Raw genomic sequence first — 57671 nt, 5'->3', positions numbered from 1 at the left:
GCTGAACAGCATGGTCTGGCGCGTTTCCGGCAGCTTCGAGCAAATGAACTCGATATCGGGGATGAACCCCATGTCGAGCATGCGGTCCGCTTCGTCGATCACGAGGAGTTCGCAACCGTTGAGCAGGATCTTGCCGCGCTCGAACAAGTCCATAAGGCGGCCCGGTGTGGCGATCAGGACGTCGACCCCCTCGTCGAGCGCCTTGAGCTGGTCGCCCATCTGCACTCCGCCAATGAGCAATGCCATCTTGAGGTCGTGATTGACGCCGTACTTCTCGAAGTTCTCCGCGACTTGCGCGGCCAGTTCGCGGGTCGGTTCGAGGATGAGCGATCGCGGCATCAGCGCGCGTCGCCGCCCAGCAGCCATGATATCGATCATGGGCAGGACGAAGCTCGCCGTCTTGCCCGTACCGGTCTGCGCGATGCCGATGATGTCCTTCATCATCAGGACGGGTGGAATCGCTTCCGCCTGAATGGCGGTCGGCTGGGTGTAGCCTGCGGCTTCGACCGCTTTCAGCAAGTCATCGGAAAGGCCGAGATCGGCAAAACTCATAAGTATCAAGATGTCCGGATGGCAGGGCCATATGGCCCAGTCTTACAGGCTGGCATGGAAGAGCCTTGCCAGGTTGCCGCGCCCTTCGCTGAAAAGGGCGCGAAAGTCAAGAATTCGGGACCGATCGGTTACTCGGAAACCGCGACCAGCTGTCGCATGCGCGCCAATTCGCAATTGGCGCCGGAGCGGGATTGCAGTTTGTCCCGGTCGACGCAGAGCATTCCGTCCTTGTTCTGCTCGACATAAAAACCCGAATAGAAATCGCGCGCGCGGCACGACTTTTCGAGGTTGGCGCTGACTACGCGGCGGTCGCGGAGATAGAGCAGCAGGCGGTTGCCGCTACCGGTCTGAACGCCTGCAACGTTGGCGACAGGGACACATTTTTCCATCTTGCGCTCCTCGAACCGCGTCGTCGGCGCACTCGCTGGAAGTTCCGCCATCAGGCTTTGCCGGGCGGCAGATTGCCGCGGCGAAATTCGCACAATGACCCTTTGCTCGATCCGCACCTGGCTCTGAACCGGTACCGAATAAGGTGCATCGAAACCCAGAGGGAACGAGGCCGCGGAATAATCGTCCGCTACCAGCTTTTCCTGGGGATCGAGAGCGGCCTCCCCTGCCTCGTCGCGCTCAGGCACAGGTTCGCCAGGCGCCGCGAGCGGCAGCAAGAGCGCAACAGGTGCAAGAAAGGCGAAGATATTGGGCATGAGCCTCGCTGGTTGTCCGTCCCCGTTTCCCCGAATTTGCCCAATTCCTCGGGCGGCTTCATGCCCAATAGCACGCAGGGTTGAATGCTGGCTTAATTGCTTGATCGTGTTTCGCAAGTGCTGGCGAGGCCGTGCGCGCTGTGTCATAGCGCCGCTCGATGTCAGATGCCGCAAACTTCATTGCCGCAGCAAGCGCCCTCTTGGGGGCGCGTGGCTTTACCACGGATCCCGAAATGATGGAGCCGTGGCTGACCGATTGGCGTGGACGATTCAGTGGCTCGGCCATTGGTATAGCTTCGCCCGCTTCGACGGCGGAAGTGGCTGAATTTGCCAAACTTTGCGCACATTACACCGTACCGATCGTACCCCAGGGAGGGAACAGCGGCATGTCTGGCGGAGCAACGCCGGACCAAAGCGGCGCAAGCGTACTCCTCTCGCTCCGCCGAATGGACGCGATCAGGTCGCTTGATCCCTCCGCCAAGGAAGTCGTGTGCGAGGCTGGCGTAATCCTGCAGAACCTGCACGAGGCCGCCGAGCAGCATGACCTGCGCTTTCCCCTGACACTGGGCGGAAAAGGCTCCGCTACGATCGGCGGACTGATTTCGACCAATGCGGGCGGCACACAGGTCCTGCGTCACGGGACCATGCGCGCGCAGGTGCTGGGGATCGAGGCCGTCATGCCCGACGGCGGAATCTACAATGGATTGACCGCGCTCAAGAAGGACAACCGCGGTTTCGACCTCAAGCAGCTGCTTATCGGATCGGAGGGCACAATTGGTATCGTCACCGCGGCGAACCTGCGCCTGGTCGGTGCGATCGGCGAGCGTGTGGTAGCTTGGGTCGGGCTCGACTCAATTTCGGCGGCGCGCCAACTCCTGCTGCGTTTTGAGAAGGGAATGTCCGATGCGCTCGAGGGCTTTGAGGTCGTTCCGGAACATTGTCTCGACAGCGTTCTCGCACACTTGCCCGATGCCCGGGCACCTCTCGCCCAGAAATACAGCTGGAATGCGCTGATCGAGTGCGTGACCGGCGAATCCGACGCGACCGAATTACGCGAAGCGGTCGAGGCCGAACTCGTTGCTGCGATGGAAGCCGGTCTGATACGGGACGCGGTGATCGCAACTAACGAGAGCCAGGCGGAACAGTTCTGGCTGCTGCGCGACTCAATCGCGCCAGCCGAACGCGCGATCGGCCCCGCCATGCAGCACGACGTTTCGGTCCCCGTGGATCGGATGCCCAGATTCGTCGATTATGCCATTCCGGCGGTCGAGGAAGCCTATCCCGGCGTTACCGGTGTCGCCTTCGGTCATCTTGGCGATGGGAATGTGCATTTCCATGTTCTGGCTCCAACGGGCGCCACGCCGGGTCAATGGGAGCTGGAAGAAGGCAAGAAAATCAGCGCCTTCGTCCATGACCTTGTCACGGAATTTGGCGGGTCGATCAGCGCTGAACATGGCATCGGTCAGCTCAAGCGCGACGAATTGGGCCGATTGGGCGATCCAGTCGCCTTGTCGATCATGCGCCGTGTGAAGGCTGCCCTCGACCCTCATGATCTCCTCAACCCGGGAAAACTGGTGCCGCTTGCGCCCGATGGCACAAAGTCTTAAAGCACCCGGCGTCCGGCCTCCTGGGTGACCAGGCAGGCCGTTTTTAAAGCCCATTCCTGACGAATCTTCGGAGAGACTTCATGGCGAGCGCGCCGCAGCCCCAATTGCCCCTTTTCTACAAGGACCTGATGCCCCTCAACAGCCGCGACCACGCCGGCTGGAAGAGCAAGGCTTTCGACGACATCGAGTTTTTTGCATCGACCCATGCGATCCCCCTGACCGTCGACGAGTTTGTCGATGCCCAGCGGAACTATCCGATCGTCTTCACGGCAAACGACAATCCGCTGCCGATCGCACTGTTTGGCCTCAATGAAGGCGTCAACACCTTCATCAAGGAAGACGGAAAGTTGGAAGACAACGTCTACCTGCCGGCTTACGTCCGCCGCTATCCCTTCATCCTCGCCCGCCTCAACCAAGAATCCGAAGACCTTTCGCTGTGCTTCGATCCTAGCGCAGGTGTAGTCGGCGAGTTCGACCAGGGGAACGACCTGTTCACTGGCGAAGGTCAGGCCAGCGAGTTCACCAACAGTATCCTCGAGTTCTGCCGCCGCTTCGAGGAATCGGGTCACCGGACCCGCAACCTCATTGAGCAGTTGGTCAAGCACGACCTGCTGATGGACGGCGAGATCGCTATCACCCGTAACGACAATCCCGACCGTCCCTTCGTCTATCGCGGGTTCAAGATGGTCGACGAGCAGAAGTTGCGCGACCTCCCAACCGAGGTTCTTGAAGAGATGAGCAAGAACGGCATGTTGATGATCATCCATGCACACCTGTTCTCGCTTAACCTGATGCGGATTATTTTTGCCCGCCAATCGGCGCAGGGCAAGGTTCCGGAGCCGGTCATGGCAGAACCGACGACCTGATCGATTTACGACGAAACGTTGCATTGCTGAGAGGGCCGGGGTCTTGAATGGACCCTGGCCCTTTCCTATTTCTAGGACGTCCGGATCGCGCCTCCCTCATGTCGCATCCGGGCTGCACCGAAAGGTGCAATCCTCCCTGAACCTTGGCCACCTCGTGCACTTGCACGAGGTGGTTTTTTTATGATGACGGCGTCGCTACTCGGCCGCCTGGGCAATCAGTCCCGCTTCGCCGAGACGCGCTGTTGCATCGCCAAGATGGCGCACCAGTCGAACCAGTAACTCCACCAGCGATTCAAACGAGTCGCCCGGCTCGGCAAGCTGCGCATCGAGATAGGCTGACCGGCAGACTTCGAGCTGAACAGCGTGGAGGCCGCGCGACGGCAGCGCATGCCGATCGAGCACGAAACCTCCGGAATAGGGGCGATTGTGCGATACCCCCTGCCCCTCGGCCTGGAGAAACGCCACCGCACGCTCGGCGATCGACCCATGGCAAGAGGCGCCAAACCGGTCGCCGATCACGAATTGCACCGGCACCCCGTGCTCGTTGCGCCGCTTGAGCGGAGGCATCGAATGGAGGTCGAGCAGGAGGGCCGCACCCCAGATATCGCGAACTCCTTCCAACACCCGCCCCAGCGCAGCGTGGTAGGGACGGTGGATCTGCTCGACCCGCTTATCGAGTTCCTGCCGGGTCATGTGCGCTTTCCAAATCTCGCCGTAACCCGGCAGTCGCCGCGGCACGAGGCCGAGGCCGCTGCGCGCCCGGCGATTGGCGTGCGAGTGGCGCGGCATGAGCGGCGTGCCACCTCGGATCATGTCCCAATCGACATCATCCTGCGCTCGGTTCAGGTCGAGCATGGCGCGCGGAGCGTGGGCAATGAGCAGACCTGCTCCGGTCTGCCGCGCGATCCCCGCGGCTAGCGAGTCGACATGGCGGTCTTCGAGCCGGATCGTCGCGTATTCCGGCTTTCTCATCGCGGCAAGCAGCGACTCAGGGTAATCCCGGCCGCCGTGCGGAGCGGAAATCAGCACCGGCAGACGCTGATGAGAAGGCAGTTCGAGCGTGAATGCGGGTAGTTCGCTGCCCGCGATATTACCGCCGTGTTCGATCCGCGAATCGGCGCCCATGCCCTTCGTTGAAGCCATGACGCCATTGCTGCCCGGTTGGTCCCTCTGTGTCAAAGCTGGGCAGCCCCAAATCAGAATGCTTTTTTAAGGCATTGGGCGTTATGCAACTCGTATGAAGGCCCCCGATTCCATCCGAATCCTCCTGGCGGAGGACGATGAAGCCATGCGCACCTATCTCGCCCGCGCTCTTGAGAGCGCCGGATACGAGGTCATCAGCGTAGGGAGTGGCACCGAGGCGGTACCCTATCTCGAGAACGAGCATTTCGACCTCCTGCTATCGGATATCGTGATGCCGGAAATGGACGGGATCGAGCTTGCCCAGCGTTGCGGGGAAGTAAGCCCGCGGACCAAGGTCATGTTCATCACCGGCTTTGCCGCCGTGTCGCTGCGAGCCAGCCGCGAACAGCCGCAGGCCAAGGTCCTGTCGAAGCCGTTTCACCTCCGCGATCTCGTGCTGGAGGTGGAGCGGATCTTTGCCGATCGCGCCGAAGCGAGCCTATAGAATAAATCGCACCGAATCGCTTGCACCACGTGCCAGGCTTGGTTATGGGGCGCCTCCGCCGCCAACAGCGGCTGTCCGATGGTCCGGGCGTATAGCTCAGTGGTAGAGCACTATGTTGACATCGTAGGGGTCGGAAGTTCAATCCTTCCTACGCCCACCATTGGAACCGAGAACGCAAAAGGCATCGCGCAAGCGGTGCCTTTTTCATTTCTCCCGCAATCATGAACTGATCTTTGAGCGCACGCGACGGGCCGACCCAGTCGATCAGCACAACCTTCCGCTAACTTGCACCTTGCCCCGCCTCTGCTAAAGCGCGCGCAACCCATCCAAGACAGATCCAACAGCAAGGTCCGCTATGCAGAAAATTCAGGTGAAGAACCCGGTCGTCGAACTCGATGGCGACGAGATGACCCGCATCATCTGGCAATGGATCCGCGAACGGTTGATCCTGCCTTATCTCGATGTCGACCTGAAATATTACGACCTGTCGGTCGAGAAGCGCGACGAGACCGATGACAAGATCACCGTCGACGCGGCCAATGCCATCAAGCAATATGGCGTTGGCGTGAAATGCGCGACGATCACTCCTGACGAGGCTCGCGTCGAGGAATTCAACCTCAAGAAGATGTGGAAGTCGCCCAACGGCACGATCCGCAACATCCTCGGCGGCGTGGTCTTCCGCGAACCGATCGTGATCGACAACGTGCCGCGTCTGGTACCCGGCTGGACCGATCCGATCGTGGTCGGTCGTCACGCTTTCGGCGACCAATACCGCGCCACCGATACTTTGATCCCTGGACCGGGCAAGCTGCGCCTCGTCTATGAAGGCGACGACGGCGAGAACCTCGACCTCGAGGTCTTCGATTTCCCGAGCGCGGGCGTCGCCATGGCGATGTACAATCTCGACGATTCGATCCGCGACTTCGCGCGCGCCAGCTTCAATTACGGACTGAACCTCGGCTGGCCTGTTTACCTGTCGACCAAGAACACGATCATGAAAGCCTATGACGGCCGCTTCAAAGACCTGTTCCAGGAAGTGTTCGACACCGAAGGCTTCGCCGAGAAGTTCAAGGAAGCGGACATCGTCTACGAACACCGCCTGATCGACGACATGGTCGCCTCGGCACTGAAGTGGAACGGCAAGTTCGTCTGGGCTTGCAAGAATTACGACGGCGACGTCCAGTCGGATACGGTCGCCCAGGGCTTCGGTTCGCTTGGGCTCATGACCTCAGTCCTGATGTCGCCCGATGGCAAGACCATCGAGGCTGAAGCTGCCCATGGCACCGTCACCCGCCACTTTCGCCAACACCAGCAAGGCAAGGCGACTTCGACCAATCCGATCGCCAGCATTTTTGCCTGGACGCGCGGCCTCATGTACCGCGGAAAGTTCGATGGAACGCCCGACGTCGTGCGCTTTGCCGAGACGCTGGAAAAGGTCTGCATCCAGACTGTCGAGTCTGGCCAGATGACCAAGGATCTTGCGCTGCTGATTGGCCCCGAACAAAGCTGGATGACCACCGAGCAGTTCTTCGAGGCGATCGTTACCAACCTCGAGAAGGAAATGGCTGGCTGGGCGTGAAACATTTGCCCCGCTCCGGCATTGCTCTTGATGTAGGTTCGGAGCGGGGCACAACTGGTGGCTAGGCAAGTAGGCAAGAAGCGACCTTCGGCGCGTTCGGGGGGCGAGAAGCTGGGCAAGGCGCGTCTCGTCGTGCGCAAGGCCATGATCAAGGACATTCGCGGCATCGCTGCGCTGGTGCGCCGCGCCTATACCGAGCTACCGCCATACAAGCAGAGCGAAATCCGCGGGCAAATCAATAACTTTCCCGAAGGTTGTTTCGTCGCGCTGCTCGATGAAGAGATCGTCGGCTATTGCGCCTCGATGCAATTGCCCGAACCGGTCGTGTTTGCGCCGCATGACTGGGACGAGATCTCTGGCAATGGCTATGGCAGCCGCCACGATCCGACCGGCGACTGGCTCTATGGCTACGAGATGTGCGTCGACCCGCAGGTGCGCGGCGTGCGGATCGGACGGCGCCTTTACGAGGAACGCCGCGCACTGGCCGAAGATCGCGATCTCGCCGGGATCGTGTTCGGTGGCCGGATGCCCGGATATGACCGTGCCCGGCGGCGCAAGAACAACAGCGTCGAAAGCCCGCAGGACTACCTCGATCAAGTGCTCGAAGGTAAGATCCAAGATCCGGTCCTGCGCTTCCAGCTAGCAAATGGGTTTGAGCCCGTTGGCATTCTCGAAAAGTACCTGCCCGAAGACAAGCAATCGCGCGGCCACGCGGTGAAGATGGTCTGGCGCAACCCCTATGTCGAACACGACCAGCCGGTGAAGAAGCGCCTCCCGCGCGGCGTCGAGGCCGTGCGCGTCGCGACTTGCCAATTGCAGGCCCGACAGGTGAAGGACTACGAGGAGTTCCTGCGCGCGATCGAGTATTTCGTCGATGTCGCATCGGATTACGAGAGCGACTTCATCGTTTTTCCCGAGCTCTTCACGCTGATGTTGCTCAGCTTCGAAGAGAAGGAACTGTCGCCGATGGAGGCGATCGAACGCCTCTCTGAATACACCCCGCGGCTGAAAGCCGACATCTCCGACATGGCGATGCGCTACAACATCAACATCATCGCCGGTTCTCACCCGACGCGAATGGACGACGGCGATATTCACAATGTCGCCTATGTCTGCCTGCGCGATGGCTCTGTTCACGAGCAGGAAAAGATCCACCCCACCCCCAACGAGCGCTACTGGTGGAACATCAAGGGCGGCGACAAGATCGACGTGATCCAGACCGATTGCGGCCCGATCGGAGTACAGATCTGTTACGACAGCGAATTCCCCGAATTGAGCCGCAAGCTGGCCGATGAGGGCGCGCGGATCATCTTTGTGCCGTTCTGCACCGACAGCCGCCAGGGTTACTTGCGCGTCCGGTATTGCGGGCAGGCACGGGCGATCGAGAACCAGTGCTTCGTGGTTCTGTCGGGCAATGTCGGCAACCTGCCCAATGTCGCCAACATGGATATCCAGTACGCCCAGAGTTGCATCCTCACGCCATGCGATTTCCCCTTCGCGCGCGACGGCGTCGCTGCCGAGGCCAGCGAGAATGTCGAAACGCTGACCATCAGCGATATCAATCTCGCCGACCTCAGCTGGGCCCGCGCCGAGGGCACCGTTCGCAATCTGGCGGACCGCCGGTTCGACCTATACCGAATCGAATGGGACGAAGAGGGCGACCACCCGGGCAAGACCCGACCGCGAGCCGAACCCCTCGGCCCCTCGACTGTTGGCGGAGGCTAAATGCGCGGGTGACAGCGCTCCTGCCGCTGTCTAGGTACCCGTTGTGGCTGGCGAAATAGCACCCTCCCCCATGCTTTCCGACGCGCTGGTGATTCTCGGCGCTGCCGGCATCGTCATACCTGTCTTTACCCGGTTCCGGATCACGCCCGTCATCGGCTTCATCCTGATCGGGATCGCTGTCGGACCGTATGGGTTGGGCAAGCTGGTCTTTGAATATCCCTGGCTGGCGCACATAACGATATCCGATCCGGACGGCCTGGAGCCATTCGCCGAGTTCGGGATAATCCTGCTGCTGTTCACCATCGGACTGGAGCTGAGCTTCAATCGATTATGGCAGATGCGACGACTGGTTTTCGGTCTCGGGGCACTGGAACTGATCATCATCGGCATCGCCCTTGCCGCTGTACTTTCGATGATGGGTCAATACTGGACCGGCGCGCTCGCGCTGGGGTTCGCCCTCGCGTTCTCGTCGACAGCTATCGTGCTGCCGATCTCGGGAACGCAATCGCCCGTCGGACGTGCGGCCCTGTCGATGCTGCTGTTCGAAGACATCATGATCGTCCCGATCGTGTTCGTCCTCGGTGCAATGGCGCCCTATGCGCAATCCGAGGGGTGGGAAGGCCTGGTCGACACGCTGTGGCAAGGCGGGCTGGTAGTCGTCGCCCTGTTGGTCCTGGGCCGCATCGCCCTGCCCCGGCTGTTCGCTCAGGCCGCACGCACGAAGAGCCCTGAATTGTTCCTCGCCGCGTCGCTGTTGGTCGTGATCGGGGCGAGTCTTGCGACCGCTGCCACCGGACTGTCGCCCATCGTCGGTGCGTTGATCGCCGGCCTGCTGATCGCCGAGACCGAATACCACGGCGAAGTCGAAGGCATCATGGAACCGTTCAAAGGATTGGCGTTGGGGATCTTCCTGATCACGGTCGGCATGAGCATCGACCTGATGACCGTCTGGGCCAATCTGGGGATGATCCTTGGCGCCGTTGTGCTGGTGCTGGTATTCAAGGCCAGCGTAACCGGACTGCTGCTGCGACTGATGGGCGCACGGCGCTCGACGGCCGCGGAGACCGGTGTGCTCATGGCCAGCCCGAGCGAGACTACCTTGATCGTTCTCGCGGCCGCGAGTTCGGCAATGCTTATCCAGCCTGGAACAGCGCAGTTCTGGCAGATCGTCACCGCTATCGGGCTAACGATCACTCCCCTCCTCGCTCGTCTCGGCCGCGTCATTGCTCGCCGCGTCGAACCTGTGCCCGAGCTACCGGAGGACGACGGTACCGAGCCCCGCACCATCATTATCGGTGCAGGCCGTGTCGGTCGACTGGTTGCGGACATGCACAAGGCCCACAATCGACCCTATGTCGCGATCGATTTCGATGCCGACATGATCGCGAAGGCCAAGCGGCTCGGGTATCGAGCGACCTTTGGGGATGCGGCCCGGGGCGACGCGCTCACCCGCCTGGGAATCGAAAGCGCCCCGGCAGTCGTCCTGACGATGGATGAGCCGGTGCTCGCACAACGACTCGTATCCAAATTACGCAAGGAACATCCGGAACTGCTGATCGTGGCCCGCGCCCGCGACACCAATCACGCGGCCGAGCTATATCGTGCAGGCGCCAGCCATGCAGTGCCCGAAACGCTCGAAAGCTCGCTCCAGCTTTCGGAAGCCGTGCTGGTCGATATCGGCGTTGCGATGGGACCGGTGATCGCTTCTATCCACGAGAAGCGCGACGAATTCCGAGAGCAGCTCGAGCGCGAGGGGCACCTCGACTATCGACCGAAGCTCCGCACCAGCAACGTCGAGGCGTAAGTCGGAACTAACGCGCGCGCGTAACGGTGACCTCGGCGTCACCTGGCCCCGATATTGTCACCTTGCGACCTCTCGGGATCTCGACCACCCGGTTAAACCCGAAAGTATCGTTGCCCTGACCCTCGCACGCATCGAGCGCCCTGGTCCAACTGAATGAGATGTTGAACTTGTCGGGTTCCTGCGACCAGTTGGCCCGCGAGATATTCAAGTTGAGCGAAGTGCTTGAATTGGTCGCATCCGCTGTCGATCCAGGCTTGCTAGCGCAGGGTTCGGTGAACTCATTTTTCGACTGCGAGTAATAGGCATTGCCGTATTGCGGGCCCAACGTCAGTGTGCCTGACCAGAGGATATCAGCCGATGCGCGAATTTCGACGCTGACGGTTTCCACTTCGCCGCCGGTCTGGCTTGGAGCCAGGACCGCCCGAGTCTCGATGACATCCTGATCCTGTGCCAGAGCGGGCCCTGCTACGAGCGCGAGCGCAGCCAGAATTGCGCATGACCTCATGACTCGTCTCCACCTGTCTATGACAGGGGGATTGTCGGGTCAGGAGCTTAATACCGCCTTTACCGCCGCGATCGCCTCGGCCGCCTTGCTCCCGTCAGGGCCGCCGCCCTGCGCCATATCGGGGCGACCGCCGCCGCCCTTGCCGCCAAGCGCCTCCACACCGGCACGAACCAGGTCGACCGCGCTGAAACGATCGGTCAGATCATCAGTCACTGCCGCCGCAAAGGCTGCCTTGCCCTCGTTGACAGCGCAGATTGCCGCGACCCCCGAACCCAGGCGGTTCTTCGCATCGTCCAGCAGCGGGCGCAGTTCCTTGGGATTGAGTCCCTCGATCACCTGCCCGCTGAACTTGACCCCGCCGATCTCCTCATCGGCAGCAGCCTGAGCATCGCTCGACCCACCCCCGCCAAGCGCGAGCGCCTTCTTGGCGTCAGCGAGTTCCTTTTCCAGACGCTTGCGCTCGTCGAGCAGGGCCGCAATCCGGCCGGGGACTTCCTCTGGCGTGGCGCGGATCGCACCGGCTGCCTCCTTGAGCGCCTCCTCGCGTTCGACGAGCCAACGGCGCGCTGCTTCTCCGGTCAGCGCCTCAATGCGGCGCACGCCCGAACTCACGGCGCCCTCGGACACAATCCGGAACACCCCGATATCGCCGGTCGCCTTGACATGCGTGCCGCCGCAGAGTTCGACCGAATAATTGCGGCCTTCACCGCCCTTGCGCCCCATCGAGAGCACACGGACTTCGTCGCCGTATTTCTCGCCGAACAGCGCCAGCGCACCCGCCTCGACCGCCTCGTCGGGACTCATCAATGTGGTGCCGACAGGCTCGTTGGCGCGGATCTCGGCATTCACTTCGGCCTCGATCGCGGCGATATCCTCGGCCGAGAGCGGCTTGGGATGCGAGAAGTCGAAGCGGAAGCGATCGTCTGCCACCAGCGAACCCTTCTGCGTCACGTGCCCGCCCAGCTGGTTGCGCAGCGCCGCATGGACGAGATGGGTGGCGGAGTGGTTGGCACGAATGCGGTCGCGGCGGGCGACGTCGACCTCGAGATGGATCGTGTTGCCCACGGCAATCTCGCCCGCCTCGACCGTCACATGGTGGGCATGCAAGCGGCCGAGCGGCTTGCCGGTATCCGTTACGCGAGCGCGCAGCCCCGCATTGTTCGAGATCGTTCCGGCGTCGCCAGTCTGGCCGCCGCTTTCCCCGTAGAAGGGGGTCTGGTTGGTGAGGACGACGACTTCGTCGCCGGCCTGCGCCGACTGGACCTCCGCACCGTCCTTGACGATGGCGACGACATTGCCTTCGCCGCTGGTCGACGTGTAGCCGGTGAATTCGCTCGCGCCTTCGCGTTCGGCGATGTCGAACCACACTTCACTGTCGGCAGCCTGTCCCGACCCCTTCCACGCAGCGCGCGCGGCGGCCTTCTGGCGCTCCATTGCGGCATCGAAACCGGCCCGGTCGACGCCGATCCCGCGCGAGCGCAGGGCATCCTCGGTCAGGTCATAGGGGAAACCGTAGGTATCGTAGAGCTTGAACGCGGTCTCGCCATCGAGTTCGCCGCCGTCACCCATGCTGCCGGTCGCTTCGTCGAGCAGGCGAAGACCCTTTTCGAGCGTCTTGCGAAACTGCGTTTCCTCGCGCTCGAGAACTTCCTCGATCAGCGCCTGTCCGCGCTGTAGTTCGGGATAGGCCTGGCCCATCTCGGTGACCAGCGCCGGTACGAGCCGGTGCATCAGCGGCTCCTTTGCGCCGAGCAGATGGGCATGGCGCATGGCCCGGCGCATAATACGGCGCAGGACATATCCGCGCCCTTCATTCGAGGGCAGCACGCCATCTGCCATCAGGAAACTGGTCGAGCGCAGGTGATCGGCGATGACGCGATGGCTGGCCTGTTGCTCGCCCTCGGCCTTAACGCCGGTCAGCCCTTCGCTCGCCGATATCAGCGCCTTGAAGGTATCCGTGTCGTAATTGTCGTGCACGCCCTGCATGACCGCGGCGATGCGCTCGAGGCCCATGCCGGTATCGATCGACGGCTTGGGCAGTTCGCCGGTGATCTCGTCTGCGGTCTGCTCGAACTGCATGAAGACGAGGTTCCAGATCTCGACGAAGCGATCGCCATCCTCGTCCGGACTACCTGGAGGGCCGCCGAAAATATGATCGCCGTGGTCGAAGAAGATTTCCGAGCACGGACCACAGGGGCCATCCGAACCCATCGCCCAGAAATTGTCCTTGGTCGGGATGCGAATGATGCGTTCTTCGGGCAGGCCCGAAATCTTGCGCCAGAGGTCGAAGGCCTCGTCATCCGTGTGGTAGACTGTCGCGGTCAACCGCTCGGGCGAGATGCCCCATTCCTTCGTCAGCAAGGTCCAGGCATGGATGATCGCCTGCTCCTTGAAATAATCGCCGAAGGAGAAGTTGCCGAGCATCTCGAAGAAGGTGTGATGCCGGGCGGTATAGCCGACATTGTCGAGGTCGTTGTGCTTGCCTCCGGCGCGTACGCACTTCTGCGAACTGGCGGCGCGCGGCGCAGGCGGGGTTTCCAGCCCGGTGAAGGCATTCTTGAACGGGACCATGCCCGCATTGACGAACATCAGCGTCGGGTCGTTGTACGGCACGAGCGGCGCGCTCGGCACTTCGGCATGGTCGTTGCCGCCAAAGTAATCGAGGAAGGACCGGCGGATATCGTTGGTAGACGTCATGTCAGCGCAGTTAGGCGTTCGCAGCGGCAGCGACAAGCCGCGTTTTGGCCTCAATTTGTAGAGGCTGTGACGATCCAGACCGAGGCCATCATGGCTACCTTGCCGTCGCGAAGATTGCTCGCCGCGAGTTCGGCGATCTTCGCGCGAATGGGCGGGCGCTCTTCCTCGGGCATTCCCGCCAGCGCGCGCGCGGCAGGACCGATGCGGTTGAAATAGGCGCAAGCGTCCCCGACCGGGTCTACCCCCGCTCCCGCTATCATCTCAAAGTCGATCCGCTCGAACTCGATGTCCCGCCAGCCCGCGTCCGTCAGAATGCTCGCGACGCGATCTCTGTCGGCAAAGGCGAACGGTCCCGGGGCCGTGGGGTCGGCCAGGTCCTCGCCCTTGGGCAACAACGCACCGATCTGCGTGAAGAACGGGTTGTCGGACAGCGAGCGGAAACATGAGAAGGTGAGCGCCGCCCCTAAGGGTGATGCGGCCGCGCGCAAATTCTCGAATGCCGCTACGGGGTCATCGAAGAACATCACACCGTGGCGCGAAAACAGTGATTGCGGTCGCGCTTCCTCGGGAGGAGTCCATCTGCCAGCGTCATGGATCTCGAACGCGAGGTTGGACGAACCGCCGGCTCGTTCGCGTGCGGTGGCGATCAGCGATTCATTGACATCGACGCCCAGTACCTGCGCCTCTGGCCGGGCGCCTGCGACCCGTATCGACAACTCGCCTGCGCCGCACCCGATATCGAGCGCATGCGTGAATTCGCGCCGCAGCACCCGGTCAACCAATTGCGGCGTAAGATTGCTGAAGCTACGATCCGTCCGGAGCCATTCGCTCGCCCAGGTCTCCCCGACCTGTCCTTGCCAATCCTCGATACCCGGCATTTCAGCTCCTCTTGAGATGTCGTGTCCAAGCTGGCGTGGCGCAATCACCGCCAAACTGCAATTGGCAATCCCGCACGGCCGCGCAGAGCCAACGAAAAACCGGCGCGGCTACCGCAATGGCAGCGCGCGCCGGCTTTCCGTGTTCCCGGGAGCCGCTACGGCACCCGCTTGAGGATCAGTCTTCGGGGCTCGCGTCCGGACCCGTCATCATCTCCTCGGCGACCTTGTCGGTGCGGCCGCGGATGGCGGCTTCCAACTTGTCGCAAACTTCAGGGTTCTCCTTGAGATAGGTCTTCGCATTCTCACGGCCCTGACCGATGCGAATGCTGTCATAGGAGAACCAGCTACCGGACTTCTCGACCAGCCCCGCCTTGACGCCGAGGTCGAGGATCTCGCCGATCTTCGAAATACCCTCGCCGTACATGATGTCGAACTCGACCTGCTTGAACGGAGGGGCAACCTTGTTCTTGACCACCTTCACCCGGGTCGCATTGCCGACGATCTCGTCGCGATCCTTGATCTGGCCGGTGCGGCGGATGTCGAGGCGAACCGAGGCATAGAACTTGAGCGCGTTGCCGCCGGTCGTAGTCTCGGGATTGCCGTACATAACGCCGATCTTCATGCGCAGCTGGTTGATGAAAATCACCATGCACTTCGAACGGTTGATCGACCCGGTAAGTTTGCGCAGCGACTGGGACATAAGGCGCGCCTGGAGGCCGACATGGGAATCACCCATCTCGCCTTCAATTTCGGCGCGGGGGACAAGCGCCGCCACCGAGTCGACCACCAACACGTCGACCGCATTGGAGCGGACCAGCGTGTCGGTAATTTCAAGAGCCTGCTCGCCCGTGTCGGGCTGCGAGACGATCAGTTCGTCGATATCGACGCCGAGCGCTTTGGCGTAGACGGGGTCGAGCGCGTGTTCGGCATCGACGAAGGCAGCGGTGCCGCCATTCTTCTGCGCTTCCGCAATGACGTGCAGCGCCAGTGTCGTCTTGCCCGAGCTTTCAGGTCCATAAACTTCGATAACGCGGCCCTTGGGCAGGCCGCCGATACCCAGTGCAATGTCCAGCCCGAGCGATCCGGTCGAAATCGATTCGACATTCATCGCTTCCTTCGAGCCCAGCTTCATGGCCGAACCCTTGCCGAACGCACGGTCGATCTGTGCAAGCGCAGCCTCGAGCGCCTTCTGACGATCCACGGAGTTTTCCTTTTCTACCAGCTTGAGATTCGCGGACATCGCATGGCCTCCTTCACTTGCCTAGGGGCCGCCATCGGTTATCGACCACCCCATCTGTAGGAATGCGATGTATCTGCTTTGTTCCAAAAGAACAAGAGCGGAACAAATTTTTTTCACGCAGCATGCAGCGGTGCGGAGATCCGCCTATTTCTTCCCCGACCTGCGCATGACCATGGCGACCTTGTCGCTGATCTCCTGAACGCTGAACGGCTTGGGCATGAAATGCATGTTGGGGATATCAATATCCTTGCGCAGCTGCTCCTCGGCATAGCCTGACATGAACAGCACCGGCAGCTGCGGCTTGAGCTTGCGAATACCGCGCGCCATCGCGGGGCCATCCATACCCGGCATCACCACGTCGCTGACCACGAGGTCGAAGCTTTCGCCCTTCTCGACCTGCGCCAGACCCTCTTCGCCATCGGCGCAAGCGACCACCTCGTATCCTGCGCGAGTCAGGGCGCGTTCGGCCACGGCGCGGACCATATCCTCATCTTCGACCAAGAGCAGCCTGCCACCGCCCGACCACTCGCTCGATTGCTCGGGCTCTGGCGCAGGTTGCTGGCGCAAGGGTATCTCGCCCTTGTGGACGGGGAGATAGATCGTGAAGCGCGCGCCGACGGGGTCGCCGCTGCTGTTCTTCACATTATCGGCGAAGATGAAGCCGCCCGACTGCTTGACGATCCCGTAGACTGTCGAAAGGCCGAGGCCGGTGCCCTTGCCTTGCTCTTTGGTAGTGAAGAACGGCTCGAACAGCTTCGGCAATGCCTCAGGCGGGATGCCGCCACCGTTATCCTGCACAATCAGGACGGTGTAATCGTCAGCAGGAAGGATCTCGGAACCCATTTGCTGGACCTGGCTCGAGTTGATTCGCCGTGTCAGCAGTGAAATCCGCCCCGCACCGTTCCCGCGCGACTGGATTGCATCGCGGGCGTTGACGGCGAGGTTCATGATGACCTGCTCGAGTTGTTGCGGGTCCGCCCTGACCGGCCCAAGATCGCGATCGTGCTGGACGTAATAGTCGATCTTGTTGCCGATCAGCCGCGTGATCAGCGGGCTTACCTCGCTTACCACATCGGGCAATTGGAGGATCTCCGGTCGCAGGGTCTGCTGGCGCGAGAAGGCCAGCAACTGTCGCGTCAGCGACGCGGCCCGGTTTGAGTTGGCGCGGATCTGCTGGATATCGTCATAGTCGCTGTCGCCCGGCGTATGGCGCAGCAGCATGAGATCGCAGGTCCCGATGATCGCGGTCAGGACATTGTTGAAGTCATGCGCGACGCCGCCAGCGAGTTGGCCGACAGCCTGCATCTTGGTCGCCTGCGCGACCTGCCGCTTGAGCTGGGTTTCCTCGCTGGAGTCGGCAAGGCTCAAGAGCACTGCCGCTTCACCTAACCCACGAACCCCTGCCAGGCCGAGCGACACCGGTTCCTCAGGGCTCGACACGAGGCGAATGGCCATGTCCCCACTTGTCGCAGGTCCGCGACCGTGGCGCCTGACCGCATCGGACAACGGCCCCTTGTCCTCCCGCACGACGAGGTCGGTCGGAAATGCCGGGAGGCCACGCTCTTCACGATCGATGGAACGCAGGAAAGCGTCATTGCCGAACAGGAACCGCCCATCGCGATCGGTCATCGCAAGGCCGAGGGGCAGACGAGAAAGAAGCGCCTCCAGCTGGGCAACACCGGCCTGTGACGACCCGTCCCAGCTGCTGCCGATACCCACCCCGCTATCGACCAGAAGCATAAGCGACTGGCCCTGGTCAGGGCCCTTGGCATTACGATGCTCGGGCGCGTCGAGAGGGACGTGGATCAGCGTCTGCGGTGTTCCGCCCCGCCCCTCGCGAGCGAAAAAAATCCGATCGCGCTCATCGCTGCGCAGGAAGCCGACAAAGTCCTGCCCGGCCAGTGTAGCCTCGGCATCACCCGCTGCACGCTCGGCAAATCCCGTGCTCACGCTCTTGATGACGCCGTCGGGCGAAGTAACCACAGCCTCGATCCCGGAGCGTGACAGCATGCGGCCGAGCGGACCGGTTACGTCGATTTCCGCCCGGACCTCGCCAACTTCACGCTCCATCGGCCGGATTCGCCACACGAGATGATCTTCGCCCCGCCCTGCTCGCTCGGCACTGATCGACCAGCGCGGCTCGAAACTCTCGGTTTCGCCGAGCCCGTGCGCCACTGCCGATCCTTCGCGCCAGGCTTCGCGAGCAAGTCGTACAAGCGCTTCGAGTTCAGCCTGTTCCAGCGGCAGGTTCGGGGGCGCGCTTTGCGCCCCGAACCATTCGACGAACGTGCCGTTGGCGCAGGCCAGCCGATTGGCCCGGTCAGTAATCGCGATCGCTTCGCCGGGCTGCTCGATCGCTGCCACGGTCACTGACCAGTCGGGTGCCGCGACGACGTCGACCTCGACCGACTGGCGCAACATCTCCACCATCGCGAACCCGCCCACCAACAGAACGAGGCCGAAAAGATAGGCGAGAGCCACCAACCACGACCCTGAGATACCGAGCAGCGCAACTGCCGTCACAAGCATGGCGACGGCGAGTCCGCCCAACAGCACCGCAGGGCGATCGCCCTGCATCTTCGCCAAGGCCCTCATCCTTCCTTGGCCCCGAGCCTGCTGTCCAGCCGAGCTTCCATCTGCCGCAGGCGGCGTGCGCGCTTGCGTGCGACGATGAAGCGCCAGCTGAAGCTCGCGACCAGGTAGCCGACCGCCGCGCCGACGACGGCAAGAACGATAAAGCCGAATACGGTGACCAAGACGGTCACTCCCGCGCTCTCGAACAATTCGATCAGCCAGGACCAGCGTCCGCTTGCAATTTCGGTCTGTGCGGCGCCACCAGTTGCAGCGCTATCGATCTTCAGGATGAAGGAGCCAAGGCGATTGGCGACCACCGCCCAGAAGGGGAAGGTGAAGGGGTTGGTGATGAAGGTGACGAGCGCAGCCAGCGGCACATTGGCCCGTGCCGGTAAGGCCATGAAGGCGGCCAGGAAAATCTGGCCAACCGGGATTATGAAGCCGGCGAAAACGCCCAATGCCACCCCTCGCGGAACGCTGCGCCGCGTGAAGCGCCAGAGCTCAGGAGTGAGGAACCGATGCGCGATGGGCGCAAGGTACTTGTTTCGCGCCATTTCTTCGCGCGAAGGCATATATTTTCGGAGGCTGTCCGCCAGCCAGGTTTTCGATCGCAAAGAGCTCATGTCCTTGGCCCCGCCTTGCTCCGCTCGAGGTCATTTCGCAAGTGCGAAGGGGGGAATTTCGGCAAAGCGGGCATCCTTATCGACATGGGCATTGCGTACCCGATGCGAAAGGGGGGGCTTCAGCCCTTCTCGCGCATCAGTCGCGCCTTGTCGCGCTTCCAGTCGCGATCCTTGATCGACTGACGCTTGTCATGGGCCTGCTTGCCCTTGGCCAAGGCCAGTTCGACCTTCGCCCGCCCGGTCTTGTTGAAGTAGATCGAGAGCGGGATCAGCGTCATGCCCTTGCGCTCCACTGCACCGAACAGCTTGTCGATCTCGCGCGCATTGAGCAGCAATTTGCGCGGGCGACGGGGCTCGTGGTTCAGGCGGTTGCCGTGGCTGTATTCGGGGATGTTGGCGTTGATCAGCCAGATTTGCCCATCGCGTATCTCGGCATAGCTTTCGGCAATGGAAGCCTCGCCCGCGCGCAGGGCCTTCACTTCCGTTCCTTGTAGGGCAAGGCCCGCCTCGAACTTCTCGTCGATCGCGTAATCGAACCGCGCGCGCCGGTTCTCGGCGACGGTCTTCTGCTTGTCGAAGGTTTCGGGTTTGGGACGGGCCATGGTGCGGCGCCATGTAGGGAAGGAAGCGGTCGAGGAAAACCCCCAGCGGGAACACGCCCAATGGAATCCGCTTGTCGAAGCCGCCCTGCCGCGTAACACTGCGTCGAGGGGAGAACGCAATGATAGCTGGCAAAATCGACCGACGAGCAGTCCTCGCTGGCATGGCGGCCGCACCGCTCATCGCTGCGAGCGACGTGGTCGCGCCTTTTGGGCGCGGACCGGTCACGGTGTTCGAAGCTCGCAAGATCGTCACCATGTCGCGTTCATATCCAAATGCCAGGTTCATGGCGGTCGCGGATGGCATGGTGCTCGGCCTCGCCGACAGCATCGATGCACTGGGGCCATCATGGACGGCGGGGCGCGAACACAGGCTTGACCGACGGTTCGCGGACAAGGTGATCTTCCCCGGCCTGATCGACCCGCACATCCATCCGATGCAGACCGCGGTCATGTTGCCGGTGCCGTTCCTGGCGCCCGACGATTGGGTGCTGCCTTCGGGAAGATGGCCGGGCGTCAGCGGCGAGGACGCCTATCGCGAGCGGCTGAGCCAGATCGTGCGCGACACACCCGGCGATCCGCTCATCGTTTGGGGCCATCACGAGCTGTTCCACGGCCCCTTGGGGCGGCCCGAGCTTGATGCCATCTCGCCGGAACGACCCCTGCTCGTGTGGCAGCGCAGTTTTCACGACATCTACGCCAACACGGCTGCTCTCCAGTGGATGGGCCTGGCGGAAGAGGGAGCGTTCAACGCCGCCTTGGCTGCGGCGCAGGCACAGGCCGATCACGGCGACCATGCCCGTGGCATGTTTTCTGAGACCGCACTCGGGGTCGCGATCGCCAAGCTGCAGCCGGTGCTACTCGCTCCGGACAAGCTGCAGCAAGGTTTCGCCGGTCTTCTCCAGATGATGCATGCGCGCGGCGTCACGACGACCAGCGACCTTGCGACGGGCATCTTCGCCCGTTTCGATACCGAAGCGGGGCTCATCGCGCGCGCTTTCGGGACTGAGGCTCCGACCGCTCGCGTCAACCTGATGCCGATCGGTGCGGAAATCGATGCGGTGGACGATCTCGACGCGTGGCTAAGCACTGCCCGCGAAAAATTCACCCGCGACAACGTGCTGCTCAAGCGCCGCGTCAAACTCTTCGCAGACGGGGCTTTCTTTGCGCAGAATATGCGGATGGGGGCGCCGGGGTACACGGACGGTCACCTGGGCAAGTGGCTCACCGAACCGCAAAGACTTACCGAACAGATGCACCGCTACTGGACCGCCGGGTTCGACCTGCACATCCATGTCAATGGTGACGAGGGAGCCGAGGCGGTGCTGGAGGGCCTAGGCAAGCTGGCGCCGCGCCGCGGGCAGGACATAGTGCTCGAACACCTCGGATATTGCACGGAGGCGCAGATCCGGCGGATCGCACGGATGGGGCTGATGGTCTCGGCCCAGCCGAACTATATCCGCGTGCTGGGCGAGGCCTATTCGAAACGCGGCTTCGGACCCGATCGCGCAGCGCTGATGAACCGGCTCGGCTCGCTCGAACGCGAGGGGGTGCCGCTCGGCCTGCACAGCGATTTCAATATGGCGCCGATCGACCCATTCTACCTCGCCTGGATCGCGCAGACTCGCGAGGGACTCGATGGGGTCGTGCGCGGTCCTGAGGAACGCGTCTCGCGTGACAAGGCGCTGCGGGCAATCACCATTGAGGCGGCGCAGGTGATCGGCATGGATGGCGCGGTCGGCTCACTCGCTGCGGGCAAGAAAGCCGATTTCGTCGTGCTTGATGATGATCCCTACGAGGTCGAGATCGGCACCATGAAGGAGATGCCGATCACTGCGACCGTGTTCGAAGGGCGCATCTAGCGTCCTAGACCAGCCCCGCGTGCTCCAGCGCCTCGTCGACCGCCTTGCGGCTCGCCTCGCTCGCGTTGACCAGCGGCAGGCGGACGTCGCATTCTAGCCAGTCGTGCACCCGGGTCAGCGCATACTTCACCGGCGCCGGACTGGCGTCCGAGAACATCGCGTAGTGCAGCGGGAACAGGCGGTCGTTGATCTCGCGCGCCTTGACCAGATCGTTGGCCGCAATTGCTTCGTGGAACTCAGCGCATAGTGCCGGCGCGACATTCGCCGTCACCGAAATGCATCCCGATCCGCCAGCGGCCGAATGCGGCAACCACAGCTCGTCATTTCCAGACAGCTGGCAGAAATCGTGATCGAGCCCCATGCGGTGATCGGCCACGCGTGAAAGGTCGCCGCTGGCATCCTTGATGGCGACAATGCGCTTCGGGTACTTCTTGACCAGTTCGACGACCGTTTCGTCCTCGATGTCGGTGACCGTGCGCGCGGGCACATTGTAGAGTACGATCGGCAGATCGCTGTTTTCGGCGAGGAAGCTGAAATGCGCGATCAGCCCGGCCTGGCTTGGGCGGTTATAATACGGTGCTACGCAGAGCCCGGCCTTTGCTCCGGCCTTCTTGGAGAAATTCATATGCAGCAGCGCATTGCGCGTGTCGTTGCTGCCGCAGCCTGCAATCACGGGGACGCGACCCGCCGCCTGTTCGATACATACCTCAATCACCCGGTGGTGTTCGGCATTGGACAGCGTCGATGCTTCACCAGTGGTTCCACAAGGCACGAGCGCGCTGCTACCGTTCTCGATCTGCCAGTCGACCAGCTTGCGGAATGCCGATTCGTCGAACGCTCCGTCGCGAAAAGGAGTCACTAGGGCCGGAATCGATCCGCTGAACATTGCCGTTGTCCTTCGTATTACCCCAAAAACGCACGAAAAATTATGGAACGCCGCAATGGGATCGAACGTTTATTCAGCGCCTGATAAGGAGGGGCCACCCAGAATGTCCAGCATGGTTCGTAAATCTCTCATCTGTCTCGCCCTCGCCGGTACCAGCGCGCTCGCGCTTACAGCGCCCGTGGCGGCGCAAGACCGCGTGCAAATGACCGTCCAGCCGACCAACACGATGTCGCTGGCGGTGAGCCAGTGGGAATATCTGACCAAGAGCGACAGTCTGGGTTTTGCCGACTATTCCAGCTTCGTTCTCAGGCATCCAGGCTTTCCCAAGGAAGCCTTGCTGCGTACCCGCGCCGAAAACGCGCTCGACCGTGAATCGCCTTCCTCGCAGCAGTTGGTCGCTTTCTTCGACAGGAACCCGCCACTCACCAACACAGGCCGGGCGCGCTATGCATTGGCGCTTCAGGCATTGGGTCGGCCCGAAGCCAGGGAGATGGCTCGCGAGGCATGGCGCAGCGGTGTGATGGGCGAAACGGCCGAAGCCTATCTGGTCGGCATGTTCTCATCTTCCTTCACGCAGGAAGACCATGACGCGCGCATGGAGGCGTTGCTGTGGCAGGGTGCGGCCGACGCCGCCAAGCGCCACCAGTCACGCATCTCTTCGGCCAAGCGCGGACTTGCATCGACCCGGCTGACCTTGCTGGAAGACGAGTTTGCGACCGGGGAAGTGGAATTCTCACGCGAAGCGCTGCAGGATCCCGGTGCTGTCTACAACCTGGTTCGCCACTATCGGAAAAAGGGCAAGATCGACCGGGCCATCTCGATCCTTTCGTCGCGCCCGACCTTTGCCATACCCGCTCACGATGGCGAGGACTTCATCGCTGAGGCGCTGACCGTCGCCAAGAGCGCCAGCACCTCGCAGGCCGTGGCGATCGCGAGCAAGGTCGACGATGTCTTCGCTCCGGGGACCGACATCAGCGAGGGTTCTTTCCGCCTTCGCGACAAATACACCGACCTCATGTGGCTGGGCGGGACCAAGGCGTTGTGGAGCATGGGCAATGGCCGCTCGGCCGCGCCGCTGTTCTATCGCTATGGGATGGCGGCCAAGACGCCGCTGACCCGCTCGAAGGGTCTCTATTGGGCCGGTCGGGCCGCTCGGCAGGGTGGCGACGAAGCCAAGGCGCGTGAGTATTTCGCCGCAGCCGGCAAATATGCCGACCAGTATTACGGCCAGCTTTCGCTGGATGCGATCGGTCAGAAGATGCCGCAATTCGTTGAAGCGACCCAGGTGCCGCCGACTGAAGCGGAGAAATCCGCGTTCAAGTCCGATCCGCTGGTTCAGGCGCTGCGTGCCATCGCGAAGGGCCGGCGCGACTGGCGCACCGAACGCGCCTATTTCGAAACCCTGGCCGAGAAGGCCGACACTGCGGGCAAGATGGCGCTGGTCGCCGATCTCGCGCGCGAATTGAATCTCAATGAGTTCGCGGTCGTCGCGGGCGCAACCGCCCCTGAGAACGGACTGTTCGGGTTCGAGCGGCTGGGCCACCCCACCGTCTCCGTTCCCTACGGCACCGACTGGACCATGGCGCATGCGATCATGCGGCAGGAAAGCGAGTTCGACCGCAATCGTGTCAGCCATGCAGGCGCGCGCGGGATGATGCAGTTGATGCCGGGTACGGCGCGCGAACAGGCGGGCAAGATGGGCATGAATTACATGTCGGCCAGCCTGACCGAGGACCCGCAGTACAACATCCGGCTGGGCGACGCCTATTTCCGCCGCCTGATGGACTATTATGGCGGCGCATATCCGCTCGCCATCGGTGCCTATAATGCGGGGCCGGGCCGCGTGAACCAATGGCTGCGTGCCAATGGCGATCCGCGTACCGGCGCGATCGACTATGTCACCTGGATCGAGAAGATTCCGGCGAATTTCGAGACCCGCTATTACATCATGCGCGTGCTTGGTAATGCAGTCACTTATGACAACATGCACCCCAATCGGGCACCGGGCGGCAAGCCGCGCACGATCGCCGATTTCCTGCGCTAGTTCGTTCAGTCGATGAAGGTCGCGGGTGACCCGATCACGCCGCAAGGCATGTCTGCGCTCAAGGCGCGTTACGATCACCTGCTAGGCAAGGAACGCCCAGAGATCGTCGAGATCGTCAGCTGGGCAGCCGGTAACGGCGACCGCAGCGAAAACGGCGATTATCTCTACGGGCGCAAGCGCATGCGCGAAATCGATCGTGAACTGGCGCATCTTGCACGCCGGATGAAGGTATTGCGGGTGGTCGACCCTGCTGAGCAGGTCGACCGGGCGAAAGTGTTCTTCGGGGCCACGGTGACGCTTGCTGACGAGGACGACAATCAAAAGGTTGTCACGATCGTCGGCGACGACGAACAAGATGCTGGTAAGGGGCGTATCGGATGGAACTCGCCCATGGCACGGGCGCTGCGCGGCGCATCGCTGGGGGATTTGCGGACCGTGAGGCTTCCCTCTGGTGCCAAGGAATGGGAAGTCATCGCGATAAGCTATGACTAGGCGCGCTTCCCCTATCCTCCTTGCCGGACTGCTGGCGGTCGTCTCCGTGCAGGTTGCGGCCAAGGACAGTCTGGGCGTGTTTTCGGGCTGGGCGGCCTTTCGCGATGCCTCAGTGCCGCGCTGCTACGCAATCGCCAAACCGGAAGTCCCGACCCGGCAGCGCGATCTCGACCGCCGCGAGTACGTTCCCTATGCGACCGTCGGATCCTGGCCGAAGCGGCAGTTGCGCAACCAGCTCCACTTCCGGCTATCTCGCGAAATGGCAAAGAACGCGCGAGCCACGCTGACACTTGGCGGCAGGAGCTTCGCGCTTACGGGGGGCGGTGGCGACGCCTGGGCAAAGGACAAGGCCATGGATGCCGCGATCATAGCGGCGATGCGCTCGGCCAGCAGGATGAGCATCAGCGCCGTCGACAAGCGCGGAAACCGCTTCGCCGACCGCTACGACCTGAAAGGTGCAGCTACCGCGATCGACGCGGCAACTCTGGGCTGCTCGCGCCGCTGACAAGCAAAGGGCCGGAGATGCAATGCACCCCCGGCCCCGTGTGCTTCTGCGTGTTTCCTATCAGAAGCGGAAACCGACGCCCGCCATCACCTGGTGGCGATCGAGATCGACGTCGAAACGTTCGCTGTCGGGCAGGTCACCGTCAAAATCGACCTCACCTTCCTGGTAGTTCGAATAGCGATACTCGAGTTTGATGAAGGTGTTCGGGTTCATGGCGTATTCCACGCCAGCACCGGCGCGCCAGCCATCGAGGTCGAAGTCCTGGCTCAGCTCGGTGACGCCGTCATTCGAGAGGACGTTGAGCTTGGCATTGGTGTAGCCGCCCTTGGCATAGAGCAGCAGGTCGGGCTGAACCTTCGCGCCGATGCGCGCGCCAAGATACAGGTCGCGACCGGCATCGACCCGGCCAAAGCCGAAACCTTCGAAGTCACCGTTGTCGAATTCGGTCTTGGCCGAGGAATCGACCCATTCGCCTTCCAGACCGACGACGGCGCTACCGAGATCGAAGTCGTAGCCGATACCGACACCATAGCTGACGCCATCGATGTCCTGGTCGTTGTTGTCGTTGCCGTCATCGTCGACGCTGCTGCCGGCCTGCATTACATCGTAACCGACCAGAGCTTCGACGCGCGGACCAGTGAAGCTGCCATCGGTGTCTTGAGCCATCGCCGGGGCGGCAATGGTCAGGGCAGAACCAGCGGCCAGAAGGGTTGCGAACTTCTTCATTTCATTACTCCATTTGTTTTATCGCGACGCATGACTCTTTGCGTCGTGGACCCCCTCAACGACGCCAGACGCAAATTGGTTTCATGAACGTGAGACAACAGGAAACTGTTGTATTTTAGACACTTATGGGTCGATATTCCGAGAGATTTTGGCGACAAACCGTTGGGAACCGGAACCGAGGACCCGCGTTTTGCGCGCCCGCTTACGAGACTTGGCGGCACGACCAATCGGCACTATATGCGCCCCTCCCATGGCCGATACCGACCTCATGCCGATCGCCGGACAGGTGGATCCCGTTCCCGTCGCGCGTGACATCACGCCGCGTGCCGATGGTCGTATCGATCTGATCGGCCTGCCAAAGGCGCGTATCCGCGAACTGTTCGAAGAGGCCGGGCTCGACGCAAAGCAGGCCAAGCTGCGCGCCAAGCAGGTGTTCCACTGGCTCTATCATCGCGGTGTGACCGATTTCGAGGCGATGACCGATATCGCCAAGACTATGCGCCCTTGGCTTGCCGAACGCTTCGTGATCGGCCGCCCCGAGGTTATCGAGGCGCAGCATTCGACCGATGGCACGCGCAAGTGGCTGCTCCGCACCGCCGACGGCCACGATTTCGAGATGGTCTTCATCCCCGATGCGGATCGCGGGACGCTATGTGTTTCTTCACAGGTCGGCTGCACGCTCAATTGCCGCTTCTGCCACACCGGCACGATGAAGCTGGTGCGCAACCTCACCCCCGGCGAAATCGTGGGACAGGTCATGCTCGCGCGCGATGCGCTGGGCGAATGGCCCAAGGGATCAATGGCGGGGCTCGACGATGCTGAGGACGCCGGGCACTACTCGGCTGATGGGCGCCTGCTCACGAATATCGTAATGATGGGCATGGGCGAGCCGCTCTATAATTTCGACAACGTCAAGGGCGCCCTCCAGCTAGTGATGGACGGCGACGGCCTTGCCCTGTCCAAGCGCCGCATTACCTTGTCTACGAGCGGCGTGGTGCCAATGATGGACAAGTGCGGCGAGGAAATCGGCGTCAATCTCGCGGTTTCGCTCCATGCGGTAACCAAGGATGTCCGCGACGAAATCGTGCCGATCAACAAGAAGTACGGCATCGAGGAATTGCTGCAGGCCTGTGCCGACTATCCCGGCGCCAGCAATGCGCGCCGCATCACCTTCGAATATGTGATGCTGAAGGACAAGAATGACAGCGACGAGGACGCGCGCGAACTCGTCCGCCTGCTGCGCCAGTACAAGCTGCCCGCAAAGGTCAACCTGATTCCGTTCAATCCCTGGCCCGGCGCTGCCTATGAGTGTTCCACACCCGATCGGATCAAGCGCTTCAGCGACATTGTGTTCGAAGGCGGAATCAGCGCACCGGTCCGCACCCCCCGCGGGCGCGACATCGACGCGGCTTGCGGCCAGCTCAAGACTTCCGCGGAAAAGAAGAGCCGCGCCCAGCGGGACCGAGAAGCGGCGGAAGCGGCAGCAACCGCCGAATGAAGATCGCCGTCGACGCCATCTGCGCAGGATCGGCGGCCACTCTCCCATCCGGCAGCACGAGCGCAATAAGCAAGCAGCCGCTCAAAGGCGTGGTCACGATTGGTGAGCGCGGGATCGAGATCGATACCCAGGTTGACCGCAAGCATCACGGCTATCCCGCAATGGCGCTGCATCACTATCCGCACGACAACTACGCCTGGCTACGGCACCACTTCGGCGCCCTGCCCCGGCTCGATGGCCCCGGTTCGATGGGCGAGAACATCTCGACCATCGGGCTCACCGAACATGATGTCCTGATCGGCGATCGTTTCCGGCTCGGCAGTGCGCTGATCGAGGTCACCCAGCCGCGCCAGCCCTGCTCCACCATCGAACAGCATCTTGAGGCCAAGGGGATCGTCAAGGCGATCGTCGCCAGTGGCCGCAGCGGGTGGTTCTATCGTGTGCTGGAGCCCGGCACCGCACAGGCCGGCGATGCGCTCGAGCTGGTCGAGCGCGGGCACGCCGGCTGGAGCGTCGCCCGTGCTGGATTGGCTGTGTACGGACCGAATCGTGCTCCCGATTCGGAGCTGCGCGAACTGGCTTCGCTGGAACGTGTTTCGGACCGGCACATCGGCGATATCAACAAGCGCCTCGGCGTCTGACGGCGCCACAATTCATCGCCCATCGGCGCACCGTTCATCGCAAAAAACCGGTTTACCCTCAGCGTTCATCTGGCGTTGTGGAACGATGAACGAGAAGAGCGTTCAATCCGTATCAGAGAAACGGAAGGGACAAGAATAATGAAAAAGATCGCACTTACCTTTGCCGCTGCCACTATGGCGCTAACCGGTCTGGGGACCGCCGCGCCGGCTGCAGCCGATCCGCCGCCCTGGGCACCCGCCCACGGCAAGCGCGCGAAAGATCGCGCGATGTACGACAGCTATGGCCGTTACTACGAGCCGCGTCGCATCACCCGCGACAGCTACATGTGGCGTGGGCGCGATGGCCGTTATTACTGCAAGCGCGACAATGGCACGACCGGACTGGTGATCGGTGCCGGCGTCGGAGCGCTCGCCGGGCATGAACTTGCCGGTCGCGGCGACAAGACCCTCGGTGTGATCCTGGGTGGTGCCGTCGGTGCCGTGCTGGGCCGTGAGATCGACCGCGGTAGTCTGAAGTGCCGCTAAGCTAGACGCAGCGGTCTGGAAAAAGGGGCGCGTCCACTTGCGGTGGGCGCGCCTTTTTCTTTGTCTCAGGCAAATTCGGGGAGCAGTCCCTGTGAGCTCACGGTTGTGCTGGTGCCCCCGATCCAGGCGCTGCCTGCGCCATCATCCTCACAGATGATGAGACCGTCCGCGCCGATCTTGCGCCCTTGGGCTGCACGATAGGCACTCAGCGCCAAGCCGCTGCGAAACAGGTGCAGTGCGACCCCGGCGTTGAAGCTTCCCGTTACCGGGTCCTCGCGGAATCGCCCGACCGTATCGGAGAAGAACGCGCGGATTTCCCAATCGACCGGCGAACCTTCGCCGCCAGGACCAGCCAGCCCAATATCCGTACCTAGCGGCGCCTTGGGCGCGGGATCCGCAGCAAGAACATCGGCATCGGACCGCAAGCGCAGGAGTTGCCATTCCGGGCCGTTAGACACGTGAACCGCCTCCACCACCGCATCAGGGTCGACCCCCGTCAGCCGGATCGCTTCGGCCCGCTCATCCTCTGTCATCGGGCCGTACCTGGTGAATTCGGGCGCGCGGAACGCGAGCCGATCGCCATCGCGCTTCACTTCGACCAGGCCGACGCCGCATTCCTGCACGATCACATCGCCGCGCTTCGGAGTGCTACCCATCTCCAACCAGGCGTGACAACTGCCGAGTGTCGGGTGTCCGGCAAACGGCAACTCACCGCCCGGATAGAAGATGCGTACGCGGTAATCGGCGGCGGGATCGGTCGGCGGGAGCAGGAACGTAGTTTCGGAGAAGCCCAACCACTGGGTCAGCCTCAGCATCTGTTCCGCGGTCATATCGTCTGCGCCATGAACCACGCCCAAGGGGTTCCCGCTGAGCGGTCCTGAGCCGAAGACATCCACCAGATCGAGTTTCATCGCGCGTTCCTTTTGCCGGGTTGATCAACGCAACCTAGGCAATCCCGGCCAAAACTGCTCAATAGAAAAAATGGCTAGACCAGCGGTTTTGGTAACAGGGGGAGCAGCTCGGATCGGAGCCGCGATCGCGCGAGCCTTTGCCGACGATGGCTGGCACGTCGTGATCCATTACCTTGGCTCAGACGACGAAGCTGAGGCGCTGGCGCGGACCCTGCCCTCGGCCGAAACGGTGCAATGCGATCTGGCCGATGCCGATGCTGCCATTCGAATGCTCGAAGACCTGTCGCATCGACTCGAAGACTGGCGCGTGTTGGTCAACTCGGCTTCGGTGTTCGAGCCCGACGATGTAACCTTGCTTGATGTCACGACGAACCGCCAGGCAATGCAGGTCAACGCCGTCACCCCCGCCCTCATGGCGCAGGTCTTCCTGTCGCGTTCGCGCAGCGCGGCAGGCTGCACGGTCATCCAGGTGACCGACCAGAAGCTGGAGAACCCGAATCCCGATTTCTTCAGCTACACCATGAGCAAGCACGCGCTGGATGCCACTATTCCCATGCTGGCGATGGGCGCGGCTGGTGAGCGGGACCGGGTCTATGGCCTCGCGCCGGGGGCGATCCTGCCGAGCCATGACCAGACGCCGGAAGAGGCGGAAAGATCGCATCGGCTCAATCCCCTGCAGCGGCGCACCGGTGCGGAGGAGGTAGCGCAGGCCGCGCTTTTCCTGGCGCAAGGCGCCCTTCGCAACGGCGAAACCCTGTTCGTCGACAGCGGCCAGCACCTGCTCCACCAGCCGCGCGACGTCATCTATCTCGCGCGCGAACAAAGCTAGGGACTGGGCCGATGAAGAAGCACGCACTCTCGACCCGGCTGTGGCACTGGCTCAACCTGATCTGCCTGGTCGTGCTGTTCATGAGCGGGCTGAACATCTCCAATGCGCACCGCTTCCTTTATTGGGGGGACTATGGCTTCGACCCGGCCGATGCATGGCTGGTAGTGCCGCGATTCCCCGGCTGGGCGACGATCCCCGATTACTACAGCCTGGCCAAGGCGCGAGACTGGCACATCCTGATGGCCTGGCCCTTCGCGCTAGGGCTGCTCTTCATGTGGATCGCCATGCTGGCAAATCGGCACTTCAAGCGCGACATCATGACGTCGCGTCGCGAGTGGAAGCCAGTCGCAGTCTGGCACGATGTCGTCCAGCACCTGAAGCTCAACTTCGAGCATGAGGGGACGAAGTACAATTTCCTGCAGAAGCTTGCCTATGGCGTCGTGCTCGGCGTGTTCCTGCCGATGATGATTCTTACTGGACTCGCCATCAGCCCCGGCTTCGAACCGGCTGCTCCCTGGTTGGTGGACCTGCTCGGCGGACGGCAAAGCGCGAGGTCGCTGCATTTCATCTTTGCCTGGGCGATATTCGCATTCTTCGTCGTGCACATCGCACTGGTGCTGCTCACCGGGCCGTTCCGGCAGATACGCGACATGATTACGGGAGGCACGACATGAGACGGCGGAATCTCCTGGCCGGCATGGCGGGACTGCTGGCGGCGGGCTGTTCGAAGGTGGCGGACAGCGAGACGGGCAAGGCGCTTTTCTCATCCGCCGAGGACTGGCATCGCAAGGCGCATCGCGCGCTGGCCGGCAAGCAGGCGCTAGCCCGGGAGTATTCGCGCGCGGACCTGTCGCCAACCTTCCGTGGAAACGGTTCGCAAACGGTCGACAGCGATGCTTACCGAGCGCAACTCGCAGATGGTTTTCCCGACTGGCGGCTGGAGGTGCGCGGGCTGGTGGATACGCCGCTGAGCCTGAGTCTCGACAATATTCGGCGCCTGCCCCAGCGCACACAGATTACCCGCCACGACTGCGTCGAAGGATGGAGCGCGATCGGCGAATGGACCGGCCCGCAACTCTCGCTACTGCTCGACGCAGCCGGAGTGCAGGAAGGTGCCAATTTCATCGTCTTCCGTTGTGCCGACAATCTCAATGGCGACGACTATTACGAAAGCGTCGACATGGTCGATGCCTATCACCCGCAAACCATCGTTGCGCATATGCTCAATGGCGAACCGCTTCCCGAGAAGAATGGCGCGCCGCTGCGGATGCGGATCGAGCGGCAGCTAGGCTACAAGCACCCGAAATACCTCACCGTGATCGAAGCGGTTGCCAGCCTCGACGAAATAGGCCGCGGCAAGGGCGGCTATTGGGAAGATCGCGCCGGCTACCAATGGTACGCGGGCATCTAGATCCTAGTCCGGATATTTTCGCTGCATCGCGTCCCAGTCGGATGCGATCATCTCTTCCAGCACCTTCATGTCCACATCGGCCAATTTGTTGATGTAGAGACAGCTTTTCCCGGTCGAATGCTTTCCCAGTTTCTTGAGCAGCGCGTCGCGCCGCTTGCCGGCGGCCTCGTCGCAATAACCGCCCATGAGGTAGAGCGAGAGCTTGGCCTTGCGCGGCGAGAAGCCGGTGCGCATCCAGTGCACGTCGCGTCCGCTGTCGTAGGTCGTCCGGTATTCGCCGTATCCAATTATCGATGGCCCCCACATCTTGGGCTTCATTCCGGTGATCTTGCGGAACAGCGCGTCCACCACCCTGGCCTCCTCGCGCCGGCGTTCGGGCTCCACGCTCGCGATGAACTCGCTCGGGTCGACGTCGGTGATCTGGGTTTTGGCCTCAGCCATTGTTCTCTCCTCTCTCGCATTGACAGCCCAGCACGCCCGTCGCAGTTTGTTGTAGGAGAGTTTTGGGGGACAAAACAACAATGTGGTTGCTCGACAAGTTTCTGACCAAGGCGATCAAGCATGGACAGCTGATCGTCACCGATCATGACGGCAAGACTTATACGTATGGCATGGACGCAGGGAACTATCCGCCCGAAGTCGGTGGTCGGCCCGGCCCCATCCACATCCGCCTGACCCACAAGAAAGCCGCTGCGCATATCGCGCGCTACCCGCAGCTCGGCGCGGGCGAGGCCTATATGTGGGGCTGGCTGGTGGTCGAGGAACCGCACGACATCCGCGACATGACCCTGCTGGTGACGATGAATGCCAAGCGGCTGGGCGAGGCCTCGCTCAAGCCCAAGGGGCCGCTGCGCAAGGTCGCGCAGAAAACCATCGCTGCGCTCGACGGGATCAACATGCGGGCTTCGGCACGCAAGAACGCCGAGCACACCTACAATCTGACGCGGCAGCTCTATGAGCGTTTCCTCGACGAGGATCGCCAGTACACCATGGCCTATTATCGCGAGGATCCGTTCAACACCTCGCTCGAAAAGGCGCAGATGGACAAGAAGGCGCATCTCGCCGCCAAGATGTACCTCAAGCCCGGCATGCGGGTGCTCGACATCGGGTGCGGCTGGGGCGGCTTCGCGCTCTACCTCAACAAGATGTACGATGTGGAGGTGCTGGGCGTTGCGCTTGCGCCCGACCAGATAGCGTTCAGCAATGAACGCGCCGAGGCCGCCGGTGTCGCCGACAAGGTCAAGTTCGAGCTGATGGATTATCGCGACGTAGAGGGGACGTTCGACCGCATTTCCTCGGTCGGCCTGCTCGAGCATGTCGGCACGATCCACTACCCGCAATTCTTCGAGCACACCAACCGCATCCTCGCCAAGGACGGGGTGATGATCAGCCATTGCTGCGGCCGGTCGGGCAAGCCGGGCTTCACCGATGCCTGGACCCGCAAGTACATCTTCCCGGGCGGATACATCCCCGCGCTTTCGGAGCTCGTCACCCAGAGCGAGCAATACGGCTGGCAGGTCACCGACGTCGAGGCGATGCGGTTCCACTACTCGCACACGCTAGAGGAATGGTACAATCGCACCGTCATGCACCGCGAGGAAATCGAGGCGATGTATGACGAGCAGTTCTATCGCATGTGGCTGTTCTATCTCGCCGGGGCCGAACAGAGCTTCCGCAACGGCACGATGATCAACTGGCAGCTGCAGTACGTGAAGGACCGCAGCGCCATCCCGATGACGCGCGAATATATTCACGAGGAAAGCGCGCGGTTGCGCGAATTGGCCGAGGTGCCACAGTGGCGCTTCGACCCTGCGCTAAAGGAGGCGGCCGAATGAGCAAGGCACTGGTCGAGAAGTTTCTCCAGCCCGCGATCAAACGAGGTCGCATCAAGCTGATCACGGCATCGGGAGAGAGTTACGACGTCGGCCAGCCTGCCCAGGGTTATCCCGAGATCACGCTCCGGCTCACCGACAACAAGGTCGCCGCGGATATCCTGCGCGATGCCCGGCTGGGTGCGGGCGAAGCCTATATGGATGGGCGCATCGTCATCGAGGAAGGCGACATCATGGAGCTGGCCAAGCTCCTGCGCATGAACGCCAGTTGGGAAGAAGGGTCGGACATCATGCCGCCCTCCTTCCTCAATCGCTTGACGGAATCGGCTCGCTTCATCCTCACCTCGTTCAACAAGGCAGCGAGCTCGCGCAAGAACGCCTCGCATCATTACGATATCGGCAACGATCTCTACAAGCTGATGCTCGATCCCGATCACATGCAGTACAGCTGCGCCTACTGGCCCGAAGGGGTCGACAATCTGCAGGATGCGCAGACCGCGAAGCTGGCGCATATCGCCTCCAAACTGGCGCTCGAGCCGGGCCACAAGGTACTCGACATCGGCTGCGGCTGGGGCGGTCTCGCAATCTATCTTGCCAGGCATTACGACGTCACCGTCCACGCCATCACCCTCGCCGACGAGCAGCTTGCGCTGGCGGTGGAGCGGGCCGAGGAAGCGGGTGTTGCCGACCGCGTCACCTTCGAGCTCAAGGACTATCGCGATCTGGCCGCCGAAGGGCACAAATACGATCGCATCGCCTCGATCGGCATGTTCGAGCATGTAGGACGGCCACAGTTCGAGACCTTCTTCGACTGCACGCGCAAGCTGATGACCGACGACGGTGTGATGCTGCTTCACACCATGGGGCGCTATGGCCAGCCGGGGCATACCGACGCCTTTACGCTCAAATACATCTTCCCCGGCGGGTACATTCCAGCGCTGTCGGAGACGCTCGCGGCGAGCGAGAAATCGCGACTGATGCACACCGATATCGAGACCCTGAGACTGCATTATCCGCCGACGATCCGCGCCTGGTACGACAACTGCATCAAGCACAAGGATGCCATCATCGAGATGATGGACGAGCGCTTCTACCGCATGTGGATGTTCTATCTCGCCGGCGGCGCCACGGTGATGGAGACAGGCAGCATGTGCGTCTACCAGATCCAGTACGCGATGAACCGCCGAACGTTGCCGATCACACGCGGTTACATGGCGGAGGAAGAGGCACGACTGCAGCAGCCCGCACAGGCCCCTGCGTCGGCCTTTTTTGAGCAAGAGAGTGAGTTCTCTCCGGCAGCAGGTAACTGACGATGGCAGTCTACCGCACCCCGGACGAGCGCTTTGCGAACCTGCCCGATTTCCCTTTCGCGCCGCATTACTGCGAACTCTCCGGTGGCTTGCGGGTCCATTACCTCGATGAAGGACCGACCGACGCGCCCACCGTGCTGATGATGCATGGCGAGCCGAGTTGGTGTTTTCTCTATCGGAAGATGATCCCGCTGGTGGTCGCGGCGGGCTATCGCGCCGTCGCCCCGGACCTGATCGGATTCGGAAAGTCCGACAAGCTGACCTCGAAGAGCGATTACAGCTATGCCGGCCACTTCGCCTGGATGCGCGAATGGTTCGAAGCGGTTGGCCTCAACAACGTAATCCTTGCCTGCCAGGACTGGGGTTCGCTCATCGGCTTGAGGCTCGTCGCCGCCATGCCCGATCGCTTTGCCGGGGTGGTGCTGTCCAACGGCGGCCTGCCTGCCGGTCAGGAGGCGCCCAAGGCCTTTGCCGCCTGGCGCCGGTTTGCGCGTTACAGCCCCATCTTCCCGATCGGCGGAATACTCCAGCGTGCCACCAAGACCGAGCTCAGCGATGCCGAAGTCGCGGCCTATGATGCCCCCTTCCCCACTCGCGCCAGCAAGGCGGGCGCGCGCATCTTCCCGCAACTGGTGCCACTGGGCGAAAATGTCGCGGTGCCCGACCAGCTTGCTGCGTGGGAGGTCCTGGAGCGTTTCGACAAGCCCTTTACCTGCGCGTTTTCCGATGGCGACCCGATCACGCGCGGCGGTGAGGCAAATTTCATCGGTCGTGTTCCAGGCAGCAACCACCGGTTGCACCGCACCCTGCGCGGCGGACATTTCATCCAGGAGGACGATCCGCAGGGCTTTGTCGAAGCGATTATCGACACCGCGAAGGCCGCCGGAATCGCGCCCGGCTGATCGAGCGGGTTTGGCTCGCCCTAGCCCTTCTTGATTGCCCCGCGCCCTCGCGCCTGCTAGCCGCGCCCGCGTTCTCAGTGGGATTAACAAGATGTCCGATATCAAGCGCGTCGTCCTCGCCTATTCCGGTGGCCTCGACACTTCCGTCATTGCCAAGTGGCTTGAAGTCGAACGCGGCTGCGAAGTTGTCACCTTCACTGCCGACCTCGGACAGGGCGAGGAGATCGAACCCGCGCGCGAGAAAGCCCGCGCCATGGGCATTCCGGACAAGCACATCTTCATCGAAGACCTGCGCGAGGAATTCGTACGCGATTTCGTCTTCCCGATGATGCGCGCCAACGCCCGCTACGAAGGCGATTATCTGCTCGGCACCAGCATCGCCCGCCCCCTGATCTCAAAGCGACTCGTCGAGATCGCGCATGAAACCGGCGCCGATGCCATCGCTCATGGCGCGACCGGCAAGGGCAACGACCAAGTGCGATTCGAACTGTCTGCTTATGCGCTCGATCTGGACATCAAGGTCATCGCACCCTGGCGCGAGTGGGACCTCACCAGTCGTACCGCGCTGATCGCCTGGGCCGAAGCGCACCAGATCATGGTGCCCAAGGACAAGCGCGGCGAGAGCCCCTTCTCGACCGACGCCAACCTCCTGCACACCTCATCCGAAGGCAAGGTGCTCGAGGACCCATGGGAAGAGACGCCCGACTATGTCTATTCGCGCACGATCAATCCCGAAGATGCACCCGACACGCCCGAATACATCACCATCGACTTCGAACAGGGAGACGGGGTGGCTCTGAATGGCGCGGCGATGAGCCCGGCGACGCTCCTTGCAGCGCTCAACGATCTCGGCCGCAAGCATGGCATCGGCCGACTGGATCTGGTCGAGAATCGCTTCGTCGGCATGAAGAGCCGCGGCATGTACGAGACACCGGGCGGCGAGATTTACGCCCGTGCCCACCGCGGGATCGAGCAGATCACGCTCGATCGCGGCGCGGCGCATCTCAAGGACGAGTTGATGCCGCGCTATGCCGAGCTGGTCTACAATGGCTTCTGGTTCGCGCCCGAACGCGAGATGCTCCAGGCGGCGATCGACCACAGCCAGCAGAATGTTTCAGGCACCGTGCGGCTCAAGCTCTACAAGGGGCTCGCCAGCGTGGTCGGCCGCAAGAGCCCGAACTCGCTCTATTCGGAAGCGCATGTCACTTTCGAGGATGACGCCGGTGCTTACGATCAGAAAGACGCCGAGGGCTTCATCAAGCTCAATGCCCTTCGCCTCCGCCTGCTGGCGCGGCGAAATCACCGCAAATGATGCGCTTGAAAGCGCTCGCGAAATGCGTTCGTTAGGTGCTTCGAAAATCTTTGCGATGAATCGTTGAGTTATCCACTCCCGTCCACAGGAGTCTCGGGGAAAAGTGGAAAACTCGGGGTTGCCAGACTTGCGCGACTCACTCCGCGAGAGCAGTCTTAACTCATCGGAAGGGAACAAAACCTTCTCGGAAATCTGGCTCTAACGAGTTGATTTCTAAGAGGTTCTTAGGAACTTCCGACGCAGTGGAAACTGTCCACGCGGTCTTTGAGACCGGACATGCAGAAGGGTCAAACCGGAAGCAAGTACGGTTGTTTGAGAGGAACGCGATAGCAATTTCACTGGTAAGGCCGGACATCCGGTCTGCGATCGAAGGAGAGGTCAAAGGCTTCGGCTGGAAATCTGTCCGCTTGAGATCAAGGGCCACTAAGGGTGATCGGTCTCGGTACCGCCGGAAGGCAGGTGCAACATGGAATGGCTTCGGCCAGGAAGCGTTGAAACCGCTGGATGGAGGAACCGGATGCCGGCGCGAGCGCCGGTGACGAAATCCTCCGACCCGTTCGGAGGTGAGACATCGGATGCCAAGCGCTCCTCGGAAGGTTCGCCAGAAGAGAAGCCCACGCGTCGGTGAGAGTGGGGTCGACCTTCGGGTCGGCCCCATTTGCTTTTAGCGCCCTCGCCCACGTCAACCGAGAATTTCAAAGAACACCGCCAATCCCTCCCAACATTGGCTCGTCGGTCCTCCAAGCATATCGGTGCGGCGGTAGGAAAGCGTTTCAATCCGGGATTCCGCGACGGAACGTGGCCGGATTGAGGCGACCGCACCGCGCGTTAAGGACTCGCGCCGGTCGCTCGGCTATAGCCGGCGAACCGAACGGGAGGTCCAATTCAATGGCCCAACGCGCGTTTCGCAGCTTCGCACTGGCTGCCGCATTGCTGCTCTCCGGCACTGCCGGTCACTCCGAAGACCTGGTGCAGCCGGTCCCCAGTGGCGATTCATTCGATCACAGCTTCGCAAAATTCGAGACGCTGCCTATCCCGGCAGAGCCGCTCGCGCATGCCGTCGATATCGACGCGATCGAGCCGCCGATCGAAACAGCCAATTCCACCGGTATCGGCTCCGGCATCGCGTCCTATTACGGGCGCAAGTTTCACGGCCGCCGCACCGCCAGTGGCGAAACCTTCGACATGCACGGCCTCACCGCCGCGCACCGTACCCTGCCCTTCGGCAGCCTGGTCAAGGTCACCAACCCCCGCAACGGACGCTCAGTCGTGGTCCGGATCAACGACCGAGGGCCGTTCTCGTACAAGCGCACAATCGACCTCAGCCGCGCCGCAGCGGAAGAAATCGGACTCGTCGCGCGCGGACATGGTACGGTGGAGCTGGAACTGATCAGTCCTTGACGGTGGGAAGAGGGGGCAACGAATGAAAATCCTGAAGACTTTGACCGGCGCCGCGCTGGCGCTGGGCCTCGCGGCTTGCGGGTCGAACCCGGCCGAGGAGCAGGACGACTCCGGCGCACCGCGCAATTCCGACCTTATCTCCGCCAACAGCTTCGGCTGCATCCGCGATCTCGAGCCGGTCGACCGCTTCTTCGTCGGCAATCTCGACGGCGACCTCGACGCGACGCTCGCCGTGGCGCGCTCGGAAACCGGCGGCACCTACCCTACCGGCTCGGTCGTGCAGCTGGTGCCGACCGAGGTGATGGTCAAGCGCGCCCCCGGCTTCAGCGAAGAAACCAACGACTGGGAGTTCTTCGACCTCGACATCTCCGCCGGGGGCACCAAGATCCTCACCCGCGGGCACAAGGACGTGGTCAACCGCTTCGGCAACAACTGCCTCGAATGCCACGCCAAGGCCGAGCCGCAATGGGACATGATCTGCCAGCTCGACCACGGCTGCGACCCGATCCCGATCACCGACGCGATGATCCGCGCCCTGCAGAAGACCGACCCGCGCTGCGAGCCGACCGAGCTCACGCAGGAGGAGCAGGACGGGCTCGCCCAGCTGATGGAATCGCTGAGCCAGAGCTAGGCGCCCGGCGCCCTGCCCTCACCGCCCCGGCGCTATCGACGCACGCACCGCCCAGCGGCGCGCGCGCCTATTCGTCGCCCAGCTGCCCGCGGATCGCCCCTTCCGGAAACGCCTCGGTGTGGACGTTGACGTAATAGGCGTCCTCGCGCCGCGCGATCTTCTTGAGCAGTTCGGGATCGACATCGACGCACACGTCCTCGCCGTCATCCCCCAGCAGCTGCAGCGTCACGACCGGCGGGCCGTTGGCGCCCTTGCGCCCTTCGTGCAGGTGCGCGGCGGTAAAGCCCTCCAGCCCCTGGATCTCGAGCATGTAGCACATGCGCCCCGCCTTGAGGTCGAGCTCGGCGGAGAAATCGCCCGTGGCATCCTCGCCCGCGCCCTTGTGCCCCACCTCTTCCTCGCCGAACAGGGCGGTGCCGATATAGGCGAGGTTGTTCTGCGCCTGCGCCGCGCCTGCCGCCATGCCGGCCCCGGCCAGCGCGGCCGCCCCTGCAATCAACCAAGTCGCTCGTTTCATGACATATCCTTTCCGCGAGGCGCGCCACCCCGCGAGCCGGATTGTACGCCTCTAGCGCGAGTCGCGGAAGGCGCTTTGCACCGGCCCCGCCCCAGCCTCCGCCAGCCCTCCCTCCGCCGCAGTGGGGAGCAGGTCGCCTCCGAGCCGCGCAAGCTCCTCCTCGCTCATCCCGTGCAGGGCCGAGGCGCACAGTTCCTCCTCGCTCGTCACCAGCCACCATTCGTGCCCCTCGGCCTCGAAAGCCTCGAGCTGGAACGCCTCGATGGCGCAGACCTGCGCATGGCTTTCGGCGAGGTCGCGCGGCGTGGGAGCGTCGAAGGGCCGCGCCGCCTCCATCCGGTCGCGCCGGTTGTCGAGAAACTGGCAATCGCCCGGCCCCAGCACGGCGCGCGGCGTGTCGCACATCCCGCCGCAATCGCGGCAGGGCTTTACGGGTTTCGCGGGGGTTTCGGGGTGGGAATCCCTACTGGATGGAACACTTGGAACACGGTCCTGATGCAAAGAAAACCGATCATCCTGAGCTTGTCGAAGGAGGGTAGCCTGGTCCTCCGCTCGCCCTTCGACAGGCCTGTCCTGAGCATTGTCGAAGGGCTCAGGGTGAGCGGTGTGGGGAAGCTCCTCGCCCCGCCCCAGCCCTTCGATCGCATCGTCGAGCCGCGCGAGCGCCTCGGCCACTTCCGCCCGCTCGGCCAGTCTGTCGAGCCGCGCCAGGTGCGCGAGCAGCAGGCGGTCGGAATAGCGACGCCGCGCGCCGACCTCCTCGCCGTGATAGTAGACCGCTTCCTCGACCCCGTTGAGCGCACGGTCGGCCAGCACCTCCTCGGCATGGTGGCGGGCCGAGAGCAGCGCCGCATCCCATATGGCGGCAAGGTGAGCGGACTTGCGCCGCGCGCGATAGGCGGTCTGCGGGCTGACCCCCGCCGCCTTGCACGCGAGCCTTACATTGCCGCTTGTCGCAAGGTGTTCGAGGAATTTTGACTGCGATTGCGGGGAGAATATTGGCTTGTGCTCGTACTCATAGGGAACCGGCAGTTGTACGGTCATCAGGAATGCCCTCCCTGATCGGCGACAAAACGCGAGGCACCTGTGAAACGGGGGGCGAGTGCAAGGGCGACTGCCCGCCCGCAGCGGCGCGGACTTGTCCGCAAGCCGCGAGGATGTCGCGCGCCGGACGGCGTGCGGACAACAAACTGTTGGATGGTCATGTCGGTTCACCTCATGGGAGGACGGAGGGGAACCGGACTAGTTATGCGAGACTGGGCGTGTAGGACAGTGCCGAAACTCAAGCGCTTCTGAGCCGTAGTCCGCTACTCCAACATCTCTATTCTCAATAGCCGGCGCGAACAGCAAAAAGGACGATAAACTCGTTCATATATGGTTGTAACCAGTCATCCGACATCCGCCATGTCCAACACACCCTGCAGAAGGTGGGATCTCCGCTTATAGAAAAATGCTCGGCTAAAGTAGAATATAGCACACCTATCTTCTATTACTACTTTCTCATTTTCTTTGAATATAGCTTCAATTTTCTCAAAGATCTTTATGCAAAAGTATAGATCATACAAAAGCACTTCCTGAAAATCACAACTTCGAAAGAAAAATTTAACCGACAAGCTACCGTGCCTGTACTTTACGTCGATAAATGAAAGGCATGGGACATATCCGGGTCGAAATCCGTCCTCAATGTCACTTGGATGGTGGACAGCAAGCACCAAATTGGATGCTTGCGGAGTCTCGGCAACCACCCTTTGTAAAACGTCGAACTGGGCAATACCCGCAAAATCGTTTGAACCTGGCTTGATGAAGCAGTAATCTTTCAGCCTGCCGATATAGCTTGGCTTGGTGATACTATCGACTTCTCGCACATACGCTCTAGTGGCTTTTTCCAACCCAAATCGAAAACGGTCATCGCTCGATACCTTTTCGACGAAGCGAGCCAACTCCTCGGCGTCTTCGTCTGAAAAGGAAACCTTCAAGATTATATCTTGAATTTCATTCATGTCGCTCTTTCGACGCGCTGAATGCAGCACATAAGCTGATGCGGCTCGAAAGCATTCGACAAAAGATTTGGCCTCGAAGATTCGCATCTTTAAGCTCTAAATATCCCAAGAATTACCGAACCAGACGCCAAAATTGTTATTATCAATCCACCGTATTGAAGAACTTTTACCATATTTTGCAGGTTTTGTCGCGACATCGTCTGAAAGATATATAGTATAAAAACTTGCTCTATGTCTTCTGATATGGACTTTTTTCGGGATTTGATTATCTCGTCCGTGGATTTCACGAACTCAGTAAATCTATCGGAAAGAGCTTTTTTGCGGCGTTGGATAAACTCAGGGTCAGATTCGCCATTTCTAATGTAAAATGGGGATTTATCCGCACCAAAGATCGTTAGAAAGACTCCATCACGAGCTTCCGAGAACTTTTTCTTCGATGCAGGATAATTATACCAAGAATTAATCGAAGCAAGCCCCTTTCTGTGGGTGTAATTGAGATTTTGCCCTCGCAAATACACTCCGATGCAAAGCATTGCAGTAAAAATCACCGATAAAATTGTCAGTGATACAAAGATACGAGTTATTGGATTATCGGCAATTATATACTTTAGTTAGCAGCGAATCCGCGCTATGTGGTGGGCCTGCGATGTCAACGTAGGTGCTAGATGGGCGACGCCGCTTTCATTTTTGTGGATAGGGATGCTCTAGATAGGGCAGCCGTCCGGGCGACGAACTACGATCCAGATCAACATCATCCAGCGGATTACGCTCTGTCCATTGTTGAAGCCATGCTTCAATGTCGTGTCCGTCGTGATGGAGATACCGCGTGTATTTCACTCGATACCCTTCACGGTGAAAATGCATGACAAGGTCGCTGCCAAGGCGAGAACACCGGCACAGTTTCTTTTCGAGGCTGGGTAATTGAGCGGCTTTCAGCGGCTGTTCTGGGTTTGATGATTTGCGGGCCGCTGGGACTACGGTTTTAGTCCGGTTGGTGGCTCGCCAACCCCATACACCATGGAAAAGGTGATTACGCTGCACCTTGGTTTCGTTGATCGCCGCGCAAAACTCTCGGATTTGCTCGCAAAGCTCTTCATCGGCGACGCGGTTACGCGCCTGCGACAGCAAATCGACCTTGGAGGCAATCGGCTTGTCGGTGACCTTGATCGCATCAAGTTCGCCCCAAGACAGACCTGTTACATGGGGTAGTATCGCCTCGACAAAGTGCTCTACTTGGCCCCAGAGGATGGCGATGCGACCTATCCTGGCGTGGTCCTTTTCAGTGAGAGGTGATACATAGCCCGGTATGAACTCTAACGGATCTACTGACACCGACACCTACTCCAAAGAGGAAACCGAACGCCGCCGCGAGGCAGCACTAAAGCGGATGCTGGCAACGCCGCATAAGCCGCATTCTGACAGTAAGCTTGGACGGGCCGAAGCCCGCCCTCGCCGTTCACGCAAGAAGGCAGATTAAGGTCCAAGCAATCGGCCAAAGGCATTTTGCAAGGTTCAACTGCACATCAATCGTTACTGTGGTCTTGGTCTTCATTTCTGATTCCCAAGGCCGCAAGCGCTCGCAGCCCTTAGAGGGAGCGAAAAGCTTCTGGTGCAACCACTAGGCAAGGTTGCGAGCAATCTCCCCACCATCGCCTTACTAGATCGGCTCTGGCAGTGTCGGTTGGTATCCACGCTAGGCCCGGCTCCTGCCCCCTCGGGGCGTGGTTGGCCGTCTTAACCTTGGCGCAGTCCGACATATGCAGGTAAGCCGCTCCGATGGGCCGATTACCACTCGGCTTCATTGCGGGCCTGCAAGGCGATGGTGGATTGAATTTAGCTACAAGTCCAGCGCTTGCGGCGCTCACCAAATTGTCGAGGTATCTCCGCAAACTTAGGCGGCGACGTTATCAGTCCGCCGATAGGTAAGGCGGCGACCGATACCGCCCTTGATGATTTCGTTAGCGCGCTCAGCATCGGTCAATTCGCGGGTGTTGTAGCGCAGGTCGAACTCGGCACAGTAGCGGCCAAGGTGAGCCTCGCTCATGTGGTGGTAAGTGCCGATCACGCCGCGCTTGAAGATCGAGAAGAAGTTCTCGGCGGTATTGGTGTGGTGGAATACGCCGCGCACATACTCCTTGGCCGAGTGATTGACTGAACCGTGATAACCGAACTCCTTGCCCATCTTCTTATAGATTGGGCTTTCGTCGGTAAGCAGGGCGCTCTCACGGTCGATATTGGTAACGACCAGCGCGCGAACGTCTTTGGCGTTGACGTTGGCGACATGGAACGAACGGGCGCGACCGTCGCGCTCGACTAGGGCAACAACAGCTTTCTTCTTCGCAGGCTTGCGGGTGGCACGGTTCTTGGCCTTGCCGCCGACATAGGTTTCATCAGCCTCTACGGTGCCGTCAGGACCGCCAAGGGGGCCAGTGGGGGCCGCACCTTCCATTGCCTCGCGGATGCGATGGCAAAGGAACCACGCGGTCTTGTATGTCACTCCGATCATGCGGCCCATCTGGGCTGCGCTCATGCCCTTCTTGGAAGCGGCCATGATGTGAGTGGCGAGCAACCACTTGTGCAGGGGAACGTGGCTGCGCTCCATGACCGTGCCAGTGCGGACGGTGAACTTGTCGCGGCAATCATTGCACAGGAACATGCCTTTTTGCGTCTTGCCGCCCATCTTGCGGACAGCCAGCGAGCCACAATGCGGGCAAGTCGGCTCGCCATTCCAGCGCTGCGCTTCAATGTGCGCGGTGGCCTTGGCTTCGTCGTGAAAGATGGGGTTGGTGATATCGATGTTCATGGCTTCGTTCCTTGTAGGAATTGTATGCCAGATATCACCTGCTAAGTAAAGTATATAATTGCCGGATTATCATTGAGGCTGTCACCCATGATAAACGGAAACGATATTCCGCTCACGGCCCCCAACGCTAAGGCCAGGCTCAGTTTTCGCTCTCTTTGCTCCTCATACCAGTGGAAGCGGTCCTTCGCATAGGATATCATCTCGTAAAGGCGAGATTGCATCTGCTCTTCAGTAGCGTCGTCATTGGCAAATGCGACAAGACCGTTCGAGATCGTTCCAAATGACTCCACCTTCACCTCCAAACCCTTAGCTCTCCAAGGTGCAGGAAAGCACCGCGAATGTGAAGGATAGAAGTTGCTGAAATCGGTGTAAAAATTCAGACAATACAAATAAACCAAGGCGAACGAGACCTCAGTATCAAGTCAAGCTCGGCGACATTTGGAATTCTAGTACGAATGAGATCTATCATGTGCGATGCGATTCGCGCGCCGTGATTTGAATAGCCTTACTCCGCCACCTCCCACTGCCTCACCAGCATCGGCTTAGACCTCCTCAAATCCACTCCTGCACACACTCCTGCGTGATCCGCTGCATTTCGCCGCGTTGTGAGCCGAAGGCGTCGGTGATCGCTAGCTCGCGCTCGTCGAATTCGGCCTTCATGCAGTCGCAGATTTCCTCGGCATAGTCCTCGACCTGCGGCGGGAATTGCGCGCGGGCGACGCATTGCTTGGTGAAGTCGCTGTCGAGACGGTTGGCGACCTCCGCCCCGATCTCGTCGCGCGTGGTGAAGGCGAACACCACCAGGAAGCTCACCACCCCCGCGCCGAGCATGACCAGTGCCTTTTTCATTGGATTCCCCTCCGCCCTGTCGTTCCGATACTTGGGGGCGTTCGCCCCTTCCCTCTCTCCGCCAGTCTAGCGCACGAAAGTTAAGGGTCCATAGCGCGGCGCGACAGGCGGTCGACCTTGCGGCGCGCGCTTTCGGCCCGGCCTGCCGCTTCGCCACCTGCGGCAGGGCGCACTCGGCGTATCCGCGCTACTCCGCCGCTTCGGTCTCGCGGGTTTCGGCGCGCTCCAGCATCGGTTTGAGGTACTGGCCGGTGAAGCTGCGCGGTTCCGCCGCGACCTCTTCCGGCGTGCCCTGCGCCACCACTTCGCCGCCGCGCACCCCGCCCTCCGGCCCCAGGTCGAGGATATGGTCGGCGGTCTTGATGACGTCGAGATTGTGTTCGATCACCACCACGCTGTTGCCCTGGTCGACGAGGCGGTGGAGCACTTCGAGGAGCTTGCGGACGTCCTCGAAATGGAGGCCGGTGGTGGGCTCGTCGAGGATGTAGAGCGTCTGCCCGGTGCTGCGCTTGCTGAGTTCCTTGGCGAGCTTGACCCGCTGCGCCTCGCCGCCCGAGAGCGTGGTCGCCTGCTGGCCGACCTTGACGTAGCCGAGGCCGACCTCGTTCAGCATGTGCATCTTGTCGCGGATCGGGGGGACGGCCTTGAAGAAGCCTTCCGCATCCTCGATCGTCATGTCGAGCACGTCGGCGATCGAGTGGCCCTTGAACTTCACTTCCAGCGTTTCGCGGTTGTAGCGGCGGCCGTGGCATTCCTCGCAGGTGACGTAGACGTCGGGCAGGAAGTGCATCTCGATCTTGATCAGCCCGTCGCCCTGGCACGCCTCGCAGCGCCCGCCCTTGACGTTGAAGCTGAAGCGCCCGGGCTTGTAGCCGCGCGCCTGGCTTTCGGGGAGGCCCGCGAACCAGTCGCGGATTTGGGTGAAGGCGCCGGTGTAGGTCGCCGGATTGCTGCGCGGGGTGCGGCCGATCGGCGACTGGTCGATCTCGATCACCTTGTCGCAGAACTCGAGGCCGGTGACCTTGTCGTGGGCGCCCGCGATCACCCGCGCGCCGTTGAGGTTGCGTGCCGCGGCGGCGTAGAGCGTGTCGATGGTGAAGCTCGACTTTCCCGAGCCGCTGACGCCGGTGACGCAGGTGAAGGTGCCAAGCGGGATCGACGCGGTGACGTCCTTGAGGTTGTTCGCCTTCGCCCCGTGGAGCGTGAGGTCGTGCCCGTTGCCCTTGCGCCGACGCGCCGGCACCGCAATCTCGCGGCGGCCCGTCAGGTAGTCGGCGGTCATCGAGTTCTTGGCCCGCTCGATCTGCTTGAGCGTGCCCTGCGCCACCACCTCGCCGCCGTGGACGCCCGCGCCGGGGCCGAGGTCGACGATATGGTCGGCGGTGCGGATGGCATCCTCGTCATGCTCGACCACGATCACCGTATTGCCGAGGTCGCGCAGCCGCTTGAGCGTTTCCAGCAGCCGGTCGTTGTCCTTCTGGTGGAGACCGATCGAAGGCTCGTCGAGCACGTAGAGCACGCCTGACAGCCCGCTGCCGATCTGGCTGGCGAGGCGGATGCGCTGGCTCTCCCCGCCCGACAGCGTGCCGCTGGTCCGGTCGAGATTGAGGTAGTCGAGGCCAACGTTGTCGAGGAAGCCCAGCCGCTCGTTGATCTCCTTGAGGATCGCGCGGGCGATCTGCTGCTGCGTATCGTTGAGCTTTGCATCGAGCGCGAGGAACCACGCCTTGGCATCGGCAACGCTCATCCGCACCGGCTCGGCAATGTCGGTCCCCGCGACCTTGACCGCCAGCGCCTTCTCGTTGAGGCGCTTGCCGCCGCAGGTCTCGCACGGCTGCGCGGTCTGGTACTTCGACAGCTCCTCGCGCATCCACGCGCTCTCGGTCTGCAGCATTCGGCGGTTGAGATTGCCGATCACTCCCTCGAAGGCCTTGCGCACGGTGTATTGCTTGCGCCCGTCCTTGAAGGTCAGGTCGACCGGCATCCCGCCGGTGCCGTGGAGGATGATCATACGCTGGTCGGGCGCGAGCTCGTTCCACGGCGTGGTCAGGTCGAAATCATAGGCCTTCGCCAGGCTCGACAGCACCTGCATGTAATAGGGCGACGGCGGGTTGCTCTTGGCCCAGGGCACCACCGCGCCCTGCTTGAGGGTCAGCGCCTCGTTCGGCACGACCAGTTGCGGGTCGAACAGCAGCTTCTCGCCGATGCCGTCGCAAGTGGCGCAGGCACCCTGCGGCGCGTTGAAGGAGAACAGCCGCGGCTCGATTTCCTCGATGGTGAAGCCCGAGACGGGGCAGGCGAATTTCTCGCTGAACACGATGCGGTTGGCGGGGATCCCCGCCCCCTTCATCGCGCCGCCAGCCTCTCCCTCGCCTTCGCGGCCTGGCACCACGCCATCGGCGAGATCGACATAGGCCAACCCGTCCGCCAGCTTCAGCGCGGTTTCGAAACTGTCGGCGAGCCGCGTTTCGAGCCCTTCCTTCACCGCCAGGCGATCGATCACCACTTCGATGTCGTGCTTGTACTTCTTGTCGAGCGCGGGGGCTCCTTCGATCGGATAGAGCTCGCCATCGATCCGCACGCGCGTGAAGCCCGCCTTCTGCCATTCAGCCAGCTCCTTGCGGTATTCGCCCTTGCGCCCGCGCACCACCGGCGCGAGCAGGTAGAGCCGCGTGCCTTCGGGCAGCGCCATCACCCGGTCGACCATGTTGGAGACAGTCTGCGCCTCGATCGGCAGGCCGGTGGCGGGCGAATAGGGTATCCCCACCCGCGCCCACAGCAGGCGCATGTAGTCATAGATCTCGGTGACGGTCGCCACGGTCGAGCGCGGATTGCGCGAGGTGGTCTTCTGCTCGATCGAGATCGCAGGGCTGAGCCCGTCGATATGCTCGACATCGGGCTTCTGCATCATCTCGAGGAACTGGCGCGCATAGGCGCTGAGCGATTCCACGTAGCGCCGCTGGCCCTCGGCATAGATCGTATCGAAGGCGAGCGACGATTTGCCCGAGCCGCTGAGCCCCGTGATCACGATCAGGCTGTCGCGCGGCAGATCGATATCGATGCCCTTGAGATTGTGCTCGCGCGCACCCCTGACTTTGATGTGGGTCAGCATGAGTGCAGCTCATGCAAGGCGGAATTGGTGGTGAGAGCCATCTGGCAGATGTTCCGGTAATGTTCGCAGAAGTCAAGGGGGCACACCGCGCCAACCCACGAAGTCCGTCGGAAATGGGTTTTAATGGTTAAATTGCAATGGTCAGCCTGCCCTTCCCGGGGGAGCCTACAGGAAAAATGAAGTGCCGAAAGCCAAGGATTTCCGCCATTGCGAAGTTCTCTTTGCGAGTCTTCCCGCCGAGCTCTTCGGGTCGCACCTTTGAGCTTTTGGAGCTTCATCGAGCGGGGGCTGGCCCATGGGCCGCCCCCGAAATGATGTGTGCATCCTGACGCCTGCAACGGCCCTTCCCCTCCGACACCGTCAAATTTCGACATGGTTTGTCATACGATGTGGCGCTTAGGGCAAAACCTGCTCTAAGGTGCCGCATTCCAAATAGCTGGGGAGCGATTTCACAATGAACCTGAAGCCCATCCTGATGCTGAGCTCGGCCCTCGCAATGGCCGCCTGCACGACTACCCCCGCTGACGAAGACGTTGCCTCCACCGGCGCCGCACCTGCCGAGGTGGCGCTAGCCGCCACCACCAACACGGCGACCACTGCATCCGCCAATTGGGCCGAAAACCTGCCGCCGGCGCAGCAGCCGCGCGACTTCGGTGCCTGGGGCTACGACACCAGCGCGATGGACAGCTCGGTCAATCCGGGCGACGACTTTGACAGCTTCGCCAGCGGCGCCTGGAAGGCACGGACCGAAATCCCGTCCGACCAATCGAGCGCCGGTGTCAGCTGGGATATCTACAAGGTGACCGAAGGCCAGTTGCGCACGATCATCATGGACGCACCGGCCGACAGCCAGCTCGGTGCGCTGTTCCAGAGCTTCATGGATGAAGACCGCGTCAACGCGCTCGGCCTCGAACCGCTACGCCCGCGCCTCGATGCCATCCGCGCTGCGGCAGACAAGTCCGCCTTCTCCCGCCTGATGGGCGAAACCGCGGGCACTTTCGGCGGCTCGCTGGCGGGAATGTTTCCCTATGCCGATCCGAACGAACCGACCGTTTCGAGCCTGTTCGTGGGCGCTGGCGGCCTCGGCCTGCCAGAGAAGGACTATTACTTCGACGATCGCTTCGCCAAGGAGCGCAACGCCTACGTCGCCTATCTGACCCGGATTTTCACCCAGGCCGGGCAGGCCGATCCTGCCGCAGCCGCCGCAACGGTGATGGGTTTCGAAACCGAGATTGCCCGGCGCTACTGGGAAGTCGCCGACCGTCGTGACTTCGCCAAGATCAACAACCCGATGTCGCTCGCAGAACTGGGCGAATATGCCCCGGGAATCGACTGGCCTGCGCTGCTGGCAGGAGCGGGAGTTGCGACCAGCCGCGACATTATCGTGATGGACAATACCGCGGTGCGCGACATCGCCGCGCTCTATGCCGAAACGCCGCTCGACACGCTCAAGCTGTGGCAGATCGCGCGCACCGTCGACCAAGCATCGCCCTACCTGGCCGACGAATTCGTGCAGAGCCGGTTCGCGTTCCAGAAGGTGTTGAGCGGGACCAATGAACTGCGTCCGCGCTGGACCCGCGGGGTGCAGCTGATCGACGGTTCGCTGGGCGAATTGCTCGGGGCGACCTATGTCGCCAAGCACTTCCCGCCGGCGGCAAAGGCCAAGATGGAATCGATGGTCGCGAACCTCAAGGACGCGATGGCAGTCCGCATCAACACCAACGACTGGATGGCGCCCGAAACCCGCACGGCTGCGCTTGAAAAGTTGGCAAAGATGGACGTCATGGTCGGCTATCCCGCCAAGTTCCGCGACTATTCCGCGCTCGAGCTTTCGGCCGACGACCTGCTGGGCAATGTTGCCCGGGTCAACCTCAACGAGTGGGCCTATCAGCGCGACAAGATCGACCAGCCGGTCGACAAGGGCCTGTGGGGCATGACGCCGCAGACGCTCAACGCCTATAACGGCGCGTTCGAGAACAAGATCGTGTTCCCTGCCGGGATCCTGCAGCCGCCGATGTTCTCGATGAGCGCTGACGACGCCGTCAATTATGGTGCGATCGGCGCGGTAATTGGTCACGAGATCACCCACGGCTTCGACGACCAGGGCCGCAAGATCGACGCCGAGGGCAAGCTGCGTGACTGGTGGACCGAAGGTGACGGCAAGCGGTTCGAAGCCAAGGCCGCCGACCTCGGCAAGCAATATGACAAGTTCGAAGCGGCGCCCGGGCATTTCATCAAGGGCCAGCAGACGATGGGCGAGAATATCGCCGATCTGGCGGGCTTGCGCGTTTCGCTCGATGCTTATCGCGCTTCGTTGGGCGGCAAGGAAGCGCCGGTGATCGACGGGATGACCGGCGAACAACGCTTCTTCCTGGCGTTCGCGCAAGCGTGGCAGCGAAAGGCGCGCGACGAGGCGGTCATCCAACAGGTGACCACCGGCGTGCACAGCCCGGCACGATTCCGCGTGCTCGGCCCGCTGCGCAATATAGACGCCTGGTACGACGCCTTCGGCATTACGGAAGGTTCGACCATGTACCTGCCGCCCGAGAAACGCGTGCAAATCTGGTAATTTCCATGCGGCGCGGGGCGGATTCGTCCCGCGCCACCTTTCCGTGCCTACTTCGGCCCATGATGCCCGCCGATGCAGGCATGCAGTTCGCAGAGCTTCACTCCCTGTTCAAACACGCGCCGATTATTGAACCGCGTATTCGAATCAGGGGACTACCATGCGAATTAGATACTCGATTACCCGTGCCACTGCCGCCTCCGCGCTAGCGCTCGCCATCGGCCTTGCCGCACCGGCGAACGCCCAGGAAGAGAATGCGGCGAATGGCGCCAGCGCCGACCACATCATCGTCACGGGCAAGGCCCAGATCGGCGAATTCGGCATCGACCTGTCGACCCGGGACCTGACCGTCGACCCGGGCGACGATTTCGAACGCTATGCGTCGGGCGCGTGGTTCGATCGGACCGAGATTCCGGCCGACCGCCCTTCGGTCGGCTCGTTCTACAATTTGCGCGAGGACGTGACCGAACAGGTCAATGGCCTCATCACGCAGGCGCCCGCCGGCACGCAATATGGCGCGCTCTACACCTCCTTCATGAACGAGGCGGCGATCGAGAAGGCCGGCCTCGCCCCGCTGAAGCGTGACCTGGCAGAGGTTGAGGCGATTTCGGACAAGACCGAGTTCGCCCGCTTCATGGGTTCGACCTACGACCAGTTCGGCGGCACGCTGTTCGGCGCGTCCCCCTATGCCGATCCGGACGATCCGACCGTCAATTCGCTGTGGATGTTCTCGAGCGGCCTCGGCCTGCCCGAGAAGGATTATTACTTCAACGACAAGTTCGCGAGCCAGCGCGGCGCCTATCTCGACTATCTCGAGCGCACCTTCCGCGCCATCGGCGAGCGTAACCCGCGCGAAGCGGCGAGCCGGGTGATGGCCTTCGAGACCTATATCGCCGAGCTCAACTGGGACGCCGAACAGACCCGCGACATCGCCAAGATCAACAACCCGATGTCGGGCGCCGAACTGGCCGCCTATGCCCCGGGGGTCGACTGGGATGCCTTCTTCGCGGGCCACAACATCCCGCCGCAGGACCGCATCATCGTGACCGACAACACCGCGGTCCGGGCGATTGCGGCGCTCTATGCCGCCACCGACCTCGAGACGCTCAAGCTGTGGCAGAAGGCGCGCGTCACCCACCAGGCCTCGCCCTATCTCAACAAGAAGATGGATCGCAGCCGCTTCGAGTTCACCAGCACGCTCTCGGGCGTCAGCGAGCAGCGCGCTCGGTGGAAGCGCGCGGTCGACCTGATCGACGGCCAGCTCGGCGAACTGGTGGGCGAAAGCTATGTCGAGGAATACTTCCCCGAAGTCGCCAAGGTGCGGATGGACGAGCTGGTGAAGAACCTCAAGCTCGCCATGGCCGACCGGATCCGCGGCAATGAGTGGATGAGCGATGCGACCAAGTCCGCCGCGCTCGAAAAGCTCGAGAAGATGGACGTCATGGTCGGCTATCCCAAGGAGTTCCGCGATTACTCGGCGCTCCCGATGACGCCCGACAGCCTCTATGACAACATGGTGGCCGCGACCAAGTTCAACGCCGATTACGCCATGAGCGACCTCGGCCAGCCGGTCGATCGCAGCAAGTGGGCGATGAACCCGCAGACGGTCAACGCCTACAATGGCGGGCTCGAGAACAAGATGGTGTTCCCGGCCGGCATCCTCCAGCCGCCCTTCTTCGACGCCTGGGCCGACCCGGCCGTCAACTACGGCGCGATCGGCGTGGTCATCGGCCACGAAATCAGCCACGGCTTCGACGACCAGGGCCGCAAGATCGACGCCACCGGCGCGATCAAGGACTGGTGGACGCCCGAAGACAACGTGCGCTTCCAGGCCGAGGCCAAGAAGTTCGGCGACCAGTACGCCAAGTTCGAAGTCGTCCCCGGCGCCTTCATCAACCCCGACCTGACCATGGGCGAGAACATCGCCGACCTCGCTGGGGTGCTCGTCGCCTACGATGCCTACAAGAAGTCGCTCGGCGGCGAGGAAGCCCCGGTGATCAACGGACTGACCGGCGACCAGCGCTTCTTCCTCGCCTACGCGCAAGTATGGCGGAGCAAGGCGCGCGAAGACGCGCTGCGCAACCAGGTCACGACCGACCCGCACAGCCCCGGCCGCTATCGTACCATCGCGCCGCTGCGCAATGTCGACGCGTGGTACGAGGCCTTTGGCATCACGCCCGACGACGAGATGTACCTGGCGCCCGAAGACCGCGCGCGCATCTGGTAATCAGCGAGGGCGCGGGGGAGCATCCTCTCCCGCGCCACCACCCTCACCCGTGCCTCAGCCACGCCGAGTCGTGGACCTTTTTCCCTGTGCGATCCGTTGGTTAGTTGAACGGAAACAGGGGGCCAACCTCGCTCCGCCCCATGGCGTCGAGCGCGCGTTGGCTCCCACGAGAGAAAGGCACGGATTTCATGGCCTATGGCTATGTCACCCCCTATTTGCGCCCTACGACTGGCGATAATGACAACCGAGCGCGGATCGCTCGCCAGCGCGACACGCGGCGCGAGCAATGGCCGTTGTGTGACGATGTGAGCATCCGCATCGCGGAGAACGGCTGATCGTGCCGCCCACTGCCAAGCTGAACCGACGGCCCGCCAAAGGGCCCGGATCGGCGCGCAAGCGCGACCGCGTCCGCGCGCTCATCAAGCGCATGCACGAACGAAGCCGACGGAAGCGCATTGCCCCGTCGCGGCACAAGCGGCGGCGGACGGCCTTTGCCCTGTCCGCCAGTGTCATGGCGATGAACACGGGCATGATCGACACCGCCCCGCCCAGCCAGTCGGTCATTTCGACCAATGCGTTCGATCCCTGGACCACCCGCATGCCCGCATCGGAACTGAGCGTCAGCGACGATTTCAAGCAGGCGCTGATCGAGGAAGAGGGCGTGCGCGAGGTCGTCTACCGCGACGTCGCCGGCTATCCGACCGTCGGAGTCGGCCACCTTGTTACCAAGGCCGACCGCCTGCGCGTCGGCCAGGGGGTCAGCTACGAGAGAATTCTCGATTTCCTCGAGCAAGACCTCGCTATCGCCGAACGCGCGGTCGAGCGGTTGGTCGGCAACCTGCCGCTCTATCAGCATGAATTCGATGCGCTGGTCGACCTCGTCTTCAACGTCGGCGAAGGGAATGTCTCGGATGACAAGAGCCCGCGCCTCAATGCGGCCATCGCAGACGGAGACTACGAGCGCATTGCCAGCGAGTTGAATTACCATCATGCAGGGGGGAAGAAGGCGAGAGGTCTCGAATTTCGCAGCGAGCGACGAGCCCAGATCTTCCTGGACGCAAGCTATGACGATCCGCGCAACGAAGCCTGACCTTGCCGCAATCATCGCTGCCGCGGCGCTGCTCTCGAGCTGCGACGGCGCGACCGCAAACGGCAAGTCGTCAGCTCTCGAAACCCTTGAACGCGCTCAGGACCAGGATTGCCTGTTCCTTGTCTGGGGCGCCCAGGAATTGCGCGACGAAGCCTTCGACCGCGCCAACGATCTGGTTGAGGGCGGCGCAATATCCTGCGCCACCGATACCACCCCCAGCCAATACCGCGATGCCATTGCCTCCATCCGCGACGCCGCCGCGGCCGGCGACCGGGCGCGCATGCTGCAGGAAGTGGGGATCCCGCTGCTCCATATCGACCGGAACGGCGCGCGCCGCGAACTGAGCGATCCAGCTGCGATCGAGGCGGTCTTCGACGAGATCTTCGATCCGGAACTGCTCTCGATGATGGGTGCCATCGAGCTGTCGCAACTCACCGTGGAGCGCGAATCCGGCGGCTTCTTCGCGCTGGGTGCGCTGTGGCTCAGGCCCGATGCACGCGGCGGTCGACCGCGCATCGTGACGATCAATCGGCAGGCACTGAGCGAAGCGCTGGCGGGGCCTCCACCGGTCGATTGATCGATCGGCACCACTCGTTCATCCACCAGCGACAATCGAGATGGTTGCAATTGCAATCAATCTCCTGTTCAAGTCGCGCGCGTTAGAACAGGTTCAGGTCGCTTTGCCGCTCCACCCGTGAGCCCGGCACAGCTCAACAATGGAGAGTTTATGAAGGCCCGTATTCTGGCCAGCACCGCGTTTGCAGCCCTTCTGGCCGGCTGCGCCACCTATGGGGACAACATGGATCCGATCGCCCAGGCGGAAGCTGCCGCCGACTATGCACCGGCCATTCCTGAGGGAACCGGCTATTTCGCATCCGACAGCACCCTGCCCTTCCTCGCCCCCGATTTCACCAAGATCAGCGAAGATGACTACCTGCCCGCGTTCGAGCAGGGGATGGCCATCGAGCGGGCCGAGGTACAGGCGATTATCGACAATCCTGCCCAGCCAACCTTCGAGAACACCATCGTCGCGCTCGAAAAATCGGGCCGCATGCTGAGCCGGGTAAGCACGGTTTTCGGCGCGCTGACCGGTGCCAACACCACCGATCGTCTCGACGAAATCGACGCCGAGATCAGCCCCAAGCTGTCCGCGCATAGCGACGCGATCAACCTCAATCCCGAGCTGTTTGCCCGGGTCAAGGCCGTCTACGACAATCGCGCGGCGATGACGATGACGCGCGAAGACGCAAAGCTGCTGGAAGAAACCTACAAGGGCATGGTTCATGCCGGGGCGCTGCTGACCGAGCAGCAGCGCGAGCAGGTCAAGGCCATTAACACGCAGCTTTCGGTGCTGACCACCGAATTCAGCCAGAAGGTCCGCGAGGCGACCGTCGATAATGCCCTGATCTTGGACAACCGGAGCGACCTCGACGGCCTCACCGATGCCGAGATCGACGCTGCTGCCAAGCTCGCCGCCGAGAAGGGGCACGAGGGCAAGTTCGCCATCGCGCTGCAGAACACCACGCGCCATCCGCTCAACCCGAGCCTGAAGAACCGCGAAACCCGCGAAAAGCTGTTCAAGGCCAGCTTCAATCGCGCGGATTCGGGCGACGAGAACGACACCCGCCTGCTGCTGGCCAAGATTGCCCAGCTCCGTGCCGAGAAGGCGGCCTTGTTCGGCGAGGATAGCTGGGCCAGCTACACAATGTACGACCGCATGGCGCAGAAGCCAGCCACGGCGATCGGCTTCATGGAGCAGATGGTTCCCGCGATTGCCGAGACCCAGCGCCGCGAGGCTGCGGAGATCAACGCGATGATCGCGGCCGAGGGCAAGAACTTCTCGGTGCAGCCGTGGGACTGGAACGTCTATGCGGAAAAGGTGAAGGCGGAGAAGTTCGCTTTCGACGAAAGCAGCGTGAAGCCCTATTTCCAGCTCGAGAAGGTGCTGGAAGACGGCGTCTTCTTTGCCGCGAACAAGCTCTACGGCCTCAATTTCGAGCGTCGCACCGATCTGCCGGTCTATCACCCGGACGTGTGGACCTACACCGTGTTCGACCGCGACGGCAGCGAACTGGGCATCTTCTACTTCGACCCGTTCCAGCGTCCGTCGAAGCGCGGCGGCGCCTGGATGAACAACTTCGTTGACCAGAGCCACCTGTGGGGCACCAAGCCGGTGATCTACAACGTGCTCAACATCCCTAAGGCACCCGAGGGAGAAGTTCAGCTGGTCGATTTCGACAATGTCGAGACGACCTTCCACGAATTCGGCCATGCGCTGCACGGCTTCTTCGCCAACCAGAAATACGTCAGCCTTTCGGGCACGGCCACGGCACGCGACTTCGTCGAGTATCCGAGCCAGGTGAACGAGATGTGGGCGACCTATCCCGAAGTGCTGCAGAACTATGCGAAGCACTACCAGACGGGCGAAACCCTGCCGCTGGAAATGGTCGAGAAGATCCAGGCCACGGCCAAGTTCAACCAGGGCTACGACTTCGGCGAGACCGTCGAGGCGGCGTTGCTCGACATGAAGTGGCACGCGCTGACGCCCGAACAGGCTGCCGCGATCGACACGGTCGAGGAAGTCGATGCGTTCGAGCGCAAGTCGCTTGAAGAACTGGGTCTCGAAATCGACCTCGTCCCGCCGCGCTATCGCAGCAGCTACTTCAACCACATCTTCTCGTCGCCGGCGGGCTATTCCGCGGGCTACTACAGCTATCTGTGGACCGAGATGCTCGACAAGGACAGCCGCCAGTGGTTCCTCGACAATGGCGGGCTGACGCGCGCCAATGGCGACCATTACCGCGCCACGGTGATCAGCCAGGGCGGGACGATGGATTACTTCGAGATGTTCCGCAATTTCGCGGGACGCGAGCCCGATGTGAAGCCGATGCTGAAGTCGCGCGGCCTGCTCACGGCGGACGGCGAATAATCAGCCGGTAACAAGCGCCCGCGCGCCCGGCTCTCCCAGCCAGCGCGCCGAGACGCCCCACACTTCGGCGATCACACCGGTCGCCAATGCTTCTTCGGGAGGGCCGTCTGCGATCAGGCGGCCCTCTTTCAATACCAGCACCCGGTCGGCATGGTTCATCGCCATCGCCAGATCATGCAGCACGAGCACGACGCCTCGCCCCAGGCTGGCCGCCACGCGCAGGCTCGCGAGGACTTCGAACTGGTGGTAGAGGTCCAGCGCCGCAAACGGCTCGTCTGCC

51 protein-coding genes and 1 tRNA gene (2 of these 52 running past the window's edge) are annotated in these 57671 nt (G+C 62.0%); 29 read left to right on the top strand and 23 right to left on the bottom strand.

Annotated features, from left to right (window positions below; translation table 11 throughout):
* Both P7228_RS12160 and P7228_RS12155 read right to left on the bottom strand, forming a co-directional pair.
* Positions 1-552: the start of a DEAD/DEAH box helicase gene (locus P7228_RS12160; protein WP_278015506.1), read on the bottom strand. 807 nt of this gene lie to the left of the window's left edge; only the first 552 of its 1359 coding nucleotides appear in the window; its start codon is at positions 550-552; its stop codon lies off the left edge, out of view.
* 128 nt (positions 553-680) lie between these two features.
* Positions 681-1256 carry a hypothetical protein gene (locus P7228_RS12155; protein WP_278015505.1) on the bottom strand — a complete coding sequence of 192 codons (576 nt, stop codon included), beginning with the start codon at positions 1254-1256 and terminating at the stop codon, positions 681-683.
* 158 nt (positions 1257-1414) lie between these two features.
* Between P7228_RS12155 and P7228_RS12150 the strand changes: the two genes are divergently transcribed.
* On the top strand, positions 1415-2863 hold the full coding sequence (locus tag P7228_RS12150; RefSeq protein ID WP_278015504.1) for an FAD-binding oxidoreductase: 1449 nt from the start codon (positions 1415-1417) through the stop codon (positions 2861-2863).
* An 80-nt stretch (positions 2864-2943) separates the two neighbouring features.
* On the top strand, positions 2944-3729 hold the full coding sequence (locus tag P7228_RS12145) for a SapC family protein (protein WP_278015503.1): 786 nt from the start codon (positions 2944-2946) through the stop codon (positions 3727-3729).
* Between the two features lie 195 nt (positions 3730-3924).
* Here the strand turns inward: P7228_RS12145 and P7228_RS12140 are convergent, their stop codons facing one another.
* On the bottom strand, positions 3925-4872 hold the full coding sequence (locus P7228_RS12140; protein ID WP_278015502.1) for an N-formylglutamate amidohydrolase: 948 nt from the start codon (positions 4870-4872) through the stop codon (positions 3925-3927).
* Positions 4873-4966: 94 nt separating this feature from the next.
* On the opposite strand from P7228_RS12140, the gene cpdR reads away from it, so the two are divergent.
* The 5 genes from cpdR to P7228_RS12115 all read left to right on the top strand — a co-directional run bounded on the left by cpdR (position 4967) and on the right by P7228_RS12115 (position 10464).
* Positions 4967-5356 (top strand): cell cycle two-component system response regulator CpdR, encoded by a 390-nt coding sequence (cpdR, locus tag P7228_RS12135; protein WP_278015501.1) that lies wholly within the window; start codon positions 4967-4969, stop codon positions 5354-5356.
* A gap of 85 nt (positions 5357-5441) precedes the next feature.
* Positions 5442-5516 (top strand) — tRNA-Val (locus tag P7228_RS12130).
* A gap of 195 nt (positions 5517-5711) precedes the next feature.
* Positions 5712-6935, top strand: coding sequence for an NADP-dependent isocitrate dehydrogenase (locus P7228_RS12125; RefSeq protein ID WP_278015500.1), 1224 nt, complete (start codon positions 5712-5714; stop codon positions 6933-6935).
* Positions 6936-7079: 144 nt separating this feature from the next.
* Positions 7080-8660, top strand: a complete 1581-nt coding sequence (locus P7228_RS12120; RefSeq protein WP_278017762.1) for a bifunctional GNAT family N-acetyltransferase/carbon-nitrogen hydrolase family protein — start codon at positions 7080-7082, stop codon at positions 8658-8660.
* Between the two features lie 43 nt (positions 8661-8703).
* On the top strand, positions 8704-10464 hold the full coding sequence (locus P7228_RS12115; protein WP_278015499.1) for a cation:proton antiporter domain-containing protein: 1761 nt from the start codon (positions 8704-8706) through the stop codon (positions 10462-10464).
* Between the two features lie 7 nt (positions 10465-10471).
* On the opposite strand, the gene P7228_RS12110 is transcribed toward P7228_RS12115, so the two are convergent.
* From P7228_RS12110 to smpB, 7 genes are all read right to left on the bottom strand, one after another.
* Entirely contained in the window at positions 10472-10969 is a 498-nt protein-coding gene (locus tag P7228_RS12110; protein WP_278015498.1) for a hypothetical protein, read from the bottom strand.
* 39 nt (positions 10970-11008) lie between these two features.
* The gene (gene alaS / locus P7228_RS12105) at positions 11009-13666 is read right to left on the bottom strand and encodes an alanine--tRNA ligase (RefSeq protein ID WP_278015497.1); all 2658 of its coding nucleotides are present in this window, start codon (positions 13664-13666) and stop codon (positions 11009-11011) included.
* 50 nt (positions 13667-13716) lie between these two features.
* Positions 13717-14544, bottom strand: coding sequence for a class I SAM-dependent methyltransferase (locus P7228_RS12100; protein ID WP_278015496.1), 828 nt, complete (start codon positions 14542-14544; stop codon positions 13717-13719).
* A 175-nt stretch (positions 14545-14719) separates the two neighbouring features.
* Positions 14720-15784: a recombinase RecA gene (recA, locus tag P7228_RS12095; protein WP_278015495.1), complete on the bottom strand. Its 1065-nt coding sequence runs from the start codon at positions 15782-15784 to the stop codon at positions 14720-14722.
* A gap of 144 nt (positions 15785-15928) precedes the next feature.
* Positions 15929-18361 (bottom strand): hybrid sensor histidine kinase/response regulator, encoded by a 2433-nt coding sequence (locus P7228_RS12090; RefSeq protein ID WP_278017761.1) that lies wholly within the window; start codon positions 18359-18361, stop codon positions 15929-15931.
* Between the two features lie 14 nt (positions 18362-18375).
* Positions 18376-18981, bottom strand: coding sequence for a DUF2062 domain-containing protein (locus P7228_RS12085; protein ID WP_278015494.1), 606 nt, complete (start codon positions 18979-18981; stop codon positions 18376-18378).
* A gap of 119 nt (positions 18982-19100) precedes the next feature.
* Positions 19101-19583 (bottom strand): SsrA-binding protein SmpB, encoded by a 483-nt coding sequence (gene smpB, locus P7228_RS12080; RefSeq protein ID WP_278015493.1) that lies wholly within the window; start codon positions 19581-19583, stop codon positions 19101-19103.
* Positions 19584-19702: 119 nt separating this feature from the next.
* Between smpB and P7228_RS12075 the strand changes: the two genes are divergently transcribed.
* Positions 19703-21442, top strand: coding sequence for an amidohydrolase (locus P7228_RS12075; RefSeq protein WP_278015492.1), 1740 nt, complete (start codon positions 19703-19705; stop codon positions 21440-21442).
* A 4-nt stretch (positions 21443-21446) separates the two neighbouring features.
* On the opposite strand, the gene dapA is transcribed toward P7228_RS12075, so the two are convergent.
* Positions 21447-22328, bottom strand: coding sequence for a 4-hydroxy-tetrahydrodipicolinate synthase (gene dapA, locus P7228_RS12070; protein WP_278015491.1), 882 nt, complete (start codon positions 22326-22328; stop codon positions 21447-21449).
* A 112-nt stretch (positions 22329-22440) separates the two neighbouring features.
* Between dapA and P7228_RS12065 the strand changes: the two genes are divergently transcribed.
* Genes P7228_RS12065 through P7228_RS12055 form a run of 3 tightly spaced genes read left to right on the top strand, consistent with a single transcriptional unit; the run spans position 22441 to position 25369 of the window.
* The gene (locus P7228_RS12065; protein WP_278015490.1) at positions 22441-24372 is read left to right on the top strand and encodes a lytic transglycosylase domain-containing protein; all 1932 of its coding nucleotides are present in this window, start codon (positions 22441-22443) and stop codon (positions 24370-24372) included.
* A 12-nt stretch (positions 24373-24384) separates the two neighbouring features.
* Positions 24385-24864 carry a transcription elongation factor GreB gene (gene greB, locus P7228_RS12060; RefSeq protein ID WP_278015489.1) on the top strand — a complete coding sequence of 160 codons (480 nt, stop codon included), beginning with the start codon at positions 24385-24387 and terminating at the stop codon, positions 24862-24864.
* Complete coding sequence (locus tag P7228_RS12055; RefSeq protein WP_278015488.1) at positions 24857-25369, top strand: invasion associated locus B family protein; 513 nt, start codon at positions 24857-24859, stop codon at positions 25367-25369. Before greB ends, P7228_RS12055 begins: the two co-directional genes overlap by 8 nt.
* Positions 25370-25429: 60 nt before the next feature.
* Here the strand turns inward: P7228_RS12055 and P7228_RS12050 are convergent, their stop codons facing one another.
* Entirely contained in the window at positions 25430-26095 is a 666-nt protein-coding gene (locus tag P7228_RS12050; protein ID WP_278015487.1) for an outer membrane protein, read from the bottom strand.
* 250 nt (positions 26096-26345) lie between these two features.
* Between P7228_RS12050 and rlmN the strand changes: the two genes are divergently transcribed.
* From rlmN to P7228_RS12035, 3 genes are all read left to right on the top strand, one after another.
* Complete coding sequence (gene rlmN / locus P7228_RS12045) at positions 26346-27593, top strand: dual-specificity RNA methyltransferase RlmN (RefSeq protein ID WP_278015486.1); 1248 nt, start codon at positions 26346-26348, stop codon at positions 27591-27593.
* Positions 27590-28234, top strand: coding sequence for an MOSC domain-containing protein (locus P7228_RS12040; protein ID WP_278015485.1), 645 nt, complete (start codon positions 27590-27592; stop codon positions 28232-28234). Before rlmN ends, P7228_RS12040 begins: the two co-directional genes overlap by 4 nt.
* Before the next feature lie 138 nt (positions 28235-28372).
* A complete protein-coding gene (locus P7228_RS12035) occupies positions 28373-28759 on the top strand; it encodes a glycine zipper 2TM domain-containing protein (RefSeq protein ID WP_278015484.1) in 387 nt (128 codons plus the stop codon).
* Positions 28760-28824: 65 nt separating this feature from the next.
* On the opposite strand, the gene P7228_RS12030 is transcribed toward P7228_RS12035, so the two are convergent.
* The gene (locus P7228_RS12030) at positions 28825-29670 is read right to left on the bottom strand and encodes a PhzF family phenazine biosynthesis protein (RefSeq protein WP_278015483.1); all 846 of its coding nucleotides are present in this window, start codon (positions 29668-29670) and stop codon (positions 28825-28827) included.
* Positions 29671-29740: 70 nt separating this feature from the next.
* Between P7228_RS12030 and P7228_RS12025 the strand changes: the two genes are divergently transcribed.
* The 3 genes from P7228_RS12025 to P7228_RS12015 are packed head-to-tail and all read left to right on the top strand — an operon-like array spanning position 29741 to position 31910.
* Entirely contained in the window at positions 29741-30499 is a 759-nt protein-coding gene (locus P7228_RS12025; RefSeq protein ID WP_278015482.1) for an SDR family oxidoreductase, read from the top strand.
* Between the two features lie 11 nt (positions 30500-30510).
* Positions 30511-31173, top strand: coding sequence for a cytochrome b/b6 domain-containing protein (locus P7228_RS12020; RefSeq protein ID WP_278015481.1), 663 nt, complete (start codon positions 30511-30513; stop codon positions 31171-31173).
* Complete coding sequence (locus tag P7228_RS12015) at positions 31170-31910, top strand: molybdopterin-dependent oxidoreductase (RefSeq protein WP_278015480.1); 741 nt, start codon at positions 31170-31172, stop codon at positions 31908-31910. Before P7228_RS12020 ends, P7228_RS12015 begins: the two co-directional genes overlap by 4 nt.
* A 3-nt stretch (positions 31911-31913) precedes the next feature.
* Here the strand turns inward: P7228_RS12015 and P7228_RS12010 are convergent, their stop codons facing one another.
* Entirely contained in the window at positions 31914-32351 is a 438-nt protein-coding gene (locus tag P7228_RS12010; RefSeq protein ID WP_278015479.1) for a DUF1801 domain-containing protein, read from the bottom strand.
* Positions 32352-32431: 80 nt separating this feature from the next.
* Between P7228_RS12010 and P7228_RS12005 the strand changes: the two genes are divergently transcribed.
* The 6 genes from P7228_RS12005 to P7228_RS11980 all read left to right on the top strand — a co-directional run bounded on the left by P7228_RS12005 (position 32432) and on the right by P7228_RS11980 (position 39298).
* The gene (locus P7228_RS12005; protein WP_278015478.1) at positions 32432-33745 is read left to right on the top strand and encodes an SAM-dependent methyltransferase; all 1314 of its coding nucleotides are present in this window, start codon (positions 32432-32434) and stop codon (positions 33743-33745) included.
* Complete coding sequence (locus P7228_RS12000) at positions 33742-35052, top strand: SAM-dependent methyltransferase (protein WP_278015477.1); 1311 nt, start codon at positions 33742-33744, stop codon at positions 35050-35052. The genes P7228_RS12005 and P7228_RS12000 overlap by 4 nt, the downstream gene beginning before the upstream one ends.
* 2 nt (positions 35053-35054) lie before the next feature.
* Positions 35055-35954, top strand: a complete 900-nt coding sequence (locus tag P7228_RS11995; RefSeq protein ID WP_278015476.1) for a haloalkane dehalogenase — start codon at positions 35055-35057, stop codon at positions 35952-35954.
* 91 nt (positions 35955-36045) lie between these two features.
* Complete coding sequence (locus P7228_RS11990) at positions 36046-37266, top strand: argininosuccinate synthase (protein WP_278015475.1); 1221 nt, start codon at positions 36046-36048, stop codon at positions 37264-37266.
* Between the two features lie 888 nt (positions 37267-38154).
* Positions 38155-38667 (top strand): septal ring lytic transglycosylase RlpA family protein, encoded by a 513-nt coding sequence (locus tag P7228_RS11985; RefSeq protein WP_278015474.1) that lies wholly within the window; start codon positions 38155-38157, stop codon positions 38665-38667.
* A 22-nt stretch (positions 38668-38689) separates the two neighbouring features.
* On the top strand, positions 38690-39298 hold the full coding sequence (locus P7228_RS11980; RefSeq protein ID WP_278015473.1) for a hypothetical protein: 609 nt from the start codon (positions 38690-38692) through the stop codon (positions 39296-39298).
* A gap of 67 nt (positions 39299-39365) precedes the next feature.
* On the opposite strand, the gene P7228_RS11975 is transcribed toward P7228_RS11980, so the two are convergent.
* From P7228_RS11975 to uvrA, 8 genes are all read right to left on the bottom strand, one after another.
* Positions 39366-39815, bottom strand: coding sequence for a CHRD domain-containing protein (locus P7228_RS11975; protein ID WP_278015472.1), 450 nt, complete (start codon positions 39813-39815; stop codon positions 39366-39368).
* A gap of 51 nt (positions 39816-39866) precedes the next feature.
* Positions 39867-40859: a hypothetical protein gene (locus P7228_RS11970; protein WP_278015471.1), complete on the bottom strand. Its 993-nt coding sequence runs from the start codon at positions 40857-40859 to the stop codon at positions 39867-39869.
* A 344-nt stretch (positions 40860-41203) separates the two neighbouring features.
* Positions 41204-41902 carry a hypothetical protein gene (locus P7228_RS11965; protein ID WP_278015470.1) on the bottom strand — a complete coding sequence of 233 codons (699 nt, stop codon included), beginning with the start codon at positions 41900-41902 and terminating at the stop codon, positions 41204-41206.
* Between the two features lie 594 nt (positions 41903-42496).
* The gene (locus P7228_RS11960; RefSeq protein ID WP_278015469.1) at positions 42497-43147 is read right to left on the bottom strand and encodes a hypothetical protein; all 651 of its coding nucleotides are present in this window, start codon (positions 43145-43147) and stop codon (positions 42497-42499) included.
* Positions 43148-43706: 559 nt separating this feature from the next.
* The gene (locus tag P7228_RS11955) at positions 43707-44618 is read right to left on the bottom strand and encodes an IS1595 family transposase (protein WP_278015468.1); all 912 of its coding nucleotides are present in this window, start codon (positions 44616-44618) and stop codon (positions 43707-43709) included.
* A 41-nt stretch (positions 44619-44659) separates the two neighbouring features.
* On the bottom strand, positions 44660-44914 hold the full coding sequence (locus P7228_RS11950; RefSeq protein ID WP_278015467.1) for a hypothetical protein: 255 nt from the start codon (positions 44912-44914) through the stop codon (positions 44660-44662).
* Between the two features lie 256 nt (positions 44915-45170).
* Positions 45171-45467: a hypothetical protein gene (locus tag P7228_RS11945; RefSeq protein ID WP_278015466.1), complete on the bottom strand. Its 297-nt coding sequence runs from the start codon at positions 45465-45467 to the stop codon at positions 45171-45173.
* Between the two features lie 187 nt (positions 45468-45654).
* Positions 45655-48579 (bottom strand): excinuclease ABC subunit UvrA, encoded by a 2925-nt coding sequence (gene uvrA / locus P7228_RS11940; RefSeq protein WP_278015465.1) that lies wholly within the window; start codon positions 48577-48579, stop codon positions 45655-45657.
* A 454-nt stretch (positions 48580-49033) separates the two neighbouring features.
* On the opposite strand from uvrA, the gene P7228_RS11935 reads away from it, so the two are divergent.
* From P7228_RS11935 to P7228_RS11910, 6 genes are all read left to right on the top strand, one after another.
* On the top strand, positions 49034-51148 hold the full coding sequence (locus P7228_RS11935) for a M13 family metallopeptidase (protein WP_278015464.1): 2115 nt from the start codon (positions 49034-49036) through the stop codon (positions 51146-51148).
* Between the two features lie 157 nt (positions 51149-51305).
* Positions 51306-53372 (top strand): M13 family metallopeptidase, encoded by a 2067-nt coding sequence (locus tag P7228_RS11930; RefSeq protein ID WP_278015463.1) that lies wholly within the window; start codon positions 51306-51308, stop codon positions 53370-53372.
* A gap of 188 nt (positions 53373-53560) precedes the next feature.
* The gene (locus tag P7228_RS11925) at positions 53561-53707 is read left to right on the top strand and encodes a hypothetical protein (RefSeq protein WP_278015462.1); all 147 of its coding nucleotides are present in this window, start codon (positions 53561-53563) and stop codon (positions 53705-53707) included.
* A 2-nt stretch (positions 53708-53709) separates the two neighbouring features.
* Positions 53710-54462 carry a lysozyme gene (locus tag P7228_RS11920; RefSeq protein WP_278015461.1) on the top strand — a complete coding sequence of 251 codons (753 nt, stop codon included), beginning with the start codon at positions 53710-53712 and terminating at the stop codon, positions 54460-54462.
* A complete protein-coding gene (locus P7228_RS11915) occupies positions 54437-55039 on the top strand; it encodes a hypothetical protein (RefSeq protein WP_278015460.1) in 603 nt (200 codons plus the stop codon). The genes P7228_RS11920 and P7228_RS11915 overlap by 26 nt, the downstream gene beginning before the upstream one ends.
* A 150-nt stretch (positions 55040-55189) precedes the next feature.
* A complete protein-coding gene (locus P7228_RS11910) occupies positions 55190-57391 on the top strand; it encodes a M3 family metallopeptidase (protein WP_278015459.1) in 2202 nt (733 codons plus the stop codon).
* Here the strand turns inward: P7228_RS11910 and P7228_RS11905 are convergent, their stop codons facing one another.
* Positions 57392-57671, bottom strand: the 3' end of a protein-coding gene (locus tag P7228_RS11905; RefSeq protein ID WP_278015458.1) for an ABC transporter ATP-binding protein. 461 nt of this gene lie beyond the right edge of the window; 280 of the gene's 741 nt are visible here — the last part of the coding sequence; the start codon falls outside the window, past its right edge; its stop codon occupies positions 57392-57394.

Origin of the sequence: Altererythrobacter sp. CAU 1644 (assembly GCF_029623755.1) — a bacterium.
Taxonomy (GTDB): Bacteria; Pseudomonadota; Alphaproteobacteria; order Sphingomonadales; family Sphingomonadaceae; genus Erythrobacter; species Erythrobacter arenosus.
This window is presented reverse-complemented; position numbering and strand designations above follow the sequence as displayed.

Bases quoted from the DNA above. Each gene is read 5' to 3' on its own strand.
- P7228_RS12040 (WP_278015485.1), top strand. From the start codon at position 27,590: ATGAAGATCGCCGTCGACGCCATCTGCGCAGGATCGGCGGCCACTCTC.
- P7228_RS11990 (WP_278015475.1), top strand. From the start codon at position 36,046: ATGTCCGATATCAAGCGCGTCGTCCTCGCCTATTCCGGTGGCCTCGAC.
- P7228_RS11935 (WP_278015464.1), top strand. From the start codon at position 49,034: ATGAACCTGAAGCCCATCCTGATGCTGAGCTCGGCCCTCGCAATGGCC.
- greB (WP_278015489.1), top strand. From the start codon at position 24,385: ATGAAGGTCGCGGGTGACCCGATCACGCCGCAAGGCATGTCTGCGCTC.
- P7228_RS12005 (WP_278015478.1), top strand. From the start codon at position 32,432: ATGTGGTTGCTCGACAAGTTTCTGACCAAGGCGATCAAGCATGGACAG.
- cpdR (WP_278015501.1), top strand. From the start codon at position 4,967: ATGAAGGCCCCCGATTCCATCCGAATCCTCCTGGCGGAGGACGATGAA.
- P7228_RS12155 (WP_278015505.1), bottom strand. From the start codon at position 1,256: ATGCCCAATATCTTCGCCTTTCTTGCACCTGTTGCGCTCTTGCTGCCG.
- P7228_RS11910 (WP_278015459.1), top strand. From the start codon at position 55,190: ATGAAGGCCCGTATTCTGGCCAGCACCGCGTTTGCAGCCCTTCTGGCC.
- P7228_RS12100 (WP_278015496.1), bottom strand. From the start codon at position 14,544: ATGCCGGGTATCGAGGATTGGCAAGGACAGGTCGGGGAGACCTGGGCG.
- P7228_RS12065 (WP_278015490.1), top strand. From the start codon at position 22,441: ATGGTTCGTAAATCTCTCATCTGTCTCGCCCTCGCCGGTACCAGCGCG.
- P7228_RS12120 (WP_278017762.1), top strand. From the start codon at position 7,080: ATGATCAAGGACATTCGCGGCATCGCTGCGCTGGTGCGCCGCGCCTAT.
- P7228_RS12010 (WP_278015479.1), bottom strand. From the start codon at position 32,351: ATGGCTGAGGCCAAAACCCAGATCACCGACGTCGACCCGAGCGAGTTC.
- P7228_RS12050 (WP_278015487.1), bottom strand. From the start codon at position 26,095: ATGAAGAAGTTCGCAACCCTTCTGGCCGCTGGTTCTGCCCTGACCATT.
- P7228_RS12140 (WP_278015502.1), bottom strand. From the start codon at position 4,872: ATGGCTTCAACGAAGGGCATGGGCGCCGATTCGCGGATCGAACACGGC.
- P7228_RS12025 (WP_278015482.1), top strand. From the start codon at position 29,741: ATGGCTAGACCAGCGGTTTTGGTAACAGGGGGAGCAGCTCGGATCGGA.
- P7228_RS12085 (WP_278015494.1), bottom strand. From the start codon at position 18,981: ATGAGCTCTTTGCGATCGAAAACCTGGCTGGCGGACAGCCTCCGAAAA.
- P7228_RS12110 (WP_278015498.1), bottom strand. From the start codon at position 10,969: ATGAGGTCATGCGCAATTCTGGCTGCGCTCGCGCTCGTAGCAGGGCCC.
- P7228_RS12145 (WP_278015503.1), top strand. From the start codon at position 2,944: ATGGCGAGCGCGCCGCAGCCCCAATTGCCCCTTTTCTACAAGGACCTG.
- P7228_RS11945 (WP_278015466.1), bottom strand. From the start codon at position 45,467: ATGAAAAAGGCACTGGTCATGCTCGGCGCGGGGGTGGTGAGCTTCCTG.
- P7228_RS11965 (WP_278015470.1), bottom strand. From the start codon at position 41,902: ATGCGAATCTTCGAGGCCAAATCTTTTGTCGAATGCTTTCGAGCCGCA.
- smpB (WP_278015493.1), bottom strand. From the start codon at position 19,583: ATGGCCCGTCCCAAACCCGAAACCTTCGACAAGCAGAAGACCGTCGCC.
- P7228_RS11975 (WP_278015472.1), bottom strand. From the start codon at position 39,815: ATGAAACGAGCGACTTGGTTGATTGCAGGGGCGGCCGCGCTGGCCGGG.
- uvrA (WP_278015465.1), bottom strand. From the start codon at position 48,579: ATGCTGACCCACATCAAAGTCAGGGGTGCGCGCGAGCACAATCTCAAG.
- P7228_RS11980 (WP_278015473.1), top strand. From the start codon at position 38,690: ATGAAAATCCTGAAGACTTTGACCGGCGCCGCGCTGGCGCTGGGCCTC.
- dapA (WP_278015491.1), bottom strand. From the start codon at position 22,328: ATGTTCAGCGGATCGATTCCGGCCCTAGTGACTCCTTTTCGCGACGGA.
- P7228_RS11985 (WP_278015474.1), top strand. From the start codon at position 38,155: ATGGCCCAACGCGCGTTTCGCAGCTTCGCACTGGCTGCCGCATTGCTG.
- P7228_RS11930 (WP_278015463.1), top strand. From the start codon at position 51,306: ATGCGAATTAGATACTCGATTACCCGTGCCACTGCCGCCTCCGCGCTA.
- P7228_RS12055 (WP_278015488.1), top strand. From the start codon at position 24,857: ATGACTAGGCGCGCTTCCCCTATCCTCCTTGCCGGACTGCTGGCGGTC.
- P7228_RS11915 (WP_278015460.1), top strand. From the start codon at position 54,437: ATGACGATCCGCGCAACGAAGCCTGACCTTGCCGCAATCATCGCTGCC.
- P7228_RS12090 (WP_278017761.1), bottom strand. From the start codon at position 18,361: ATGCAGGGCGATCGCCCTGCGGTGCTGTTGGGCGGACTCGCCGTCGCC.
- P7228_RS12150 (WP_278015504.1), top strand. From the start codon at position 1,415: ATGTCAGATGCCGCAAACTTCATTGCCGCAGCAAGCGCCCTCTTGGGG.
- P7228_RS12000 (WP_278015477.1), top strand. From the start codon at position 33,742: ATGAGCAAGGCACTGGTCGAGAAGTTTCTCCAGCCCGCGATCAAACGA.
- P7228_RS11955 (WP_278015468.1), bottom strand. From the start codon at position 44,618: ATGAACATCGATATCACCAACCCCATCTTTCACGACGAAGCCAAGGCC.
- P7228_RS12125 (WP_278015500.1), top strand. From the start codon at position 5,712: ATGCAGAAAATTCAGGTGAAGAACCCGGTCGTCGAACTCGATGGCGAC.
- P7228_RS12020 (WP_278015481.1), top strand. From the start codon at position 30,511: ATGAAGAAGCACGCACTCTCGACCCGGCTGTGGCACTGGCTCAACCTG.
- P7228_RS12075 (WP_278015492.1), top strand. From the start codon at position 19,703: ATGATAGCTGGCAAAATCGACCGACGAGCAGTCCTCGCTGGCATGGCG.
- alaS (WP_278015497.1), bottom strand. From the start codon at position 13,666: ATGACGTCTACCAACGATATCCGCCGGTCCTTCCTCGATTACTTTGGC.
- P7228_RS12030 (WP_278015483.1), bottom strand. From the start codon at position 29,670: ATGAAACTCGATCTGGTGGATGTCTTCGGCTCAGGACCGCTCAGCGGG.
- P7228_RS11925 (WP_278015462.1), top strand. From the start codon at position 53,561: ATGGCCTATGGCTATGTCACCCCCTATTTGCGCCCTACGACTGGCGAT.
- P7228_RS12035 (WP_278015484.1), top strand. From the start codon at position 28,373: ATGAAAAAGATCGCACTTACCTTTGCCGCTGCCACTATGGCGCTAACC.
- recA (WP_278015495.1), bottom strand. From the start codon at position 15,784: ATGTCCGCGAATCTCAAGCTGGTAGAAAAGGAAAACTCCGTGGATCGT.
- P7228_RS12015 (WP_278015480.1), top strand. From the start codon at position 31,170: ATGAGACGGCGGAATCTCCTGGCCGGCATGGCGGGACTGCTGGCGGCG.
- rlmN (WP_278015486.1), top strand. From the start codon at position 26,346: ATGGCCGATACCGACCTCATGCCGATCGCCGGACAGGTGGATCCCGTT.
- P7228_RS11995 (WP_278015476.1), top strand. From the start codon at position 35,055: ATGGCAGTCTACCGCACCCCGGACGAGCGCTTTGCGAACCTGCCCGAT.
- P7228_RS11970 (WP_278015471.1), bottom strand. From the start codon at position 40,859: ATGACCGTACAACTGCCGGTTCCCTATGAGTACGAGCACAAGCCAATA.